The organism is Brevibacterium sp. SIMBA_078, from assembly GCF_046534565.1.
In the GTDB taxonomy this organism is placed as follows: domain Bacteria; phylum Actinomycetota; class Actinomycetes; order Actinomycetales; family Brevibacteriaceae; genus Brevibacterium.
On the sequence record NZ_JAWRYQ010000001.1, the window covers coordinates 229,897 to 285,050 of the forward strand.

Annotated in this window: 58 protein-coding genes and 1 pseudogene (2 of these 59 only partly in view); 26 read left to right on the forward strand and 33 right to left on the reverse strand. The window is 64.8% G+C overall.

Annotation, left to right across the window (positions count from 1 at the left end):
• Positions 1-23, reverse strand: partial view of a CPBP family intramembrane glutamic endopeptidase gene (locus SB749_RS00980; RefSeq protein WP_410708580.1) — the 5' end (the start) only. 880 nt of this gene lie to the left of the window's left edge; the window shows 23 of its 903 coding nt (coding positions 1-23); it begins with the start codon at positions 21-23; its stop codon lies beyond the left edge, outside the window.
• A 194-nt stretch (positions 24-217) separates the two neighbouring features.
• Between SB749_RS00980 and SB749_RS00985 the strand changes: the two genes are divergently transcribed.
• The 3 genes from SB749_RS00985 (at position 218) to SB749_RS00995 (ending at position 2,449) form a co-directional block, all read left to right on the forward strand.
• Positions 218-1,093: a glycerophosphodiester phosphodiesterase gene (locus SB749_RS00985; protein WP_410708581.1), complete on the forward strand. Its 876-nt coding sequence runs from the start codon at positions 218-220 to the stop codon at positions 1,091-1,093.
• A gap of 91 nt (positions 1,094-1,184) precedes the next feature.
• Entirely contained in the window at positions 1,185-1,943 is a 759-nt protein-coding gene (locus SB749_RS00990; RefSeq protein WP_410708582.1) for a pyrimidine reductase family protein, read from the forward strand.
• On the forward strand, positions 1,940-2,449 hold the full coding sequence (locus SB749_RS00995; RefSeq protein WP_039206929.1) for a flavin reductase family protein: 510 nt from the start codon (positions 1,940-1,942) through the stop codon (positions 2,447-2,449). The genes SB749_RS00990 and SB749_RS00995 overlap by 4 nt, the downstream gene beginning before the upstream one ends.
• A gap of 239 nt (positions 2,450-2,688) precedes the next feature.
• Here the strand turns inward: SB749_RS00995 and SB749_RS01000 are convergent, their stop codons facing one another.
• Positions 2,689-5,247 (reverse strand): ATP-dependent DNA ligase, encoded by a 2,559-nt coding sequence (locus tag SB749_RS01000; RefSeq protein ID WP_410708583.1) that lies wholly within the window; start codon positions 5,245-5,247, stop codon positions 2,689-2,691.
• Between the two features lie 182 nt (positions 5,248-5,429).
• Here SB749_RS01000 and SB749_RS01005 point away from each other — a divergent pair, with 182 nt between their 5' ends.
• The 4 genes from SB749_RS01005 to SB749_RS01020 are packed head-to-tail and all read left to right on the forward strand — an operon-like array spanning position 5,430 to position 9,694.
• Positions 5,430-5,942 carry a (2Fe-2S)-binding protein gene (locus SB749_RS01005; protein ID WP_410708584.1) on the forward strand — a complete coding sequence of 171 codons (513 nt, stop codon included), beginning with the start codon at positions 5,430-5,432 and terminating at the stop codon, positions 5,940-5,942.
• Complete coding sequence (locus SB749_RS01010) at positions 5,939-6,973, forward strand: FAD binding domain-containing protein (protein ID WP_410708585.1); 1,035 nt, start codon at positions 5,939-5,941, stop codon at positions 6,971-6,973. The genes SB749_RS01005 and SB749_RS01010 overlap by 4 nt, the downstream gene beginning before the upstream one ends.
• Positions 6,966-9,038, forward strand: coding sequence for a molybdopterin cofactor-binding domain-containing protein (locus tag SB749_RS01015; RefSeq protein ID WP_410708586.1), 2,073 nt, complete (start codon positions 6,966-6,968; stop codon positions 9,036-9,038). The genes SB749_RS01010 and SB749_RS01015 overlap by 8 nt, the downstream gene beginning before the upstream one ends.
• Complete coding sequence (locus SB749_RS01020; RefSeq protein WP_410708587.1) at positions 9,035-9,694, forward strand: NTP transferase domain-containing protein; 660 nt, start codon at positions 9,035-9,037, stop codon at positions 9,692-9,694. The genes SB749_RS01015 and SB749_RS01020 overlap by 4 nt, the downstream gene beginning before the upstream one ends.
• Positions 9,695-9,757: 63 nt before the next feature.
• Here SB749_RS01020 and SB749_RS01025 read toward each other — a convergent pair whose 3' ends face one another.
• The 4 genes from SB749_RS01025 to SB749_RS01040 are packed head-to-tail and all read right to left on the reverse strand — an operon-like array spanning position 9,758 to position 14,070.
• Complete coding sequence (locus SB749_RS01025; protein ID WP_410708588.1) at positions 9,758-10,468, reverse strand: glycosyltransferase; 711 nt, start codon at positions 10,466-10,468, stop codon at positions 9,758-9,760.
• Positions 10,465-11,883: a PIG-L family deacetylase gene (locus tag SB749_RS01030; RefSeq protein WP_410708589.1), complete on the reverse strand. Its 1,419-nt coding sequence runs from the start codon at positions 11,881-11,883 to the stop codon at positions 10,465-10,467. Before SB749_RS01030 ends, SB749_RS01025 begins: the two co-directional genes overlap by 4 nt.
• Complete coding sequence (locus SB749_RS01035) at positions 11,867-12,925, reverse strand: hypothetical protein (protein WP_410708590.1); 1,059 nt, start codon at positions 12,923-12,925, stop codon at positions 11,867-11,869. Before SB749_RS01035 ends, SB749_RS01030 begins: the two co-directional genes overlap by 17 nt.
• Before the next feature lie 56 nt (positions 12,926-12,981).
• A complete protein-coding gene (locus SB749_RS01040) occupies positions 12,982-14,070 on the reverse strand; it encodes a hypothetical protein (RefSeq protein WP_410708591.1) in 1,089 nt (362 codons plus the stop codon).
• 244 nt (positions 14,071-14,314) lie between these two features.
• On the opposite strand from SB749_RS01040, the gene SB749_RS01045 reads away from it, so the two are divergent.
• Entirely contained in the window at positions 14,315-14,593 is a 279-nt protein-coding gene (locus tag SB749_RS01045) for a DUF3263 domain-containing protein (protein WP_039207045.1), read from the forward strand.
• A gap of 33 nt (positions 14,594-14,626) precedes the next feature.
• Here the strand turns inward: SB749_RS01045 and SB749_RS01050 are convergent, their stop codons facing one another.
• Both SB749_RS01050 and SB749_RS01055 read right to left on the reverse strand, forming a co-directional pair.
• Complete coding sequence (locus tag SB749_RS01050; RefSeq protein ID WP_410708592.1) at positions 14,627-14,821, reverse strand: hypothetical protein; 195 nt, start codon at positions 14,819-14,821, stop codon at positions 14,627-14,629.
• Complete coding sequence (locus tag SB749_RS01055; RefSeq protein ID WP_410708593.1) at positions 14,818-15,114, reverse strand: MerR family transcriptional regulator; 297 nt, start codon at positions 15,112-15,114, stop codon at positions 14,818-14,820. The genes SB749_RS01050 and SB749_RS01055 overlap by 4 nt, the downstream gene beginning before the upstream one ends.
• 121 nt (positions 15,115-15,235) lie before the next feature.
• Here SB749_RS01055 and SB749_RS01060 point away from each other — a divergent pair, with 121 nt between their 5' ends.
• A complete protein-coding gene (locus SB749_RS01060) occupies positions 15,236-15,667 on the forward strand; it encodes an Hsp20/alpha crystallin family protein (protein WP_039207043.1) in 432 nt (143 codons plus the stop codon).
• A 792-nt stretch (positions 15,668-16,459) separates the two neighbouring features.
• On the opposite strand, the gene SB749_RS01065 is transcribed toward SB749_RS01060, so the two are convergent.
• From SB749_RS01065 to SB749_RS01080, 4 genes are all read right to left on the reverse strand, one after another.
• Positions 16,460-17,599, reverse strand: a complete 1,140-nt coding sequence (locus tag SB749_RS01065; protein ID WP_410708594.1) for an XdhC family protein — start codon at positions 17,597-17,599, stop codon at positions 16,460-16,462.
• A gap of 54 nt (positions 17,600-17,653) precedes the next feature.
• The gene (locus SB749_RS01070; protein WP_410708595.1) at positions 17,654-18,064 is read right to left on the reverse strand and encodes a DUF3224 domain-containing protein; all 411 of its coding nucleotides are present in this window, start codon (positions 18,062-18,064) and stop codon (positions 17,654-17,656) included.
• A 105-nt stretch (positions 18,065-18,169) separates the two neighbouring features.
• Positions 18,170-19,426 carry a phospholipase D-like domain-containing protein gene (locus SB749_RS01075; protein ID WP_410708596.1) on the reverse strand — a complete coding sequence of 419 codons (1,257 nt, stop codon included), beginning with the start codon at positions 19,424-19,426 and terminating at the stop codon, positions 18,170-18,172.
• A gap of 36 nt (positions 19,427-19,462) precedes the next feature.
• A complete protein-coding gene (locus SB749_RS01080; RefSeq protein WP_162835617.1) occupies positions 19,463-19,606 on the reverse strand; it encodes a GPGG-motif small membrane protein in 144 nt (47 codons plus the stop codon).
• A gap of 238 nt (positions 19,607-19,844) precedes the next feature.
• Here SB749_RS01080 and SB749_RS01085 point away from each other — a divergent pair, with 238 nt between their 5' ends.
• Complete coding sequence (locus SB749_RS01085) at positions 19,845-20,948, forward strand: FUSC family protein (protein WP_410708597.1); 1,104 nt, start codon at positions 19,845-19,847, stop codon at positions 20,946-20,948.
• A gap of 45 nt (positions 20,949-20,993) precedes the next feature.
• Here SB749_RS01085 and SB749_RS01090 read toward each other — a convergent pair whose 3' ends face one another.
• A complete protein-coding gene (locus tag SB749_RS01090; RefSeq protein ID WP_410708598.1) occupies positions 20,994-22,085 on the reverse strand; it encodes a hypothetical protein in 1,092 nt (363 codons plus the stop codon).
• 132 nt (positions 22,086-22,217) lie between these two features.
• Here SB749_RS01090 and SB749_RS01095 point away from each other — a divergent pair, with 132 nt between their 5' ends.
• The 3 genes from SB749_RS01095 (at position 22,218) to SB749_RS01105 (ending at position 24,646) form a co-directional block, all read left to right on the forward strand.
• Entirely contained in the window at positions 22,218-23,126 is a 909-nt protein-coding gene (locus tag SB749_RS01095; protein WP_410708599.1) for a Ku protein, read from the forward strand.
• Between the two features lie 37 nt (positions 23,127-23,163).
• Positions 23,164-23,610, forward strand: coding sequence for a ChaB family protein (locus tag SB749_RS01100; RefSeq protein ID WP_308297804.1), 447 nt, complete (start codon positions 23,164-23,166; stop codon positions 23,608-23,610).
• A 142-nt stretch (positions 23,611-23,752) separates the two neighbouring features.
• On the forward strand, positions 23,753-24,646 hold the full coding sequence (locus SB749_RS01105; RefSeq protein WP_410708600.1) for an SDR family oxidoreductase: 894 nt from the start codon (positions 23,753-23,755) through the stop codon (positions 24,644-24,646).
• Positions 24,647-24,712: 66 nt separating this feature from the next.
• Here SB749_RS01105 and SB749_RS01110 read toward each other — a convergent pair whose 3' ends face one another.
• Positions 24,713-25,288, reverse strand: coding sequence for a MarR family winged helix-turn-helix transcriptional regulator (locus tag SB749_RS01110; RefSeq protein WP_410708601.1), 576 nt, complete (start codon positions 25,286-25,288; stop codon positions 24,713-24,715).
• Positions 25,289-25,341: 53 nt separating this feature from the next.
• On the opposite strand from SB749_RS01110, the gene SB749_RS01115 reads away from it, so the two are divergent.
• The 5 genes and pseudogenes from SB749_RS01115 (at position 25,342) to SB749_RS01135 (ending at position 30,068) form a co-directional block, all read left to right on the forward strand.
• Positions 25,342-26,382 carry a polyprenyl synthetase family protein gene (locus tag SB749_RS01115; protein WP_410708602.1) on the forward strand — a complete coding sequence of 347 codons (1,041 nt, stop codon included), beginning with the start codon at positions 25,342-25,344 and terminating at the stop codon, positions 26,380-26,382.
• Positions 26,379-27,629, forward strand: a complete 1,251-nt coding sequence (locus tag SB749_RS01120; RefSeq protein ID WP_410708603.1) for a cytochrome P450 — start codon at positions 26,379-26,381, stop codon at positions 27,627-27,629. The genes SB749_RS01115 and SB749_RS01120 overlap by 4 nt, the downstream gene beginning before the upstream one ends.
• Positions 27,626-27,955 (forward strand): annotated as a pseudogene (locus SB749_RS01125) (lycopene cyclase domain-containing protein); the annotation flags it as partial. The gene SB749_RS01120 and the pseudogene SB749_RS01125, both read left to right, overlap by 4 nt.
• Positions 27,956-28,053: 98 nt before the next feature.
• The gene (locus SB749_RS01130) at positions 28,054-28,401 is read left to right on the forward strand and encodes a lycopene cyclase domain-containing protein (RefSeq protein WP_181270666.1); all 348 of its coding nucleotides are present in this window, start codon (positions 28,054-28,056) and stop codon (positions 28,399-28,401) included.
• Positions 28,398-30,068 carry an FAD-dependent oxidoreductase gene (locus SB749_RS01135; RefSeq protein WP_410708604.1) on the forward strand — a complete coding sequence of 557 codons (1,671 nt, stop codon included), beginning with the start codon at positions 28,398-28,400 and terminating at the stop codon, positions 30,066-30,068. Before SB749_RS01130 ends, SB749_RS01135 begins: the two co-directional genes overlap by 4 nt.
• Before the next feature lie 28 nt (positions 30,069-30,096).
• On the opposite strand, the gene crtI is transcribed toward SB749_RS01135, so the two are convergent.
• The gene (crtI, locus tag SB749_RS01140) at positions 30,097-31,755 is read right to left on the reverse strand and encodes a phytoene desaturase family protein (protein WP_410708605.1); all 1,659 of its coding nucleotides are present in this window, start codon (positions 31,753-31,755) and stop codon (positions 30,097-30,099) included.
• Positions 31,752-32,684 (reverse strand): phytoene/squalene synthase family protein, encoded by a 933-nt coding sequence (locus tag SB749_RS01145; RefSeq protein WP_410708606.1) that lies wholly within the window; start codon positions 32,682-32,684, stop codon positions 31,752-31,754. The genes crtI and SB749_RS01145 overlap by 4 nt, the downstream gene beginning before the upstream one ends.
• A gap of 223 nt (positions 32,685-32,907) precedes the next feature.
• On the opposite strand from SB749_RS01145, the gene SB749_RS01150 reads away from it, so the two are divergent.
• The 7 genes from SB749_RS01150 to SB749_RS01180 all read left to right on the forward strand — a co-directional run bounded on the left by SB749_RS01150 (position 32,908) and on the right by SB749_RS01180 (position 39,956).
• Positions 32,908-34,044 (forward strand): hypothetical protein, encoded by a 1,137-nt coding sequence (locus SB749_RS01150; protein ID WP_410708607.1) that lies wholly within the window; start codon positions 32,908-32,910, stop codon positions 34,042-34,044.
• Between the two features lie 147 nt (positions 34,045-34,191).
• Positions 34,192-34,410: a hypothetical protein gene (locus tag SB749_RS01155; RefSeq protein WP_410708608.1), complete on the forward strand. Its 219-nt coding sequence runs from the start codon at positions 34,192-34,194 to the stop codon at positions 34,408-34,410.
• Between the two features lie 334 nt (positions 34,411-34,744).
• Positions 34,745-34,891 (forward strand): hypothetical protein, encoded by a 147-nt coding sequence (locus SB749_RS01160; protein ID WP_167198764.1) that lies wholly within the window; start codon positions 34,745-34,747, stop codon positions 34,889-34,891.
• A gap of 248 nt (positions 34,892-35,139) precedes the next feature.
• Positions 35,140-36,243, forward strand: coding sequence for an iron-containing redox enzyme family protein (locus SB749_RS01165; protein ID WP_369864383.1), 1,104 nt, complete (start codon positions 35,140-35,142; stop codon positions 36,241-36,243).
• Positions 36,236-36,469: a CDGSH iron-sulfur domain-containing protein gene (locus SB749_RS01170; protein ID WP_235354903.1), complete on the forward strand. Its 234-nt coding sequence runs from the start codon at positions 36,236-36,238 to the stop codon at positions 36,467-36,469. The genes SB749_RS01165 and SB749_RS01170 overlap by 8 nt, the downstream gene beginning before the upstream one ends.
• Before the next feature lie 42 nt (positions 36,470-36,511).
• The gene (locus SB749_RS01175; protein ID WP_410708609.1) at positions 36,512-37,696 is read left to right on the forward strand and encodes a zinc-dependent alcohol dehydrogenase; all 1,185 of its coding nucleotides are present in this window, start codon (positions 36,512-36,514) and stop codon (positions 37,694-37,696) included.
• Between the two features lie 106 nt (positions 37,697-37,802).
• The gene (locus tag SB749_RS01180) at positions 37,803-39,956 is read left to right on the forward strand and encodes a catalase (protein WP_410708610.1); all 2,154 of its coding nucleotides are present in this window, start codon (positions 37,803-37,805) and stop codon (positions 39,954-39,956) included.
• 120 nt (positions 39,957-40,076) lie between these two features.
• Here SB749_RS01180 and SB749_RS01185 read toward each other — a convergent pair whose 3' ends face one another.
• From SB749_RS01185 to SB749_RS01240, 12 genes are all read right to left on the reverse strand, one after another.
• Positions 40,077-41,714 (reverse strand): NAD-dependent epimerase/dehydratase family protein, encoded by a 1,638-nt coding sequence (locus tag SB749_RS01185; RefSeq protein ID WP_410708611.1) that lies wholly within the window; start codon positions 41,712-41,714, stop codon positions 40,077-40,079.
• Entirely contained in the window at positions 41,711-42,559 is an 849-nt protein-coding gene (locus SB749_RS01190; protein WP_410708612.1) for a GvpL/GvpF family gas vesicle protein, read from the reverse strand. The genes SB749_RS01185 and SB749_RS01190 overlap by 4 nt, the downstream gene beginning before the upstream one ends.
• Positions 42,556-42,879: a gas vesicle protein K gene (locus SB749_RS01195; protein WP_039206888.1), complete on the reverse strand. Its 324-nt coding sequence runs from the start codon at positions 42,877-42,879 to the stop codon at positions 42,556-42,558. Before SB749_RS01195 ends, SB749_RS01190 begins: the two co-directional genes overlap by 4 nt.
• Entirely contained in the window at positions 42,870-43,856 is a 987-nt protein-coding gene (locus SB749_RS01200) for a gas vesicle protein (protein ID WP_410708613.1), read from the reverse strand. Before SB749_RS01200 ends, SB749_RS01195 begins: the two co-directional genes overlap by 10 nt.
• Before the next feature lie 25 nt (positions 43,857-43,881).
• Positions 43,882-44,289, reverse strand: a complete 408-nt coding sequence (locus SB749_RS01205) for a gas vesicle protein (protein ID WP_410708614.1) — start codon at positions 44,287-44,289, stop codon at positions 43,882-43,884.
• 13 nt (positions 44,290-44,302) lie between these two features.
• Positions 44,303-44,815 (reverse strand): gas vesicle protein, encoded by a 513-nt coding sequence (locus tag SB749_RS01210; RefSeq protein WP_410708615.1) that lies wholly within the window; start codon positions 44,813-44,815, stop codon positions 44,303-44,305.
• Positions 44,812-45,063: a gas vesicle protein GvpG gene (locus SB749_RS01215; protein ID WP_039206887.1), complete on the reverse strand. Its 252-nt coding sequence runs from the start codon at positions 45,061-45,063 to the stop codon at positions 44,812-44,814. Before SB749_RS01215 ends, SB749_RS01210 begins: the two co-directional genes overlap by 4 nt.
• 8 nt (positions 45,064-45,071) lie before the next feature.
• On the reverse strand, positions 45,072-45,824 hold the full coding sequence (locus SB749_RS01220; RefSeq protein ID WP_410708616.1) for a GvpL/GvpF family gas vesicle protein: 753 nt from the start codon (positions 45,822-45,824) through the stop codon (positions 45,072-45,074).
• On the reverse strand, positions 45,821-46,255 hold the full coding sequence (gene gvpJ / locus SB749_RS01225; RefSeq protein WP_167198792.1) for a gas vesicle protein GvpJ: 435 nt from the start codon (positions 46,253-46,255) through the stop codon (positions 45,821-45,823). The genes SB749_RS01220 and gvpJ overlap by 4 nt, the downstream gene beginning before the upstream one ends.
• A 31-nt stretch (positions 46,256-46,286) precedes the next feature.
• Positions 46,287-47,438 carry an SRPBCC family protein gene (locus SB749_RS01230; RefSeq protein ID WP_410708617.1) on the reverse strand — a complete coding sequence of 384 codons (1,152 nt, stop codon included), beginning with the start codon at positions 47,436-47,438 and terminating at the stop codon, positions 46,287-46,289.
• Positions 47,431-48,111 (reverse strand): hypothetical protein, encoded by a 681-nt coding sequence (locus tag SB749_RS01235; protein WP_410708618.1) that lies wholly within the window; start codon positions 48,109-48,111, stop codon positions 47,431-47,433. The genes SB749_RS01230 and SB749_RS01235 overlap by 8 nt, the downstream gene beginning before the upstream one ends.
• A 293-nt stretch (positions 48,112-48,404) precedes the next feature.
• Positions 48,405-49,523, reverse strand: a complete 1,119-nt coding sequence (locus SB749_RS01240) for a YbdK family carboxylate-amine ligase (protein ID WP_410708619.1) — start codon at positions 49,521-49,523, stop codon at positions 48,405-48,407.
• 313 nt (positions 49,524-49,836) lie between these two features.
• On the opposite strand from SB749_RS01240, the gene SB749_RS01245 reads away from it, so the two are divergent.
• Positions 49,837-50,145, forward strand: coding sequence for a hypothetical protein (locus tag SB749_RS01245; protein WP_410708620.1), 309 nt, complete (start codon positions 49,837-49,839; stop codon positions 50,143-50,145).
• On the opposite strand, the gene SB749_RS01250 is transcribed toward SB749_RS01245, so the two are convergent.
• The 5 genes from SB749_RS01250 to fdhD all read right to left on the reverse strand — a co-directional run.
• The gene (locus tag SB749_RS01250) at positions 50,140-51,981 is read right to left on the reverse strand and encodes an MFS transporter (RefSeq protein ID WP_410708621.1); all 1,842 of its coding nucleotides are present in this window, start codon (positions 51,979-51,981) and stop codon (positions 50,140-50,142) included. The two genes, SB749_RS01245 and SB749_RS01250, sit on opposite strands and share 6 nt — an antisense overlap.
• 137 nt (positions 51,982-52,118) lie before the next feature.
• Complete coding sequence (locus tag SB749_RS01255; RefSeq protein ID WP_410708622.1) at positions 52,119-52,889, reverse strand: aldehyde dehydrogenase family protein; 771 nt, start codon at positions 52,887-52,889, stop codon at positions 52,119-52,121.
• A 194-nt stretch (positions 52,890-53,083) separates the two neighbouring features.
• Entirely contained in the window at positions 53,084-53,443 is a 360-nt protein-coding gene (locus SB749_RS01260) for a hypothetical protein (RefSeq protein ID WP_181270670.1), read from the reverse strand.
• A gap of 134 nt (positions 53,444-53,577) precedes the next feature.
• Entirely contained in the window at positions 53,578-54,873 is a 1,296-nt protein-coding gene (locus SB749_RS01265; RefSeq protein ID WP_410708623.1) for an MFS transporter, read from the reverse strand.
• A 97-nt stretch (positions 54,874-54,970) separates the two neighbouring features.
• Positions 54,971-55,154 carry the final stretch of a formate dehydrogenase accessory sulfurtransferase FdhD gene (gene fdhD / locus SB749_RS01270; RefSeq protein WP_410708624.1) on the reverse strand. It continues 698 nt past the right edge of the window, so 184 of the gene's 882 nt are visible here — the last part of the coding sequence; the start codon falls outside the window, past its right edge; the stop codon is at positions 54,971-54,973.

The window sequence follows — 55,154 nt, forward strand, 5'->3', positions numbered from 1 at the left end:
CCGAGGGCGGGGTCGGTGACCATAGCGCACAGAATAGAGTCCGGTCCGGGCCGAAACCAGGGATGCACGTTCCTCAGCTCAATGCCCGCCAAGCAGGGGTACGGCAGGGGCGGCCGCCTCGGCGCAGGTCGTCATTTCCCACCCATTCGTCCATTCTGCCGGTGACGTTCACGGCGGCTTCGCCACACGATCACCTGCGCTTCGTAGCGTTGCGGACGTGAATACACAGAAAGAGACATCCACACGCACCCGTCCGTTCACGATTCTCGCCACTGCTGTTCTCGCGGCTTCGGCCACCTTCGGTGCCGGTCTCGCGCCCGCGGCCGCCACCGGGCTCGGATCCGCCGGTGAAGCACCGGGACTCGGCTCCCCCAGCGGCTTCACCGCCCCGGACAAGGTCGCCGACATCGAATTCCCGACCACGATCTCCCACCGAGGCGGCGCCGACGTCTATCCGGAAGAATCCATGGAAGGATTCACCGCCTCGGCGAAGGACGGTTTCCTCCCGGAGATGGACATCCAGTTCCTCGAAGACGGCACCCCGGTCCTCATCCACGACGACACCGCCGACCGCACACTCAACGGCGCGACCGGACCCATCCGGGACCTCAGTCGGGAGGAATGGGACGCAGCCACGATCAAGCACCCGGCCGGCGGAGAAGAAGCCGCCACCGTCACCCTCGACGAGCTCCTCGACGAAATGGGCGGTGACGTCGTCCTCGTGCCCGAGATCAAGCCCGGGGCCACCCCCGAGGAGGTCGACCGCGTCCTCGACGAATTCGACGAACGCGGATTGAAGGACTCCCTCGTCGTTCAGTCCTTCGACTTCGAAGCTGCGAAGACGATCGCCGACCGCGGCTACACCTCGCTCTATCTCATGGGGTCGACCATGCCGAAGGAATCACCGGCAGAGATCAAGGACGCCGGCATCGAATGGGTGGGACCGAGCAAGAAGCTGCCGACGAACAAGATGCGGGAACTCGACAAGGCCGGCTTCCACGTCGCCCCGTACACACTGGCGACTGCGAAAGACGGTCACCGCCTGCCCGGGTTCATCGACGGCTATTTCACCGACGACGCCTGGACGAACTGACTCACTCGCGTCGATGAACAGTCAGCGGGGTCCGGGTGATGGTCGGAAAATCGTCGCCACGAGTACCGGCGAGGTTCAGTAGACTGCATGGATGGAGCCACTCGAACGCGGTGCCCCGATCCCGGACCCGCTGACACCCTATCTCGAGGTCGACCGCACCCAGCCGCGGCACGAATGCTGGGTGACCGGTCATATGGTCGCCGGTCTCGACGGAACCGCTGCCATTCACGGACGCGTCGGTGCTCTGTCGACAGAACCCGATCAGGACCTGTTCCGACGGATGCGACAGATCGCCGATGTCGTCATGGTCGGCGCGCAGACAGTGCGCAGCGAAGGCTACGCTCCGATGCGGCTGAGCGAGTCCGCCCGAGCGCAGCGTCGAACACGGGGACAGTCCGAGATGCCACCAGTGGCGGTCGTCAGTCGCAGCCTCGATCTCGACTGGTCGTCACAGGTTTTCACCGCAGCACCCGAGCACGCGCGCACCATCGTCATCACGTGCGCAAAGGCCGATCCGGAGCGGCTGGCGGCCGCCGAACAGGCGGCCACGGTCATCATCGCCGGCGAGGAGCGGGTCGAACCGGCCGCCGCTCTGCAGGCCCTTGCCGGTCTCGGCTACCAGGTCGTCCTGTGCGAAGGCGGACCCCGGTGGCTCGGGGAGCTCGTCGCCGCAGACCGCCTCGACGAGCTGTGCCTGTCGATCTCACCGATGATGGGCGGCGATGCGCTGCCCGTCAGCGTCGCGCCGCCGGGAGCCGGCATCGCGCAGTTCTCGCTGAAGTCAACGATGGTCGCCGATGACACTCTCTTCCTCCGATACGAAGCGAAGCCGGCGGAGGGACGATCATGAGCACCTCCGGGCTCGACGACCTCATGGGTTCGGTCGATTCTCCTCTCATCGTCGTCACCACCTCGGCGGAGGGCGAACGTGCCGGATGCTTAGTCGGATTCCATTCCCAGGCGAGCATCGATCCGGAGCACTACTGCTTCTGGCTGTCGAAGGCCAACCACACCTACCGGGTGGCGCTGCGTTCCGAGCGCTTCGCGGTGCACTTCCTCACGGACGTCGACCGCGAGTCGGCACGGCACTTCGGATCACTTTCAGGAATGGAGACGGACAAGTTCGCCGGTCTTGACTTCACCGTCACCGAGGATGGGGTGCCGCTGCTCGCGGACCTGCCCAACCGTCTCATCGTCGAACGCATCGCGATGCTCGACGACGGGAGCGATCATGTCTGCCTCACTGCACGTGTGCTTGCGACTGAGACGACGGGCGGCTTCGCATCGCTGCGCCCTTCGCAACTGGGAGACCTCACCCCCGGACACAGCGCCGAGGAACGGGCGATCCGCCCGTAAGCCGACCGCGTGCCGATCTGCTGTCAGCGATGGCGGAGCAGATGGTCAGACACACCTCTACTGTTGAGCATAGGACGACAACGGCAGAGCTCATTCGGAGTCGATGGCATGCCCGAAGTGCGTAACCCGCATCGCAATGCCATCGACCGGGTGGTCGTGGCCTTCCTCGTGGCTCTGCTCCTCGGCACGTGCGTGACGAAAGGTCCTTGAGGATCGGAGCAGAATCAGCGTCGACTGGTTCAGACTCGGACGTCCTCTGCGTCGATGTCGGAGCGCAGGCCGCGCCAGACCGGGTGCCGCAGGCGTCCGGCCTCGGTCAGGCCAGAGAACCGGACCTCCCCGACGAGGTCGGGTCGCACCCAGTGGGCATCTCGAGACTCGTCTGCCGGAACGGTGAGCGCCGGCGTCTTCCGCGACCGACGATCGAGGCTGGAGCGCAGCCTCCGCAGGGCCTCCTCGTCGAACCCGGTGCCCACGCGACCGAGGTAGTGGAGCCCTTCGTCGTCATGGGCGGCGACCAATAGCGAGGCGAAGCTGGATGAGCGTTCTCCTTCTCCGGTCCGCCAGCCGACGACAATGACATCGCGGGTCGAGGCGTGCTTGAGCTTGGTCCAGGTGCGGGTGCGCTTTCCGGGCAGATAGACGCTGTCGGTCCGCTTCGCCAGCACTCCTTCGAGTCGAAGCTTCCGGCTGGACTCGAAGGCGGCGTCGACGCTTCCTTCGAAGGCCTCGGGCACATGGATGTGCTCGCTCTCGGTCACAAGTTCGAACAGACGTTCGCGCCGCTCCGTATAGGGGGTGCGCAGCAACGACGATCCGTCCGCGTGGAGGACATCGAAGAGCATGAGGTAGACAGGGGTGCGTCGCTGTTCCCGTTCGATATCGCTGTCCCGGCTCAGCCCCATTCTGCGCTGGAGGCGTCCGAAGTCCGGTCGGCTGCCCTGCCCGAGGGCGACGATTTCACCGTCGAGGATGCAGTCGACATCGATACACTCGACCAGTTCGTGAAGCTCCGGGTACGTGTTCGTCATGTCATGGCCGTTGCGACTGGTCAGCTCGATGCTGCCGGTGCGCTCCCCTTCACCGGGCGCCACCCTCGCCAGCGCACGGATGCCGTCCCATTTCATCTCGAAGGCCCAGTCCTCGGCCTCCCGCCGGAGGGAGTCGATGTCCCCGATGCTCGCGAGCATCGGGGACAGATCCGCCGGCAGAGCCTCTTTCTTCGCAGCTCGCTTCTTGGAGGTACGCCCGGTCGGCGTGCCTTTCTTCGATGAGTCGTCCGCTGCCGCCGTCTGCTTCTTCGGCTCGTCCTCCATGAGGTGGATCATCCAGTTCTTCTCGGACTCCCTGTTCGGTCCGTGGTCACCGGTGTTGAACAGGGCGAACCGCCGCACTCCCCCGAGACCGCCATCCTCGCGCCCGTGGAGGACCGCGATGATCTCCTTGCCTTCTTGCCACTTCTCGACCTCGATGGTGCCTGCGTCCCAGATCTCGACGTCGCCGGCCCCGTACTCCCCTTTCGGGATCGTGCCTTCGAAGCTGCCGTATTCGAGGGGATGGTCCTCGGTCTGTACCGCCAGGTGGTTCTTCCCGGGGTCGGTCGGCGGTCCCTTCGGCAGGGCCCAGGACACCAATACCCCATCGTGTTCGAGTCGGAAGTCCCAGTGGAGGCTCCTCGCATGGTGTTCCTGGATGACGAAGGTCAGCTCATCCCCGCTCGTTCCCTGTTTCGCTGGCACGGGTTCGCTCGTGCGCTTCGGATCCCGTTTGGACCGGTAGACCTCAAGTCGATCGCGCTCGGCTTTCGCGGCATCGTCCGACTTCGGGTCGGTTTGGGACTCCGAATCGGCCCCGGACTCCGGGGCCGAAGCGGTTCCTCCGGCCGCCTCGGCGAGGGGCTCGAGGAGGTCCCCGACCTCATCGACCCGGTCGAGAACCTCCTCGAAGCGCACCTGCTCGACGGCGGCCGGGTCGTCGAATTCGTCCCACCTGCGCGGTGCGGCAACCAAGGGGGTGAAGCGTCCGCGCAGAGAATACGGAGCCACCGTGGTCTTCGACGCCGAGTTCTGCGACCAGTCGATGAGGACCTTGTTCTCCCGCAGCGTCTTCTTCATCGCAGAGACGATGAGCTTTTTGTGGTCGGCCTCCAGGCTGCGGGCGAGCTCATGGGCGACATCGGAGACCTGCTGCGAGCTCACCGACCCGTCCAGCGATGCATAGAGGTGGACGCCTCTCGATCCGCTGGTCACCGGGTAGACCTCCAGGTCCATGCCCTCGAGCAGTTCGCGCACGAGCTGGGCCACCTCGATGCAGTCGGCGAGGCCGCGTCCGGGGCCCGGGTCCAGGTCGAAGACCATGCGGTCGGGGCAGCGGGTATCCGCATCGATCGTGCCGGGATCCTTCGCTCCGGCGCTCACCCTCCACTGGGGCACATGGATCTCGAGCGCGGCCATCTGCGTGAGATAGGTCAGGGTCGCGAGATCGTCGACCAGGGGATAGCGTTTGCTGCCTGTGGAGTGCCGGATCGCCCGTGTTCGGATCCACGACGGTGCGGATTCCGGGAGGTTCTTCTCGAAGAACACGTCCCCGGGGTCATCGGCAGTGCCGACGCCGTCGACCCAGCGTTTGCGGGTGGCGATCCGGTCCCGGGCATGGCGGATGAGGTGCGGGGCGATCCTGGCGCAGTAGTCGAGGATCTCCCCCTTCGTCGTGCCGGTCTCCGGGTAGAGGACCTTGTCCAGATTGCTCAATGTCAGTCGATGACCCTCCACCGTGACCTTCTGCTCGTGACCTGCCACTGAGCACCTCCTCGCGTGCACCGTTCGTGCTGGATAGTCCTTTCACCGTACTTCGCGCCGATCATGTGCAACAGGGGGTGCGGGGCGGCCCGAACACCCTCGGCTCCGGTGACCCCTCTTGTCGGGGTGTCCGAACGGGGTTAGGTTTGACGGACGTCGACAACGCTGTCTGGAGGGCCCTCATGGGACACTCGCTGCACCTCACCGTCGACGGCCAGGAGCACACCCTGGTCGTGGATTCCCGAACCTCCCTTCTCGATGCCCTGCGGGACCGGCTGGGGGTGATGTCCACGAAGAAGGGCTGCGACCACGGCCAATGCGGGGCCTGCACCGTCCTCGTCGACGGTCGGCGGCTCAACTCCTGCCTGGCGCTCGCGCTCACCCACGACGGTGCCGAGGTCATGACCGCCGACGGTCTGGCCCCCGAGGGTGAACTCTCTACCCTGCATCGGGCATTTCTCGCCCACGAAGCGTTCCAGTGCGGGTACTGCACACCGGGCCAAGTCTGTTCGGCCGCAGGCATGCTGGCCGAAGCCGCCGACAACGCACCGAGCGTGGTCACCGAAGACCTCGAGGGACCGGTGGAGCTGTCCGAGGAGGAGATCCGCGAGCGAATGAGCGGCAACCTCTGCCGCTGCGGAGCCTATGTCAACATCGTCGCGGCCGTGCGCCGAGCCGCAGAGGAGTCACGATGAATCCCTTCGACTACGAACGCGCCGCCGATGCCGCCGGAGCCGTCACGACTGTCACCGATCGTCCCGATGCGGTGTTCCTGGCCGGAGGTACGAACCTCGTCGATCATCTCAAACTGGGCGTCGCAGAACCAGGTCTCGTCGTCGACATCAATCGTCTCGAGCTCACGGAGGTCGAGGCACTCGACGACGGGGGCCTGCGGATCGGTGCGATGGTGCGCAACAGCGACGCCGCCGCCGACCCGCGCATCCGACGCGACTACCCGATGCTCGCACGTGCCCTGCTCTCCGGTGCCTCCGGTCAGCTGCGCAACGCGGCCACGATGGGCGGGAATCTGCTGCAGCGCACCCGATGCGTGTACTTCCAGGACACCTCGACCCCCTGCAACAAACGCGAGCCCGGTGCCGGCTGCTCGGCCATCGGCGGCTACACCCGCTACCACGCGATCCTCGGTGCCTCGGCGGACTGCGTGGCCACGCATCCCTCCGATATGGCCGTCGCTCTGGCCGCACTCGATGCCACAGTCGTCGTCCTCGGTGCGACCGGTGAGCGCCGGATCCCGGTCACCGAGCTTCACCGGCTGCCCGGGGATCGCCCTGAGCAGGACACGGTCCTCGAACACGGGGAGCTCATCACGGCGCTCGAGCTCCCTCCCCCACGGCCCGGCGCCGCGACGTATCGGAAGATCCGCGATCGCGCTTCCTACGCTTTCGCTCTCGTCTCCGTCGCGGCCCGGGTCGACGTCGACGCCTCGGGACCGGCACCGATCATCCGTGAGGCCTCGATCGCCCTCGGCGGAGTCGCACACAAACCCTGGCGTGCACGCGCCGCCGAGGCAGTGCTGCGTGGCGCGGAACCGACCGCCGAGACGTTCCTGGCAGCTGCCGACGCCGAGCTCGAGACCGCCGAACCCCTCGAGGGCAACAGCTTCAAGGTTCCGATGACCCGCGGAGCGATCACCACCGTGCTCGCCGAGCTCGCCGGAGCGTCGGAAGCCCTGCCGGAGACGACCACGGAGGCCACTCATGAGTGACCTGCTCACGACCACGTCCGTCGGCACGCACCAGGTGCGCCTCGACGGACCCGACAAGGTGCGTGGACGCGCCCCCTACGCCTACGAACACCCCCTGACCGATCCTCTCTACCTCTACCCCCTGCAGGCGGGGATCGCCCGCGGACGCACAGCGCACATCGATGTCTCCGCGGCGGAAGCAGCCGAGGGGGTGGTGTACGTGCTCACCGCCGACAACGCACCCGAGTTGGCGAGCACCGATGACGGCGAACTCGCGATCCTGCGCTCTGCCGAGATCGGATTCCGCGGCCAGTACCTCGGCGCTGTCATCGCGACCACCCCCGAGCGGGCCCGCCACGCGGCAGGCCTCGTCGAGATCACCTATGTGCAGGACGATCACGACGTCGAGCTGCGCGAGGATCACCCTGCTTCCCGGGAACCGGAGTCGGGCAGCGGGGATGTGCGCACAGGCGATGTCGACACAGCCCTCGCTGAGGCGGCCGTATCCATCGATGAGCGCTACAGCACCCCCATGGAGCACAACAATCCCATGGAACCGCATACTACCGTCGCCCTCTGGGACGGAGACGAACTGACCCTGTGGACCTCGACACAGGGTGTGCACCCCGCACGCGCGACATTGGCGCCGATCCTCGGGGTGGAGCAGGAGAAGATCCGCATCATCTCCCCGCACGTCGGCGGCGGCTTCGGCTCCAAGGGCCTCCCCCACGCGGATATGATGCTCACTGCCCTCGCGGCACAGGCGGTGCCGGGTCGACCCGTGAAATATGCCGTGACCCGGCAGCAGATGTTCTCGATCACCGGCTATCGAGCTCCGACCCTGCAGCACATCCGTCTGGGCGCGAGAGCCGACGGCACGCTCACGGCCTTCGCTTATGATGCGATCTCAATGTCCTCGCAGACCAAGGAGTTCCCCGAGGAGTCGACGAAGCCGGGCCGCATGATGTACGCAGGCGACAACCGCCGCCTCACCCAGCGAGTGGTTCCGCTCGACGTGCCGGTGCCCTCCTGGATGCGTGCTCCCGGCGAGGCTCCAGGCATGGTCGGACTCGAAATCGCCATGGACGAACTCGCAGTGGCCGCCGGCCTCGACCCCATCGAGCTGCGGGTGCGCAATGACCCGACCACCGACCCGGACACCGGGCTGCCATTCAACCAGCGCCGCCTCGTCGATTGTCTGCGAGAAGGAGCAGACCGTTTCGGTTGGGAGAAGCGGAATCCGCAGCCGCGCACCCGTCAGGAGAACGGCTGGTTCATCGGCATGGGCGTGGCCTCTGCGACCTACCCGGCCGGTCGGCAGCCGGGCTCCGTCGCGCGGATCCGCCGCACTCCCGAAGGCTTCGAGGTCTCGATCGGTGCCGCCGATCTGGGCACCGGGACGTGGACCGTCCTGTCTCAGACTGCCGCGGACGCTCTCGGAGTTCCCATCGGGCAAGTAGATCTGCGAATCGGCGACACCGCGCTGCCGAACGCGACCGTGGCCGGCGGATCCACGGGTTTGGCGAGTTGGAGCACGGCGATCGTCTCCGCAGCCCAGGAGCTCCGTTCCGAGCACGGAGCCGATCCTGCCATCGGCGCCGAGGCCCAGGGTGAGGCCGAGGCCAATCCCGCGGCGGAGAAGTTCGCCCTGCACTCTTTCGGCGCCCATTTCGCCGAGGTCCGCATCCAGCCGACCACCGGTGAGATCCGACTCGACCGCATGTTCGGCATGTTCTCCGCCGGTCAGATCGTCAACCCGAGCACCGCACGCTCACAGCTCATCGGCGGCATGACCATGGGCGTCGGGATGGCTCTGCATGAGAAGGGCGAGCTCGACCCGCGCTTCGGTCACGTAGTCAACCACGACCTCGCGGAGTATCACGTTCCCGTCAACGCAGACATCACCGACATCGAGGCAGATTGGCTCGACGAGAAGGACCCGCACGCCGGTCCCCTCGGCGCGCGCGGCGTCGGTGAGATCGGCATCGTCGGTGCCGCAGCCGCGATCGCGAACGCCGCCTTCAACGCCACCGGAGTCCGAGTCCGCGATCTGCCGATCTTCGGCGACGCGTTCCTGCCGACGTGAGCGGCGAGACCGGGTCGACTCCTCCCAAACGACCCGTCCCCGGTCCCCCGAGAGGACTCATCCTCGCCGCCGGAGCCGGACGACGCCTCGGCCGAGGGCCGAAGGCACTGCTGACGCGGGAGGACGGGCTCACCCTGGTGGAGTCGATGGTCCTCGCCCTGCTCGACGGTGGCTGCCGGGACGTCACAGTCGTCACCGGAGCCTGCAGCGAGCAGGTCGCGAGCCTGCTGGGCGGGTGTGACCGCGTGTCCGTCGCGTTCAACCCTGACTGGTCTTCGGGTATGGGTTCCTCTCTGCGCCGCGGCCTGCAGGCGATCGGCCCCGGACCCGACGTTATGGTCACACCTGTGGACCGTCCCGGAATCTGTGCGGCGGAAGTCGCTCGTCTCATCGCCGCCCATCGTCCCCGTGCCATCACCGCTGCGGGCCACTGTGATGCGAATGGGTCGCTGCACCGCGGTCACCCTGTGCTCTTCGACGAGAGCTGGACGAGCCAGGCGGCTGCCGCCGCGCACAGCGACGTCGGTGCCCGCGACCTGCTCGCGACGCACAGATCTGTCGTCGACCTCGTCGACTGCTCCGACCTCGACGACGGGGCCGATGTCGATGTGCCCAAGGACCTGCACAGGCTGACAGTCGTCAGGTTTCGCGATTAGCTCTGGGTTGTCGGGAGCAACTCGGCCGGAGGCGCCCTGAAGTGCTGTGAGCAGAGTCGGGTCTCAAAGAAGGCTCTGCATAAAGCTGCTGAAGCCTCCCTCCGCGCGTCCCTCCAGACGGGCCGAGGTGAGAACCCGGCAGGTGTCGGTGCGTCTCACGTTTCCCCCCGCGGCGAGCACGGCAGCAACAGTTGCGGCATCTTCGCCGAGTGGCAGCTGAGGCATGCCGCCGATGATGTTGAGATACGAGCCTCGAATGCCCAGGTTCGCGCCGAACACGTGGGGATGGTCTTCAAGTAACGTATGGTGAGAGTGCCATTTCGCGATCAGCGCTGCCGACCCGGTATCAGGTCGAGGCGACACCGTGCCGACCAGGCAGTCGCTTCCGGCTTCCGCCATGGCAAGGTGCGTCGTCAGCCAGTGGGTGGGAACTCTGCTGTCCGCATCGGTGAACGCAATCCATGTCAGGTCGAAGTTGACATCACGATCAGCTTCAACCACCTGATTGAAGTGATTCCAGGCGAAATTCCGGGCACTGCCAACGTTCTTGAGCGACGTCTCAAGTATCGTGACTTGTGGATGCTGTTCGGCGAAGTCTGCGACGCGACTCACCGTCTCATCGCTACAGGCGTCGGCCACGACGAGGATTCGAGTGGACAACGGCGCGAGCCCGTCAGGGACCTGAACACACGCTTGGGCCACCGAGTCGAGACAGCCGAGGATCTCGTCTTGTTCATTGTGAGCCGGGATGACAATGCCCAAGTGCGTGATCACTCAACGGCTTCCGCAGGGAGGAAATCGTCAGTTTTGTCCACCGTCACGATATCGAGACGATACTCGGCCTCGGAGCGAAAATCGGTCCGCAGTCGGGGCCAGTAGTCCAGGCACGCGTCATGGACTTCATCGGCGGTCAGAGGCCAATCTTCGATGTCGCCCTTCCAATGACAGAGAACGAGCACAAAGCGCGATGGGGTTGATTCATCAATGCGCTCCAACGTTCGTTGCAGCTGTGCACGTGTCAGATAGAAGCCGGTCTCTGAGAGGACGACGCAGTCGAAATGCCCTTCGGGCCATTCGTATGGGACAGTGGCGTGCAGGAAGGCTATTTCGGCTGCAGTGGTCGTCTGCAGACGTTTCGCTGTTTTCAGCGCCTCGCAGCTGGCATCGACAGCTGTCACTCTGACGCTGTAAGCGGCAAGCTCTCGAGTCAAAGCGCCGACTGAACAACCGATCTCGAGAATGTGGGAGAACGAGGTCGACGGGAGGTGGGACACAAGGGTCTCGCGTTTGGCGATTTCGTATTCGGAATCCCACACCGTCCACGGATCACTGCGTTCTCTGTGCACATCATCGAACACCGCCGACGCAGTGGACGCATCATTGATCCGCGAGCCTATTCCCTCCTGACCAGAGCTCGGCGATGCCTCACCGGATCTGAAATCCGTGATCACGAAGGTATCGTGGCTCCGGATGAAGTGTTCCAAATGGGCGCTGGTGAGGATCGCTTCGTCCCCGTGCCGATCCGACAGCGCTTCTGTCTGCGACGGGTAACACGCGAGCAGAGCATTTCGATCGAGACCTTGTGGGTCGGCTAAGATCCGCCAGGCCTGCCACCGAGGGTCTGTGGGAGCAGCCCAGTGCCAGAACCAGATGGGATATTCGAGCACTACGGCATGATGTGATCGCCCGATGTCCAGCGTCGCGGCGCCCACCGCCTCGTGGTCACAGTGCCCATCCCGGCTGTAAGGCGCAACGAGTGTCACCGGCCCATGTGATCGTGCGATCTCCTGTCGGATCGCGTCTCTGATCTGGCTTGAATATTCGGGCAGCTGACCGTCGGGCAGATCGAGAAATCGACTGGAGTGCACCTTGTCGAAGGTGCTCAGCGCACGATCGAACTCCTCCAGACGGATGCTTTTGAGCTGGTCGCCGGTATACGTCGGCGACTCAGGGTGCGATTTCTCGCCTGCGCTGAAGAGTAGGACTTTCAGCTGGCAGCTCCACTCATCGGCACGTGCGAGCAGCGCAGCGGCTCCCAGCGCTTCATCGTCTGGGTGTGCGGCAAGGACGATGATGGTTCCGCCTGTGGCGATTGTGCTCTCCGGAACCGCCGGAAGATCAAGGGCACCCGCCTGCACCCAGGCAGCTTCTCTGGTGCTGCGGTCTTGGTGGCTAAACCTCATCGACATCTGACTCTGCACAGATGTTCTCGCCCAAAGCAGCTTCGTCCCGAGGCCCGTGATGCTGACTGAGGTAGACGGTGAGATCAGCGTCAGCTTTGGCAAATGCCGCATCACTCGTCAGAACCGCGGGACCGGCCAGCTCCCGGCTCAGAAGCTGGATCCGTTGGGCACTGCGGTATATGTTGTTGCGAACTCTCAGAGCCAGTCTCCACGCGTGTTCTCGCGAGAACTTCTCATCCCCATCCGCTGCAGCAGCAGTTTGCGCCAACATGGTGCGGACCGCGAAGATCTCAGCATCAAGCTGCCCGAGCTGCATCTCTCCCATGGGCGAGCGCCAAGCCCTGTTCAGGTGGGTTTGGGCTGCACGCCGGGCCAGTCCCAATGCTCCACCGAACCAGCAGGCTGCCACGCGAATCCCACCCCAAGCGAAAGAGGGCCGGTCAAGGTACCAATTCGGGGGGCCGACACTCGTCGCTGGTGCTCGGTCGAAGACGACTGAGCCGCTCGGGATTTCTCTGAGACCCAGACTCGGCCAAGCACCTGTCTGCGGTCGTACACGAGGGTGCCGAAGATTCACCGCGTAGGCTCGGTTCCCGTCGCTGCCGCTGGCGATGACGATCGCGTCGGTGAGTTCCGCGGCCAAAGAGCACCACGCTTTCGTGCCGGTGAGGAGGTTCTCCGCACCGGCATCGATCACGTTCACGCGATGTGTGGGCAGGTCAGCCGCGTACACGCCCCAGGCCGAATCGGGGTCAGGTGTTTCGTGTCCGGCCTCGGCGAGGATGCCCAGAGCGTCGACGTGGGGTTCAAGCATACGAGCGACGCCGATGTCGATCGCAGCCAGTTGAAGCAGCCTTTCCCATTGATCGATCTGAGGTGAGCACCCTGTGAGCTGCAGAAGCCGGGCAAGGGCGGTGATCTTGTCGACAGCGGACGCACTGCTCGTGACGACCTCGGTGAGATCATCCCTGCAGTCTGGAGTTTCCCACCACGGTTCGAACGGTGTGGCGATGATCCGAGACGAGGTTGAGTCGAACAGGGTTTCCATTTCACGTCCTTCGGGCAGAACATTTCGTCGGAACTCGGATGCTTGGCAGATCTCAGTCAACTGCTCTCCACCGTGTCGTCGGCATCTGTGCTGTTGTCTGTATAGACTCGCTGCCGCATCCGCTGGCCATGAGTCAGCTTCTGCACGTCGGCATCAGTGTCGAAGCTGGCACCGAGGCCGCCGGCGACCACACCCATAGCTGCGCTGAGCCATGCGATGTCGAGGTAGTTGGTGAACGACGCGTCTTGTTGAATCTGTTGGGTCATAAATGCCGGATCGATAACGACGAGGCCGCCCAGGAGAATGAGGACGACCAGTGTCGCGTAGAGAACGATCACAGTGATCAGCAGTGTGAGGACGGTGGAGAGGTTGTAATACATGACCACCGTGGACAGACGTTCGTTGACCGGTCGATCCCAGAGTCTGTGACTGACGATCAACCAGGCGACCATCATTAGGATGGCGAGCGCGCCGATTGAGAGCAGCCGGAGGGTGGACAGGTAGGTCGACATCTGCCAGATCGAACTGTAGAAGATGCCGAAAGCTCCGGTTGCCGAGGCTGCCGCGAGGGCTCCTGAGAGTTTCGGAGCCGTGCGCCAAGGTTCGTTGGCAATCGTCATCCCCATAATCAGCCGTGGGCCTCCGGTGATGGTGTGGGCATGCAGGGACTGATGGCTGGAGTCTTCATTGTTCGACCAGTTCGACCATCCGAGCAGAAATTTGCGCGTCGTGGCTTCGGGGTCCCACGGAACCAACTTGTTCACCGAGCTCATCATGACTTTGATGATGCGGCGCTTGGTGGCCCACGCGCCGAGTGTGGGGCATGAGACGACCGCAAGGTTGCGGTCAGAGTAGACTTCGGCGATCAGAGGGTCGCCCTTGGTGTGCCGGGGGATCTCTGTGAGGATGAGGATGATGTTGACGTCGGGGTAATCAGCGCGGAGGTCTTCGACTGCGTCTAGAGCCAGCTCGCGCTCGGGTGTCAGATAGACCGTGTCGGTGCGAGTGTACAGCGTCGTTGTGACCCCATACGCCTCACGCAGATAGCGCTCTAACGAGGAGTGGATGGAAGCCGCTCGCCTGCTGGGCAGACCTGGGTCGGCTACGACCAGCACTTGAAGAGCCTGGGATGAGGTGGTGGGCATAAAGTCCTCCGCTACTCGACCAGCGAGTTGTGTAGAAGATTGTTCTGGTTCCGAAGTCTAGTGAGCGTAATCACTATGGGGTAGTCCTACACGTCGGCTTCGCTGTCTGAAGCTCTATCGCCAGCGCAACCGCGGACAACTGCTTCGGACTGGCCGGCGAGCGGTCCCCCTGAATCGAGGTGACCAAGACAGAGTGAGCAGCGACATACGCGGTGTCGAACTCTGCTGTGCCACAATGGTCTCCATGGTCCCCGGCACTGTGCACGAACTGTCCGAGCATGATCGGTTGATCCTCGATTTCGAGAAGACTGCGTCTACTGCGGCGGGGCGACACGAGTTGTGCCAGCGAATCGAACTTCCAGCAGAGAGGTACGCCATCGTGCTCGAGGGGATCGTGGATACGGACGCCGCATACGGTTACGCCCCGGACGTTGTGGAGCGGGTGAGGCGGTTGCGGGCGGAACGGTTCGCATTCGAACGCCGGCAAGGCCGATGGAAGAAGCACAGCAGCTTCCCCCTATAGCCCGATATGCCGCCATCAGATCAGCGCGGCTTCTCACCCGTCTTCGTCATCAACCTCTACAACGATGGATTGATCGGCAACATCGCCCATATCCGCTTCGCGGATTGCTCCCCAGTGAGGCTCAGCCTCTTCGTAACCGTCGTCGATATGCGTTGCGGCGTCGACGAGCTGTTCGTTCCAATCCGGCCCGGGCACTTCGACGCCGGGGCGGACACTGTCTGCCTTCATTGCATCCTCCTCAATTCGCACCGAAGCGAGGTGTTCTCATCCTGGAGATCGAGTATGATTCCGATGCTAGCGAGATTCGCGCCCACGTCAACCAGCTCCCGCACACGCCGCAGACGAGCAATATCCTCGCGACTGAACCGCCGCGTCCCGCCGTCACTTCGCATAGGCGTCACGAGACCGCGAGCCTCGTACTGCCGCAATGACTGCACCCCGACACCGGTCAACTCCGCAACACACGAAATCGAGAACAAGCGCCCACCAGACTCTGAAGTCGCCGTCTCCCCATGTCCCAAAATTCCTCCTGAAACGGTGTTGACATTCGAATTCTGATCGACTAAATCATATGTCTATCAGATGATGTAGATCATATCATCTGCACGAATCCGCCATCCAGCAAAGGAGGTTTCACCAATGATCATGATGCGCACTGACCCATTCCGCGAAGTCGAACGCCTGAGCAGAGAAATCTTCGGAGCCACCGGCACAACGGCTCGCCCCGTGATGATGCCGATGGACGCTTGGCGCGACGGCGATACTTTCCGCGTCGAACTCGACCTGCCAGGAATTGATCCTGACAACATCGACCTCGACGTCGAGAACAACGTCGTCACCGTCAAAGCTGAACGGCCTGCGACCGACCACGGGGAGTCTTCGGTCGCGGCAGAGCGGCCCCGCGGGACCTTCAGCCGACAACTCGTCCTCGGCGACAACCTCGACACCAGCAACATCACGGCGAACTACGACGCCGGTGTGCTCACACTCAGCATCCCGGTCGCGGAATCAGCGAAACCCCGCAAGATCGCCATCAACTCAGGCTCTGCTGAACCGGCAGCCATCAGCGCCTAATTACAACTGGTGGGGTGTTCCCATGCAGACGTGTGCACCAGACGTCCAGCTGGGTATCGATGCTGCGTTCTGGGCGATCATCCTCAGCGACCGCGAACTGCGCGACCTCGACACGAGTCACCACGCAGATGATGAACCGCGGGCTTTGAGTCATTGCGAGTGCCGGACCTTCAGGCACTCCTCACCGTGGCTGCTGTTCCGGTCTCCCGGCCTCTCAGCAGCCCAGGTTATCGCCCACCGAATCCTCGCTTGTCAGCGCTCTCCTCCCCGGTTCAAACGGCGCTGACATCTTCGATGAAAGGAGGTGAGACGTTTCCGCACCCAGGATGAGCTACACAGCCGTGTGGTCGCGTCCGCAATTCTTTCTACCAGTGTGCTCGACGCAAGATGCGCGGCAGTGACGTCACAATGACGACGAAGTGATGCGGGCCCGTCCACGGCTTCCCCTTCTGGCCCCGGGCTATCCCCCGGGGTCAGACCATGTTCGGTTGAGATGAGAAACGAGGAGAACATGTTCGTCAGCTTCTTGGAGAAACTGTTGATTGTCTGGCCCTGGCACGCTCGAGCACTCGCTCGGGCACTTGTCGGCAAGACTGCCACAGTCCGCCATCGCCCATGACTGAGCGATCATCGCATATGAATGCTTCCTAGCGCTCGTCATGAGTTGTAGTCCTGAAGGTGAGGTCGTGTCGCACGCCAGGGGCAGGCACTATGAGGCACAACAGAATGCTATGACTGACATATCGAAGTCGAATGCGAAGATGCAGCCAGCGACTGGCGACTCGTTTCGCCTCAGTGAAGAGGCGAATCTTCCCGTTCGTCGCTGAGGGGAACGACCTGCCGGCGGCCACCGCGTACAGCGAGGATCTCTGCGAGGATCGACACAGCCACCTCGGCGGGGGTGAACGTCTCCAGATGGAGACCGATCGGCGAATGCAACCGTGCCAGTGCTGGGCTCGCCACTCCCGCTTCGCGCAGCGCGGCGCGGCGGTCGCGGTCGCTGCGCCGCGAGCCCATCGCCCCGACGTAGGCCACGTCAAGGTCGAGTGCGACGGCCAGGGTGGGGATGTCGACCTTCGGGTCGTGGCTGAGGACGCAGATCATGCTCCGGGTGTCGAACTCACCGGTGGCGGCCGCTTCGGTGAGGAATCGGTGCGGCCAGGCCCGAACCACCTCGGCGCCGGGAAACGATGTCTGGTCGGCGAAGGACGGACGGGGGTCGCACACTGTGATGCGCAGTCCCAAGGGTCTGGCCGCTTCGACGAGGGCGAGACTGAAGGCGTTGGCTCCGACGACCAGCAGATGGGCCGGCTCGATGCGGGTCTCGACGAAGAGCTCGATCGGCTCGCTCCGGCCTTCCGGGGGCGCAAGGCGGATGCTGCCGGTGCGGCCGCTGCGGATAAAGGCCCCGACGCGCTGCGCGGCGGTCTCGACCACGTCTTCGGGTACCAGAGGACCGAGTCTGACGGCCAAGGATTCGGTGCTCGGCCCCGTGCTCTCATCCACAGCGCTGGCCGAGACAGCTGCCGCTGGGGCACAGTCGTCATCGGCGGAAGGCAGGCGCATCACCACGGCTGTCGGTCCACTGTCCGATCGCAGACCGGGACAGCCTGAGCGGAAGGGCTGGATGAGCACGTCTATGCGGCCACCGCACATGAGTCCGACGGAAAAAGCATCCTCGTCGCTGTAGCCGAACTCCTGCACCGAGGCCTCGCCGGTGGCGAGCGCGTCCTGACACGCCTCGAGTACGGCTCCTTCCACACATCCCCCGGTGAGAGAGCCGACGATTCCGCCGGCGGTATCCACGAGCATCGATGTGCCGGCTGGGCGCGGAACCGATCCTTCGGTCGCGATGATCGTCGCGACGGCGACGTCCTGCGGCTCCGGCGAGCCGAAGAGCCGCGTCACGGCAGCGGGAAGGACATCAAGCATGGACCGAGACTATACCGTCGGGAACGTCAGCGACAGAGCCTTGACGCGAACGGACTATTCCGGCAGTTCGTACGTCAGCCAGACACGATGGGTGCCGTCGGCTTCGTTCCTCAGTCCGCCGGTCCCAGTGATCCCGGCCAGGTCTCCGGTGCCGCTCGACGGGACGATGACGAACGATTCGTTGTCCCGGTCCTCACCGGTGGTCGTCGCCGAATGGGTGAAGTTGAAGGTGCCCGTGCGTTCGTGCACCTTCCCTGCGAACGACTCCATGGCGACATAGCCGCCGACGTCGGTCGAATGGTCCACAGCGAAGGTGAACAACGTCGTCGAGTGCCCGCTGACTTCGCCGGTGAAATGCTTCTCCATCCGCGCGAGGCCGACCGGGGTGGCCGTCGTCGGCGTCTCCTCGCGCGGAAGATCGATCGGGGTGAACGTCTCGACGGTGAATGCTCCTGATGCGTCCATGCATCGGCCCTCTCTGCTGGCGGGTCCTCTCGTCCACGCTACCCCGAAAATGATCGGGATGGGACCGCGCGAGAGGGCAGGAGGGAAGAGCGCGGAAAGCCCGCGTCACAGCCAGGGGCGCATCGGCACGAGAGCGCGTTCGGCGAGTTTGGTCAGCCGGTGGCGGTTGAGCCACTCCGAACCGAGTTCGACACAGTGCATGGAGTCACAGTCGAAAACCTTCTCCATCTCGGCGGCGAATGCACGGTCGATGACTTCGACATTCGTCTCGTAGTTGAAGGTCAACGACAGCCGGTCGATGTTCGCCGTGCCCACCGTCGACCATTCGCCGTCGACAGTGGCGACCTTCGAATGGATCATGCTCGCGGTGTAGAGCAGAACCGTGACCTTCGAGTTGATCATCTGCTCGAAGAATCCGCGGGAGAGCCAATCGCCGAGGATGTGGTTGGACTCCTGCGGAACCATGACCCGCACGTCCACGCCGCGCTCCGCCGCCTCGACGAGAGAGCGCAGCAGCTGCTGGTCGGGAATGAAATAGGGTGTCGTCAGCCAGATCCGCTTCCGCGCACGGGCGAAGGCGTTGAGATACATGCTGCGAATGGGATAGACGAGGTGGATCGGAAGATTCGCCGAGACCCGCAGCTTCGACTCCCAGGCCGCGGGCGGCACCCAGGCGATCTGTTCACCGGAGTCGTGGAACTCGTTCCACACTTCCGCGATGGTCTGCCGCAGACCCCAGGCTCCGGGGCCGACCGATCGCAGGTGGGTGTCGCGCCAGTGACGGGCGTAGAGAGAGCCGATGTTGAACCCGCCGACGAAGGCTACATCGTCGTCGATGACGAGGATCTTCGAATGGTTGAAACCCGAATGCCGCATCGGCCCCCGCCAAAACCTCCGCGCCACCGTCGGCAGACGCAGCACACGGACCTGCTCGGAGAGCTGATGGTAGAACGAGCTGGGCACCGACAGGTTGGCGAAGCCGTCGTAGATGAGATGGACCTCCACACCGCGGGCCGATGCCGCGTTGAATGCGTCGATGAACCTCTGACCCACCTCGTCGTTCTTCCAGATGAACGTCTCCATGAGGATCGACTCGCGTGCGGAGCCGATCGCATCGAGCATGTCCTCGTAGAGAGTGGCACCATCGGTGTAGATGTCGAGCTCTGACTCTTCGACCGTCGAACTGAAGGTCCCCGGTCGCGGAGCAGCGCGCGTCTTCCGTCCCCGTTTCTGGATGAGGTCGATGGCCATCGAAGCTGCGACGGTCGCCGGCACCGCACTGACGAGGCCGGCGACCGCCCAGGGCACGATTCGCCGCAGACTGTCGGCTTGGCGGAGGGCAGGATTTCTCAGAGGAGACATCCGCTCACTCTATCTTGTCCGTCCTCTCCGCCTGTCTCAGCCGAAGATGCTCACTCCCCCGGGCCCGACGAGGCAACCGACGACGATGAGTACGACTCCCCAGAGAATCTGCTTCCTGAAGATGGCGAAGATTCCTGAGATGACGAGGATCGCTGCGAGGATCCAGAGAATGACTGCCATGGGTAGTACTCCTTCATTCGGTGATTGCGAAAGCTGCTTACCGGCAACCGGTTCGCCTTCGAATCGCCAATCTAACACCGCTTCGCTGACCTGGCAGGACGGCGACGGTGCGTCAGCAGGTGGAACCGGGAACGACACTCCCGGCAAGCGAATCCGATGGAAGAGCGCGCGAACCACCCCCGTACACTTTTGCCGAAGCTGAACTGTTCTGACCGGACTTCGAGGCGAGGAGCCAGCCATGCCCCATGATCGCTCACAGGAGGGATATCTCCGGCGGCCGGAGTTCGTCACCGACCTGCTGCAGATCGCCAAGGGCGTGATCGCCGCCACCGGCGCCTGGTGGGTCTCTGACGCCGTGCTTGACAGTCAGATGCCGTTCCTTGCTCCGTGGACGGCGCTGCTGACGGTCCACGCCACCGTCTACCGGTCGTTCTCTCGAGGGGTGCAGACGACGATCGCGTCGACGATCGGCGTGGGCGTGTCCTTCCTCATCGGCAACTACCTCGGTGTCGGTCTCTGGACTTTCGCTCTGGCGATGTTCGTCGGTCTGGCCGGTGCCCGCCTGTCGTGGATCCGCGACGAAGGAGTGGCGATCGCGACGACGGCGATCTTCATCCTCGGCTCGGGATTCGACTCCCAGCAGCCTCTGCTCGTCGACCGTCTCCTCGAACTCGCCCTCGGGGTGGCAGTCGGCCTCGCAGTCAATCTCCTCATGGTCCCGCCTCTGCGGGACCGACAGGCGGCTCGCTATATCGACAGCGTCAACCGGCAGATGGGCGAAGTGCTCACAGACATGTCGGACCAGTTCTCTCGCTCCTGGGACTCGGATGCCGCCCAGGAGTGGTTCGAGCGGACTGAGTCCATGAGCCGAGAGCTCGAATCGGCGTGGCAGACCGTGCGATTCGCCCGTGAAAGCCGACGCATCAATCCCCGCACAGCGATCCGGGCCAGGAGACTGCGACGCCGGGCAGAGACAGCCGACTCCGCAGAGAAGGAAAGCTACGAGAACATCCTGTTCAGAGCCGACGAAGGCATCTCCCACCTGCGGAACCTCGCCCGCACTCTCCGTGAGGCCTCCTCATCCGAAAGAGAATGGAACACCTGGTTCCGCGATGAGTGGACGTCGATCGTCGCCGATGCCGGACGGTCCATCGCCGATCCCGATGCCGAGGTCGAACCGATCTTCGACCGTCTCCAACAGCTGTCGACCGATATCTCCCAGGATCGGTCGCTTCCAGAGACCACGTGGCCGATCTACGGCTCACTCATCACGAGCCTGCGCCATATCGTCGTCATCGTCGACGATGTCGCCTCGGCGCGCAGCGCACGGGAATCCAACTGACCCCGACTCCCTGGGCACGTACGCGCGGGTCTGAGCCCGAAGCGCTCAGGCCCCTGCCTCGTCGTCGGTGTCGCGGCGTTCGCTTTCGCGCTTGCTGTACGTTGCTCGCCGAATCTCATCGTCGCTGTCGAAGTTGGAGCCGAGTGCTCCGGCCAATGTGCCCAGACAAGCCGCCAACCACGCAAGCCTCGGATAGTTGAAGAAGCTCACGGAATGCATGAGTTCGGAACCGAGCTGACCATCATCGACGACGACCAGTCCCAGTGCGAACAAGAAGGCGAACAGGACCAGGAACATCAGGGCCACGCTGGTACCCACCATAATGACCGTGGCGGTGTTGTTCAGCCCGCCCTGCCATGCGTACACCGCATCGCGCTGCTTGGTCCAGAGGCGATTGCGGAAGATCAGCAAGAAGGTCAGCGCCGCGATGACGAGCAGACCGATCAGGAGCAGACGCGCCGGATGCAGGGAATCGGCCAATGTCCACATCGAACTGTAGAAGACACCGAATGTGCCCACGGCCGCCGCCGCCGCGGCGATGGAGGTGGTCAGCGCGGGCAGCGTCCGCCCGGGCCGGTTGCTGCGCACCATTCCTGTCAGCAGCCGCAGCCGGTTGAGCCATCCGGGCATCACGATGTATGCGGTGTCATCCCGTCCCAGACCGGGGTCACCGCGGTCCCCACGCGCACTTCTGAGTTTCGCGATCGATCGCACGGAGTCCTCCAACGAGCTCTGTCTCGTCTTCTCCTGCGTCGAGAAGATGAGCGCGACCACCAGATTCCGTGTCTGTGCCAGAAGACGATGAGCGCCCAATGCCGGAACCGAGACCAGCAGAGCCCGATTGGCAGTGCTGAGTTCGCACAGCATCGGCTGAGTGTCATGGTGGCGGGGCAGTTCGGTCAGGTAGACGATGTCGTCCCATTCACAGCGGCTTCGCAGGTCTTCGGCTCTGTCCATGAAGGGGATATCGCCGTCGGGGGTAAGTAAGAACGATTCGGTACTGACTTCGACGTGCCACTCGATGTCCTCGATACGATCGGCCAATTCTCGTTTCAGAGACCCTGCGACCGACTGAGCGATCTTCTGCGGCACACCAGGATCGGCCATCAGTCCGACAACCTTCGCTTCTGAGCCCATTCAGTCATCCTCAGGCACGGGAGGACAGCCGTCTACCCCCTGCCATGCGCGGGGCTGGTGCCTGCTCCCTACATTTCCCGGGTCGGCCTGAGGGGGCTAGCCAGTGCTCGAAACCTGCGTTTCAATGGGGTCATGAGAGCTATCTGGACCGGATCCATCGCCTTCGGCCTCGTGAATGTGCCCGTGAAGCTGTACTCGGCCACGGAGAACCACGACGTGCGAATGCATCAGGTCCACAAGAAGGACGGAGGGCGGATCCGCAATCAGCATCACTGCGAGGAATGCGGGAAGACCGTCGAGTACGACGACATCGATAAGGCTTTCGACGACGGCGAGCACCGCGTGGTCCTCACCAGTGAGGACTTCGAGGCTCTTCCGGCAGAGGACAACGACGATATCGACGTCCTGCAATTCGTGCCCAGCGACGAGATCGACCCCATCATGCTCGAGAAGGCCTACTTCCTCGAGCCGACGTCGAAGACGCCGAAGGCCTACCTCCTGCTGCGTAAGACGCTCGAGGACACCGAGCGGACCGCGATCGTCAAGCTCACTCTGCGCACCCGTACGCGTCTGGCCGTGTTGCGGGTCTGCGGAAAGGTCCTCATGATCCAGACCCTGCGCTGGGCCGATGAGATCCGCGACGTCGACTTCAAGGGCGTGAACTCGAAGGCGAAGATCTCGGACAAGGAACTCGAGATGTCGGAGAAACTCGTCGAGTCCTACTCCGAGGACTTCACCCCCGAGGAGTTCAGCGACGACTACCAGGTCGAGTTGCGCAAACTCATCGATGCGAAGATCGAATCCGGCGAGAGCCTCGACATCGAGAAGACCTTCGACGAGGAAGACTCCGAGGAGGACACCGGAGGCGATGTCATCGACCTCATGGAGGCGCTGCGCAAATCCGTGGACAGTTCGCGGTCGTCGAAGCAGGGGACGCCGGGCAAGAAGTCGAATGCGAAGAAGACCTCGTCCAGGAAATCGGGCGCGAAACCGAAGAAGTCGACGGCGAAGAAATCGGCCCCGAAGAAACGCACCGGATGAAGTGCAACCTCAGCCAACCTTGCAGAAACCTCTGGCCATGAACGACACGATAGGAGAAGTTCACACCATGCCGAAGACGACGAAGACAGGAAAGCCGAAGGAGAGCGAGCTGCCCTCGACGCTGGAGAAGTCGAGCAAGAAGGCGCAGCGGACCTTCGCCAAGGCCTACGACTCGGCCATCGACCAATACGGAGACGAGAAGCGCGCTCACCAGGTCGCCTACGACGCTCTCAAACACAGCTATGAGAAGGTCGGCGACAAGTGGGAGGCGAAGGACTCCTCCGGCCCGTCAGACGCTCAGAGCTCCGGTGGCAAGAACACCGACCGCAAGACCGCCGGCGGAGTCGACGCGAACTCCTCGAAGGAGCACCTCTACGAGCAGGCGAAGAAGCTGAAGATCTCGGGACGTTCGTCGATGACGAAGAAAGAACTCGTCGACGCACTCGAGAAGGAGAGCAAGCGCAAGACGAAGCAGAACTCCTGACACCGACCCGAAGCAGCGAAAACGAAGCGGCATGGAGAGATCTTCCGGCAACGGTGCCGATGACTCACCCGCCGGTAAGGAAATTCCCATGTCTGTCTTCGACACCCGTGGAAACGACCGCCAACGATAAAGGAGGAATACGATGAGCGACCAGCTGACCTTCCAGGACCCCACCACTCGCTTTCCCGACATCTCACCGCCGAAGCAGGATCAGCCCGAACCGGGACTCGACGCGGAACTCATCCCCGGCACGGATCGCGGTGAGGACAGCTACACCGGCACAGGCAGGCTCCGCGGTCGCAGGGCGCTGATCACCGGCTCGGACTCCGGCATCGGATCCGCCGTCGCGATCGCCTTCGCCCGTGAGGGCGCCGATGTTGCTCTGTCCTATCTGCCCGCCGAGGAGGAGGATGCCCAGCACGTCTGCGAAGTCATCCGCCAGGCCGGTCGCAAAGCCGTGCCGCTGCCGGGCGATCTGTCCGACCCCGACTACTGCCGCGAAGTGGTCCGCCGGGCGGCAGAGGAACTGGGCGGGCTCGATGCGGTGGTCAACAATGCCGGCCGACAGATCGCCGTCGAAGACATCGCCGACCTCACGGACGAGCAGTGGGAGGACACGTTCCGGACGAACATCCACGCGATGTTCCGGGTCTCCCAGGCCGCGCTCGAGCATCTCGAGCCTGGGTCGACGATCGTCAACAGCACCTCCGTGCAGGCGTATTCGCCGTCCGCCCACCTCATCGACTATGCGTCGACGAAAGCGGCGATCAACAACTTCACGAAGGGACTGGCCACTCAGCTGGCTCCGAAGGGCATCCGAGTGAATTCCGTGGCACCGGGGCCGATCTGGACCCCGCTGCAGGTCTCCGACGGCCAGCCGAAGGAGGCGCTGCCGCACTTCGGCAAGAACACTCCGCTGGGCCGGGCCGGACAGCCGACTGAGCTCGCACCTGCGTACGTCTTCCTCACCTCGTCGGAGTCGAGCTACGTGATCGGTGAGACCCTCAACGTCAACGGCGGCCAGCCCACCCCCTGATCGTCGGCTCCAGGGATGATCGTCGAAGCGGTGGGACCCGAAGCGAGAAGAGCGCCGCATTTGCCCTTAGGCCCGGTGCTCTCCCGGTCGGCCGTCCGCGTCGTCGGCCAGTACGCCCTGCGGACGGTCGGCTTCGGTCATGGCGGAGAGGAACCGCAGCACGGTCTCGCGCTCCTGGCTGTCCAGGGCAGCGATCGCCTCGAAGCGCCGCGCGTGCTGGAGGCCGACCGCCTCATGCGCGGCCTGGGCTGTCGCCTCAGTCACCTCGATGCTGGTGGTGCGCCTGTCGTGGGGATGCGGAATCCGAACTAGGTGCCCACCGGCGACGAGGCGATCGACGAGTTTCGTCGTCGAGGCGCTGGAGATCCCGACGGCAGCAGCGATGTCCTTGGGAGTGACGATGAGTCCCTTCCGCTGCGCGCGGATGAGCAGGCGGATGGTGCGCATATCACTGTCGTTGAGCTGCATATACCGCCGCGACGCCTCGGCGAGGACGCGTTCGGCCTCATGCCACTGCCGCAGCGCCTCCATCAGGGCGGTGCACTCCGCGATCTCGGCGTCGGACAGGGCCGAACGATCGGCGAACTCCGATTCATTCGAGAAGTAGGTCAGCCCAGCTGCCTTCGAGTCTGCGGACGGCACGCTGACAGCATACCGCTGACGTGTTAGATTGAACTCTCGCCTGGCTAAAGAAATTGGAGAGCGTCCTGACCGTCGAATCCCGCCTCGTCGAAGTCCTCGCCGCTGCTCGGCGACGCTCTCGAGTCCGAACTCAGCAGTACGAGCAGCTCTGGGAAGCGCTTTCGAGGATGGCGTTGGGCGGAAAGATGATCAGACCCCGCCTGCTCATCGATGCCCATGAGGGTCTGGGAGGCACGGCAACGCAGGCCGCGATCGACGCCGCCGGCGCGATGCAGCTGCTGCACATCGGCCTGGTCATCCACGATGATGTCATCGACAACGACACCGTGCGTCGAGGAGAGATGAACATCACCGGACAATTCTCCTCCGAGGCCATGCTCCTCGGAGCCACGAGCGCCGCAGCGCAGACGTGGGGGACTTCCTCGTCTTTGCTCGCCGGTGACCTCATGCTCAACGAGGCCCAGTCCCTCATGGCGCGCCTCGACCTCGACACCCCGCGCCGGCTCGCCGTGCTCGACATCTACGATGAGACGATCGCAGAGAGCGTCGCCGGAGAACAGTCCGATGTGTGGCTGAGCCTCCACCTCGACGAGGCCGACTCCGAAGACGTGCTCACGATGATCGGCTGCAAGACCGCCTCCTACTCGTTCGAAGCCCCGCTGGCCATCGCCGCTGTCCTCGCCGGAAGCGACGCCAGCCTGGTCGAGCGGCTGCGCGTCATCGGCCGCCGCATCGGCATCGTCTACCAGCTCAGAGACGATGTCCTCGGAGTCTTCGGCGATGAGCACGAGACCGGCAAATCCGCACTCAGCGACCTCCGAGAAGGCAAGGAGACTCTGCTCGTCAACACGGCCCGAGCCCATCCGGTCTGGGCGCAGGTCGCCCATCTCTTCGGCGATCGGGGCCTCGACGCCGAGGGTGGCCTCCGGCTGCGGCAGGCCATCGAGGAGTCCGGGGCGAGGGCATACGTCGAATCGATGATCGCCGAGCACTGCAAGACCATCGCCGGGCTCATCGCCGAAGCGGAGCTGCCGCACGCGCTTGCCGGCAGACTCGCGGACCTCACCTCCGCCTGCAGTCTGAGGTGCGCATGAGCGGGGCCGATCGGCACCGTCCGAGCCGGCTGGCGGCACCCGGCGACGAGCCGGCCGGCCCCCCGGTCGAGCAGGTGCCACTCGAACACGGTCCCGACCTCTGGCGCATCCGCTCCTTCGACGCCGCCCGCCAGGTGCTGCGGGCCCGACACCTCACGACTCAAGCCGGATTCACCGCAGAGCGGATTCCTCGCGGCATCTTCCGCCGCCACCCGATCCTCATCTCCGACGGGGAGTCCCATGACTCGCAGCGCCGAGAGCTCGCCCGATTCTTCGCCCCCGCTGTGATCGCCGACAGGTACGGCGAGCGCATCGATGCTCTCGCGCAGGACACGGTCGGCCGGGTTGCCGAGACCGGCCTGTGCCGCCTCGACGAGGTGGCTCTGCACTTCTCCGTGGCCGTGACTTCCGAAGTCGTGGGACTGACCGAATCCTCCATCGCGGGCATGTCGCGGCGGCTCGAAGGATTCTTCACGCAGCCGCCGGTCGACCTCGCCGCCCCCGGTTGGGGGCGGACCCGGCGGCAATGGCTGCAGGCTGCGGTCAACGGTCTTGTCCCGATCGCCCGGTTCTATCTCGCCGACGTTCGTCCGGCGCTTCGCGCCCGGCGCCGCAGGCAGCGCGATGACGTCTTGTCCCATCTCATCGGGGCCGGACACAGCACGTCGGACATGCTCGTCGAGTGCGTCACCTACGGCACAGCCGGGATGGTCACGACCCGCGAGTTCATCACCATGGCGTGCTGGCATCTGCTCTCAGATGACGAACTCGGGGCGGAGTACCTCGCGGCCGACCAGTCGCGGCGGCTGGAGATCCTCGAGGAGATCATCCGCCTCGAGCCGGTCGTCGGCCACCTGTTTAGACGCGCGGAGGCCGACATTGAGGTGACGGCACCGGATCGCACCGTGACGATCCCCGCCGGGGACCTCATCGACGTCTGCGTCCGCGCGACGAACACCGATGAAGAGGCGATGGGACCCGAGCCGCATTCCCTGTGCCCCGTGCGGCACACCGCAGAAGCCGTCCCGGCGGTCGGCATGAGCTTCAGCGACGGTGCGCACAAGTGCCCGGGGCAATCGCTGGCGCTGTTCGAGACCGATGCCCTCGTCCATCGCCTGCTCGACCGCGGCCCGCGACTGGTCGCCGAGCCGGAGATCGGCTGGGACAGCGTCATCTCGGGCTACCGGCTGCGTGGACTCCAACTGGCCTTCGACGAGTGCTCCGGCCCGGAGAGGAGACTGTCGTGAGCGCCTTCGAGTATCTGCTCCTCATGGGTGCCTGCGTCCTCATCACCCTGCCGCTGGAGCTGTTCTTCCGGGCTCGGGTGTACCGTCGGTGGAGAACCGTGCTGTGGGCTCTCGTGCCCGTCATCGTCGTCTTCTGCCTCTGGGACGTCGTGGCCATCGCCCGTGACCATTGGGTGTACAACCCGCGATTCGTCACCGGCATCCACCTCGGCAACCTGCCGCTCGAGGAGCTCGTGTTCTTCATCGTCATCCCCCTGTGCGCCCTGCTCAGCTATGAGGCGGTCGGCACGGTGCTCACGGCGGTGCGCAAGCGCACCCGGCCGGGAAGCCTGCCCCGGCAGGACAGTCCACCCCGGCCCGCAATCCAGCCCCGGCCACAGGAGCACGCTGACAGGCGCTCCGAGTCCGGAGGAGGTGACGAACGATGAGCGTACCCGAGTACACGATTATGACCGTCATCGGGATGATCCTCATCGTCGGCCTCGAGCTGTTCGTCTTCCGCTCAGGCATATTCCGCCGGGCGAAGTACTGGGCGGCGCTGAGCATCTGCCTGGTCTTCCAGTGCTTCGTCGACGGCTGGCTGACGAAGCTTTCGGATCCCATCGTCATCTACAATCCGGAGGGGCTGAGCGGCATCCGGTTCCCGTGGGACATCCCGATCGAGGACTTCGGCTTCGGCTTCGCCATGATCACTGCCGTCCTCATGCTCTGGCAGTGGCGCCTCAACCGTCAGACTGTTTCAATGTCGGCCACCGGAGAGGAGAACACATGAGCCGTCCTGCCTCCCAGCCGCGCCCCCGCGACCGGCACGCGATCCTCACCCCCTCCCACCCGGGCCGTCCGCGGCTGCTGCGGCCCAAGCGAGTGACCGTCGTCGGCGGAGGCATCGCCGGACTGGCCGCGGCCACGGTCCTCGCCGAGCACGGGGCCACTGTGCACCTGGTCGAAGCCGAGTCCAGCCTCGGCGGACGGGTCCGGGCCTGGAGCCTCGACGGGGGACGGACTATGAGCCGCGGATTCCATGCCTTCTTCCGTCAGTACTACAACCTCCGCAGCCTGCTCGCACGCACCGACCCCTGCCTCGACCGGCTGGTCCCGGTCACGGACTATCCGCTCGTGGGTCGGGACGGTCTGCGCGACTCCTTCGCCCGGATTCCGCGGACTCCCCCGCTCAGTCTCGCGGGATTCGTGCTCACCAGCCCGTCCTTCCCGCTGCGCGGTCTGGCCGACGTCGACCTGACGACGGCGTTCGAACTCATCGACGTCGACTTCCCGGACTCCTATCAACGCTACGACGGAGAGTCGGCCGAGCAGTTCCTCGACCGGCTGCGGTTCCCGGTCGGGGCGCGGCATCTCGCGCTCGAGGTCTTCGCCCGCTCGTTCTTCGCCCACCCCGCGGACTTCTCCGCCGGGGAGCTCGTCGCGATGTTCCACACATACTTCACTGGCTCCGCCGAAGGGCTGCTCTTCGACGTCCCCGACGACGACTACGACACCGCACTGTGGTCTCCCCTGAGCGAATACCTCGCCGAGGCGGGGGTGCGGATCGAGACCGATACCGCGGTCACCGCGCTCCGCCCTCCGGGCAGAGCGGGCCGCGCCGGGTGGCGCGTCGAGACGACGAGCGGGACGCTCGAGAGCGATGCTCTCGTGCTCGCCGCCGATCCGCGGAGCACTCGAACGCTGCTGGCCGGACTCGAGGACTCGGTCGACACCGACGCGCTCGGACACGCGCCCGGCTCACCGGCCGCAGGCACGGGAGCTCGCGAGCGGTGGCTGAGCAGCGTCATCTCGCAGCGGAACGCCCCGCCGTTCGCGGTGCTGAGACTGTGGCTGGAAGACGAGGTGGATCCGAGCCGCCCGGCCTTCCTCGGCACGACCGGCTATGCGCTGCTCGACAACATCTCGGTCCTCGAACGCTTCGAGGCCGGGGCGGAGAGGTGGCGGCATACGCACAGCGGCTCTGTCCTCGAACTCCACGCCTATGCGCTCGGCACCGCTCATCGGGGCGGCGCGCGAGCGATGTTCGAGTCCGAAGACGTCGACCGGGAAGCCGTGACACGCCAACTGCTGGCCGACCTCCAGGCTGTCTACCCAGAGACAGCCGACATCGCCATCACCGCCCAGGAGCTGCTCATTGCCGACGACTGCGCTCTCGCCGACACGCGGGCGTACAACGACCGCCCCGGCGTCACCACCGCGTTTCCGGGACTGGTGCTCGCCGGCGACGCCGTCGCCTGCGAGGCGCCCGTGGCGCTCATGGAACGCGCGGCGACGACGGGGTTCATGGCCGCGAACGAACTGCTCGCCGGTTGGCGGGTGGAGGGAACCGAGATCTGGTCGCCGCCTCGGCGCGGTCTGCTCCGGCGGGGTCTCCTCGGCGCACTGCGCGGACGCAGGGCAACGAGGCACAGGCGTGGAGCACCGGCCGAGGGCTGACTGCCGGTATCGGAGCCCCGTCACCGGCTCAGGTCGGCAGCGGTCCCGGGCTGGAGTCTCCGCGGAGGCGTTTGAGGACGAGCTCGGCGCTGATGAGGCACATCGGCACACCGACGCCGGGCGTCGTGGTGGCGCCGGCATAGAACAGCCCGTCGACAGTCTTCGAGGCGTTCTGCCGTCGGAACATCGCGCTCTGTCGCAGTGTGTGCGCAGGTCCGAGCATTCCGCCGAGCCAGGAGTTGAATCCTTCGGCGAAGTCTGTCGGGCCCTGGGTTCTGCGCACTCTGATCCGTCGGCGCAGGTCTGGGATGTCGGCCCACCGGGCGATCTGGTCGATCGCACGGTCGGCGGCCGTCTCGATCCGCGGGTCGCCTCCGCCGTCGTCTCCCCCGGCCCCGAGTCCCGCATCGGCGGGGACGGGGATGAGGAGGAAGAGGTTCTCGTGCCCGGGCGGAGCGACAGTGGGATCGGTGGCGCTGGGACGACAGACATAGATCGAGGCCGGTGAGGGGATCTTCTGCCTGGACCCGAAGATCGCGTCGAAGTTCGCCGCCCAGTCCTCGGTGAAGAACAGCGAATGGTGCGACAGCGCCTCGAGTTCGCCTTCGATGCCGAGGAAGACGAGCACCGCGCCGGGACCGCTCGTCACCGACGCCCAGGAGCGTTCGGGGAAGCTCTGGTCCTCGGGAGAGAGCAGTCTCGTCTCCGTGTGGTGGAGGTCGGCGGCGGAGACGACGACATCGGCAGAATGCGTGTGCGCGCGTCCGTCCTCGTCGGTCCAGTTCAGCCCGGTGACTCGACGTCTGGTTCGGCCGCGCCCGGCTGGCCCGCGCTCGGCTCGACCTCGCCCTGCTGCCTCGGTGTCGATGTGCGTGACATCGGCTCCCGTGTGCAGGCGCACCCCGGAGCGTTCGGCCAACCGGACCAGGGCGTCGATGATCGTACGGAACCCGCCCATGGGGTAACTGACACCTTGGGCGAGGTCGAGCGTGCTCATGAGGTGGTAGATCGCCGGTGCCCGTCTCGGGTCGGTGCCGAGGAAGATCGCGGGGTACTGGAGGATCTGGCGCAGCACCGGATCGTTGACCGAGGAGTCGGCGAAGCCGGCCAGCGACGTCCCCATCTGCCGGACCAGTTTCGGGAGTGCGCCGAGGATGTCCCGATGGAGCAGTGACCGCGGCGAGGTGAAGGGGTTGTAGAGGAAGTGGGCGAGCGCGAGCTCCTTCGTGTGCTCGGCCGAGACGAGATAGTCGTCGAGGGCATCTCCCGCGCCTCGCTCGACGCTTTCGAAGGTCGCCCGCACCCGGGACCTGCCCTGTGGGATCGTCAGTTCTCGCGTGCGCCCCGGGGCTCCCGTGCTCTCATCGACCGGCCCCGGTGGGCTGAATACGGTGTAGCTGGGATCGAGCGTGCGGAGGTCGAGTTCGGCCTCAGCGCTGGTGCCGGCGAGAGCGAAGAAGTGTTCGAAGACCTCGGGCATGAGATACCAAGAGGGGCCGGTGTCGAAACGGAAGCCCTCACGCTCGAACACGCCGATGCGCCCGCCGAGTTCGGTGTTCTTCTCGAACAGGTCGACCGAGTGCCCTTCGCGGGCGAGGAGGATCGCTGTGGCCAGTCCGGCGGCTCCCCCGCCGATGATGCCGGTGCGCGGGCTGCTGTGGGCACCGGAGCCGCTCCGCCGGTTCACTTCCGACCTTCGCGGGCTGAAGTCATGACTGCGTGGGCTGTCAGTCGAGCCTTAACGGCGCTCGGGACCCGCACCCGCTGGCGGTAGAGCTCGGCGACGGGGGTCGCGGCGATCCTGTCGGTCAGCGCGGTGAAGAGGGCACAGGCGCAGCGGACCGCGGTGCGCGCGTCCTTCGGCAGTCCGGTGATGGCATCCTGGGCGGCGTCGAGCTGCTGCCGGATCGTGTTCACCCATTCGGCTTTCTCAGCCTCGGTGAGTCGGTGTCCCGAGGTGAGGTAGCTGCGGCCGAGGCGCTGATCATCATCGGCCAGGTCGCGCAGGAAGTTGACATTCTGGAACGCCGCTCCCAGCTGCCGTGCCCCGTACTCGAGCCGGGCGACCTCGGCGGGGGTGCGGTCGTGATCGATGAGGAAGACCTTGAGGCACATGAGTCCGACGACCTCGGCGGACCCGAAGACGTACTCGGCATGTTCCTTCGCGTCGAAGCCGCGGACCGGCGACGCGGTCGCCGCCTCGGTCCTACGACCGGAACCTGCGTCCGCGGATTCCAGGTCTGCCCGCATGGAGGCGAAGAACGGGTCGATGAGCTCGGCGTCGATGCCTGCTGCGCGAGCGGTCCGGGCGAAGGCATGGATGACGAGGTTGTCACTGATGCCGTTGCGCAAAGCCGCGTGGGTGGCGGATGCGAATCGGTCCAGCATCTCCCGCTGCTCGGCCTCGTCAAGCCCTGCTTCGAGGGCCAGGCCATCGACAATCTCATCGGCAATGCGGACCAGGGCGTAGATATTGCGGATATGGTGCCGGTTTCTGGCTCCGAGCAGTCTGACCGCAAGACCGAAAGAGGTCGAATAGCTCGCGATCACGGCCCTGGACGCATCCTCGGCGGTGCGCGTGTAGAGCTCATCGATGGTGCTGCTTCGCCGCGTCATGGTCGTTAGCTTAGCTAATGAAATGCCCGAGGGGCGAATCTCCCTTGCGGGCCGAGGCGACGTCACTCGAGGACGAGGCGGAAGGGCCTCGGAGGTCAACGCGATTCAATAGACGAACCCCGCGGATCTGTAAAGACCCTTCCGCACGAACTTTGCCCTCAATAGCGTGATTGCCAACACGGGAACCCCTGCGGCTCCTCGAACCGATTCGGAGGAAGACATCATGACTTCACCCATCCAACTCGCCCGCACCTACGCGCGCTCCTATGAGGCGTCGTCGCGCAAGGGCAAGGGCACGATCCTCGACTCACTCACCGAGGCGACCGGGTGGACTCGCGATCACGCGCGCCACCAGCTGCGCAGCCAGTCCCATCAGATCAGGGCCGGAGTCTCCCTCGACGCTGTCGTCGACCGCCGTCGTCTCAAGCCGAAGAAGTTCTCCCCCCACGCCCAGCGGGCTCTCGAGCTGGTGTGGAAGTCTTCCGGCCGCCCCTGCGGTAAGTACCTCGAAGCGGGAATGTCCGACTGCCTGGAATCCTTGGAGAGGCACGGCCATCTCCGTGAGGGACGGCACGGCTATTCTTCCTCGGTGCGACGGGAACTCCTCAATATCTCCGCGGCGACGATCGATCGGTACCTTCGCGGTGCCAAGGCCGGCGACCACGACGATTCGTGGCTGACCGGCACCGGGGCGGGGATGCGCGCTTCGTTCCCGCGGCAGCGCATGCGATCACTCCTCGAGCCCGAACCCGGCTATTTCCTCGTCGAACTGCTGACGATCAAGACACCGACGGGCGAGGACTGCGTCACAGTAACATTCACCGACGTCGAGATCGGGTGGGTACAGACGAAGACCTTCGCTCCCGGCACGCAGGTCGTCGACATGCTCGCGCAGATGGTCCGCGGGGTGCCTTTCGTCGTCACCGGAATCCTGCTGCCGCCAGCGGTTCCGGACAGCACTATCACTACGTGGGCGGAGGCGAGCCTCATCGAAATCCACTGCACAAGCGATCTCCGACAGGGGCCCCGCGTGCCCGATCGGACGTTCAGCGGCCTTGACCTTCCGCTCGGCACACCGCACGCCACCGATGCCGCGATCATCAGAGTCAACGGTCTGTGGTCGGCCTTGGCCGACCGGCTCAATCACTTCATGCCCGTGAAGAACCCGGTGGGCTGGCGCCTCACACCTTCAGGAGAGCGTCGACGCGAATACGACCAGCCGCGCACACCGGTCTCCCGACTCCTCGCATCCGGCATCCTCTGTCCCGAACAGACGCGAGAGCTGTGTGAGAAGAGTCAGGGGCTTGACATCGCCGGGCTCACCGCACGCATCGCAGAGCTGAAGTCGACTCTGCACTGAAGGGACAGTTCACCGCGGGCCCCGGCGGGCAACGACGGAAAACCACCGTCGGGAGCCATCGGCGGGCCCTGACGCGGACGAATACTGAAGACTGAAGACAGCAAGCCCAGGGTCGGCACCTGAGACACGATTGGAGCGGCATCTCTGATGGACGGGACCTCAGCAGTATCGACCGATGACATACCTCGCGACGCGGCTGCTGCTCCCGCGCCCACCGTTACCGATGACGAACGGCATCGACTTACTGCGCAGATCGGCGCGCTCAACTTGTACTCGAAGACGCCCCGCCCCGTCGACCAGGAATCGGAGGACATCGGAAGCGGGATGGCCGCGAACTCATGCGTCTGGCTCTCGAAGACTCACTGAATCGCCGGATCCCCATCACCGTCTCGTGTCCGATCGCGCGCAAGCATATCGACAGCGACCCGGTCATCGGTGCCCACACGCAGATTCTGCCCAAGAACGTGGGGCATAAGCACGAGAACTCCGTCGAATAAGGCAGCGACCGCGTCTGTCACACCTCTTGCGCCTCGGCATCGGTCTCGACGTCCTGGGGCGACGAGAAACATCGTGCTCGTCGATCTCAGCGGAGAGGAAATTCTGAGGAAGGGCGCCAACAGAGGATCAGCTGTCCGCCGTCGCCGTCAACGACAACGTCCGAGACGTCGCCGGACACGACTTCAGCGCGAAGGACCTGCGCATGTGGCGGGCGACCGTCGTCGCCGCTCACGAGCTGCCATGGGCCGAGGCGCGGTTCGTGCCCGCCGATGTGCTGTCGTCATCTTCATCGTCTCCTCGTGTCAGTGTGCGTGTCGTCTGCTCCCCCGCAGCGGGAACGGTCGGATGACCTACTCTCCGGGTGCAGGACGCTCATCATGCTGAGTGCTCCCGAGTACTGTTCAGGGGGCCGCCGCCCCCGGCGGGTGCCTCAGACACCGTTGCCGTTCCGGGCCGCAGATGGAGCCGGAGTCTTGGTTGGGGCGCTGCGCAACCCCTCAGCGGCGATGAAATGTGAGTCTCGCACGGGCGCTGACACCGGGCCTTTGCTTTGTCACACTGTCAGTTCAGCCACCACCGACGACGAGGAACCAGCGGATGACACAGACAGGTGCGATCGCCGAACTGAACAGCACTGCACCGCTCACTGCGCCGGAGCGCGGACGCGTGCCTCGGCCGAGAGGCGAGGTCACTTCGCTGCTGGTCAGCGTGCTCACATCTGACGGCGGGGAAGCTGCTGAGCTGTTGCCCGAACTCGACTCGGCGGTGTCATCTGCGCTGGTGTCGAGTGAGGACATGTTCCGCGACGAGGATCTGCAGCTGGCGCTCCACCTTCTCTACACCCTGCACACCGGCCCTGCCGATTACGTGCACGGAGACTGGGAATGGAACCCCTCGCTGATCGGGATCCGCGGCAAGATCGAGCGCCGCTTCGAGGCCGCACTGCGGGCATTCGCGCCATTGCCGGACCTCATTCCGCGCTCCGGCGCAGAGCTCGCCGAGACGCTGTTCTCCATGACGAGCGAGGTGGCGCAGCCGGAACTGGCCACGTGGGCGGCGCGGCATGCCTCGATCAATCAGCTCCGAGAATTCCTCATCCACAAGTCGATCTACACCCTCCGCGAAGCAGATCCCCATTCCTGGGCGATCCCCCGATTCCGCGGGCGGGCGAAGGCAGCTCTCGTCGAGATCCAGGCCGACGAGTACGGAGGCGGCAGACCCGACCACGTCCACGCCGAGATCTTCGCCGGAACGCTGCGCGGGTTCGGCCTCGACGACAGGCCTGACCGTTACCTCGACGACGTCCCCGCGATCACTCTCGCTTCGGTGAACGCGATGAATCTTTTCGGCCTCAACCGGCGCCTGCGAGGCGCCGCGATCGGGCATCTGGCCGCATTCGAGATGACTTCGTCCATTCCCAACGGCCTCTACTCCCGCGCTTTCAGCAGAAACGGCTTCGGCCGGGACGTCACATGGTACTTCGATGAGCATGTCGAGGCCGATGCCGTGCACGAGCAGATCGCGGCGCACGACCTCGCGGGAGGAGCGGCAGACGATGAGCCCGGCCTCATCCCCGACATCCTCTTCGGTGCCGCCTCCTGCCTCCGCCTCGACGACATCAGCGGTTCCCACATGCTCGAAGCCTGGTCAGCAGGAGAGCCCTCGCTGAGGAAGACCCCGAAGGAGGCTGTCTGTGGATAGCGAGCCGGTCACCATCACCCCCTGCCCCGACGGGCCCCTGCTCGTCCGCGGGGACTTCACCGTCCTCACGGCACCGGGACGGGAGGAGACGGCAACCGATCGCCGGGTGGTCGCCCTGTGCCGGTGCGGCAAGACCGGCATTCCTCCGTTGTGCGACGGCTCCCACCGCGCAGTCGGATTCCGTGCCCCCGCACCGCCGCCGGCGGAACCTTCGGAAGACGGATAGCCCGAGCAAACGAACACACTGTCGATCGACGAGGAGAGAGCAATGCGAGCAGTCACCTGGCAAGGCAAACGAAACATCTCGGTGGAGACGGTCGCCGACCCGATCCGCCATAAGTCCAATGACGCGATCATCGAAGTCACCTCCACCGCCATCTGCGGGTCCGACCTCCACCTCTACGAGGTGTTGGGACCATTCATGGACCGCGGAGACATCGTCGGGCACGAGACGATGGGTAGAGTCGTCGAGGCCGGCCCCGATTCTGGTTTGTCGACCGACGATCGGGTGGTCGTGCCGTTTCCCATCTCCTGCGGCCGCTGCTGGATGTGCGAACAGGGACTGTATTCCCAATGCGAGACCACACAGGTGAGGCAGTACGGGTCCGGGGCACAGCTGTTCGGCTACTCTCGACTCTACGGGTCCGTGCCCGGCGGGCAGGCAGAATATCTCCGTGTCCCCTATGCCGACGTCGGACCGATCAAGGTCGGTGCCGATCTTCCCGACCACCGCTACCTCTTCCTCAGCGACATCCTCCCCACGGCCTGGCAGGCAGTGAAATACGCGGGGATCAGAGAAGGAGACTCGCTGGCCGTCTACGGCCTCGGACCTGTCGGCCAGTTCGCCGCCCGCATCGGCAGACACCTCGGTGCGCAGGTCTTCGCTCTCGACCCGGTCCCCGAACGTCGTGAGATGGCCGCTCGCCACGGGATCGAGGTCTTCGACTTCGACGAGGACGCACATTCGGCCATCCGAGAGGCCACCTCCGGGCGTGGGCCCGACGCGGTTGTCGACGCCGTGGGGATGGAAGCACATGGGTCCCCGCTGGCCTCGGCCGCACAACAGGCGATCGGCCTGCTCCCGCCCCCGGCCGCGCGGAAGCTCATGGAGACCGGCGGCATCGACAGAACAGCGGTTCTCCACGCGGCGATCGATCTGGTTCGTCGGGGCGGGACTCTCTCGCTCAGCGGAGTCTATGGAGGGATGCAGTCCCCCATGCCGATGCTCACCCTCTTCGACAAGCAGATCCAGATGCGGATGGGACAGTGCAATGTTCGCACCTGGACCGACGACCTTCTGCCACTGGTCGAGGACTCCGCGGATCCGTTGGGGGTCGACGACCTCGTCACCCACCGGCTGCCCCTCGAGTCCGCTCCCGAGGCCTATGAGATGTTCCAGCAGAAGAAGGACGGCTGCATCAAGGTCGTCCTCGACCCGAACGCGGAATCATAAACCGCTCCCGCTTCAGCACACGGAGCTCCACGAGTGCGCGGATCGCCTCTACCTTCAGAACACGCCAACGCAGGAATGAGAGTCCTGTCATCAGTGAGGAGACATCATGAGTTCAGACGAACGTCCAACCGTTCCCGGCAAACCCGGCTCCCGCACTCCGGACTTCGAAGAACCGACGACACCGCGTGAACCGTTGCCGCCGAAGCAGGACCAGAGCGGACCGCTTCCCACGACGCCGACCGGGGCACCCAGCAGCGACACCCAGGAAGATCAGGCCCAGCAGGGCAGCTGGCTGACCACGGCTCAGGGCGCCCGGCTCTATGACACGGACCATTCCCTCAAGGCAGGATCGCGGGGACCGACCCTCCTCCAAGATCATCACCTGCGAGAGAAGATCACGCACTTCGATCATGAGCGCATCCCTGAACGAGTCGTCCATGCCCGCGGATCGGCTGCCCACGGCACCTTCGTATCCTACGGCTCCGCCTCGGAGATCACGAAGGCCGCCTTTCTCGCCCCCGAGGTGGAAACGGCGGTATTCACGCGTTTCTCCTCCGTTGTCGGCTCGCGGGGGTCTGCAGATTCCGTTCGCGATACCAGGGGCTTCGCGACGAAGTTCTATACGAGGGACGGGGTGTTCGACCTCGTCGGCAACAACATCCCGGTATTCTTCATCCAGGATGCGATCAAGTTCCCCGACATCATCCACGCGGCCAAGCCCCACCCCGACCGCGAGATCCCGCAGGCGCAGAGCGCCCATGACACCTTTTGGGATTTCGTATCCCTGCACACCGAGGCGACCCACCACACGATGTGGCAGATGTCCGACCGCGGTATCCCACGCTCCTTCCGAATGATGGAGGGCTTCGGAGTCCACACCTTCAGGGTCGAAAATGCCGCTGGTAAGACCTCCCTGGTGAAATTCCATTGGAAGCCGAAGGCCGGAGTCCACTCGCTCATCTGGGAAGAGGCGCAGATGGTCAACGGTGTCGATCCCGACTTTCATCGCCGAGACCTCGCCGACGCCATCGAAGCCGGAGCAGGCCCGCAGTGGGAACTCGGCGTCCAGGTCTTCCCCGACGACCCCGGTGAGACCTTCGAGGGAATCGATCTGCTCGACCCCACAAAGATCGTGCCCGAGGAGCTCGCACCCGTGCAGCCGCTGGGAATGCTCACACTCGACCGGAACCCCAGCAACTTCTTCGACGAGACCGAGCAGGTGGCGTTCCACCCCGGCCACCTCGTGCCCGGCATCGACATCACCAATGACCCGCTGCTGCAAGGGCGGCTGTTCTCCTATCTCGACACTCAGCTCACGCGACTGGGCGGACCGAACTTCTCGCAGCTGCCGATCAACCGTCCGCGCTGCCCGGTCAATGACATGTTCCGCGACGGCATGCACCAGACTGCCGACCATCGCGGCACCGCACCGTACAAGCCGAATTCGCTCGACGGCGGCAACCCCTTCCCTGCTGAGCAGACCGACGATCATACGTTCGTCGAAATCGCCCACGAGATTCCGGCGTCGAAGAAGGAGCGCCGTTCGCCGGAGTCCTTCGACGACCACTATTCCCAGCCGCGCATGTTCTGGCTCAGCCTCACCCCCGTCGAACAGCAGCACCTCGCCGATGCCTTCACCTTCGAGCTCGGCAAATGCTACGAGGAGACGATCCGGGAGCGCGAGGTCGCTGTGCTCGCCTCCGTGGACTCGGAGCTTGCCCGCATGGTCGCCGAGGGGCTGGGCCTCGAGGCCCCTGTGGCTCAGACGCCGCCGCGCACCGATATCGAACCGAGCCCGGCACTGTCCCAGGTGGGGAAGCGCTGGCCGGTGGACGGGCGCAAGATCGGCATCGTCACCGGCAGGGGGACCGACGCCGAGCAGGTCATCCGCGCCTACGACCGCATCGCCGAGGCGGGAATGGTCCCCATCACGATCGCTCCGGCGGGCGGACGCATCACCTCCGGCGAGCGGAGCGTCGCCGTCGAGCGGACATACCTGACCGTGGCCTCGAGCGAACTCGACGCCTTCTTCTTCGCCGATGGTGCCGGACTGACCACCGAGATCGAGCTCCTGATCACGGAAGCGTGGCGTCATCTCAAGTTCATCGCCGCCAGCGGAGACTCCTGCACCATGATGGAGAAGTACGGCATCACGGCCGACGACCCCGGAGTCTACTGCAGAGATGACCTCGAAACGGCGCTCTCGCAGCTGCAGGAGGGCCTGTGCGAGCACCGAGCTTGGGCCCGGGTCGAGGCCTGAGACACTGCATGTGCCATTGCCGAAGAAAGGTGACGTCGCCGGCAGCGGAAGCCCGGGAAGCCGGCTCACAGCTCGTCGATGCGCCCGGAGGCATCGAGGACCGGAGCAGGATACGGTGTCTCAGTCGCCCCGCACAGGGCTGACTCCCGAGGCCTGATCGTAGACAGCCCGATCCCGGCGGAACGCGCGGCTCCGAGCATAGCTGTGCACAGTGTCGAGCACTTCACGTTGGTGTTCTGCCTTCTGCGCGAAACCACGGAACTGTTCGGCATCCAGGCCGAGTGCCTCGGCGTTGCCCTCAAGCGTCTGCCACATTCCCAGCTTGCCGATGACCGCGCTGCGCATCAGCTCGGCTTCGAGCACGAGGGTCATGGGCGAGCGCTTGAGCAGCGAGCCGTTGCTCTTGAGCCTGCCGACCCGTTCGCCGACCCACGACAACGCCTCGGCGACGGGACGGCGCCGGAGACCGAGCTCGCCGATGAGGTGCCGAACGTAACGATGCTCTCCGCGGATCTCCGCGGCCAGCTCGGACAGGGCTGCGAAGACGGGAGTGTCGATGAAGTCGGCCGCCATCCGTTCGATCCTCTCCGCTCCGGCGGTGGCCCCGGTGAGATGGTCGCTGAGATAGAGACCCAGGAGGTCCATGTCGACCTGCTCGTCCGCACCCGGTGCGTCGTGCCCGCGGCTCGTATCGTCCGTTGCCCGCAGGCGCGTATGTTCGACATCGCGTGGACGCAGCGGGACGGAGGCGGCACCCTCGCCGTCGGCCATGCCTTTGAGCAGTTCGCGCGCGGCGTCCATGGCACTGTACTCCGGCTCCCAGCCGAGTTCCCGGCTTGCGCGGCCGTTGTCCATCAGCGGCACGTGCAGCCCCATGTCCAGCCATCCCGCATCGGCGGCGACCAGTGAGATGCTGTGGCCCACGCCCAGAGCCGCGCGCACTGCGCCGTTCGGCACCGGGATGTGCCTGCCGTGGTCGAGCAGTTCGGCCAGATCCTTCGGATGGAGGACATCATCGGCGCAGATGTTGAAGGCGCCCGAACGGCGACGGAGGACACTGGCGACATAGGCACGGGCGACATCGGTCGAGTGGACGGCTTGGACCCCGCGCAGTCCCGCAGGCAGTGGAAGGAACGGCAGTCGGCCCGCGCGCAGCAGCTGGACGGGCATCCAGGTTCCCAGGAAATAGCGCTGGATCTCCGAGGCGGCAGGGGCACCGAAGATGAGCGCAGGACGCAGTCGGGTCACGGTGATCTCGGGATGGTCGGCGCAGAAGTCGTCGAGCACGCGTTCCTGGGCGGCTTTGTCCACACTGTAGTGGGAAGAGCGGATCCCCTCGGTCGGCCATGCCTCATCGCGCTTGTCCATGCTGTCGTCGGGAGAGTAGGCGCCGACCGAGGACGCCACGACGAGATGCGGAACGCCAGCCGCCGCGACGGCTGCGGCCACACGGGCCGTGCCGTCGACGTTGACGCGTCGGAGCAGGTCACGGTCGCTGTTGGGCTGGATCAGCCAGGCCAGATGGATGACGGCGTCGGCACCGGTCAGCGCTTCGGTGAGATCCCGGTGCGCCGTGTCCTGGCCGCTCGCGGCGGCGATGTCGATCGATCTCCATTCGCATCCGGAATACGGTTCGGCCTCGGTGTCGGGCATCCGTCTGGAGATTCCCAGCACCGAGGTGATGTCGGACGTGCGCCCGAGCACGTCGAGGACCGCTGTGCCGACGTTGCCGGTGGCTCCGATGACTGCGACTCTCATGTTCTCTGCCCCTGCGGGTTCGGCGTCGGTGCGTCCGGCGCAGAGCCGTTCGGGTTTCCCTCCTTGCCGATGGAGACGTCGGCGAAGGAATACGGCGGCCACGGGCCGAGGAAGCGGATGGACAGAGCAGGCTGAGCCTTCTTGAGCGCGGTGAGCTCGGCTCCAAGCGCCGTGATCTCTGTGCCTCTCACCAGGCACGAGGCCATGATCACCGGTGTCAATCCACTCTCGCGGCTTGTGGAGCGGTGTTCCTCGATGTCGAGGCAGTGGGCGGCGATCCTGGCCCTGATCTCCGGATAGATCCTGTCGGCCGCTCGATCGATGATCTCCTTCTCCGTCTTCTCCAGTCGCTTCTCGAGCAGTCGGCGCACTCCTGCAGGACGACTCTCCATCTCCATCCTCATGTCGCCGACTTCTGAGTCGACCTCCTCGAGCAGGCTTCCGTCCAGGGACAGTTCGACGCGCAGCTCGGAGGTGTCGCGCAGCTCCTCGAGCCGTCTCGACAGCGTCTCCGCGGAGTCGTCGAGCCAATGTTCGAGCTGTTGGGTCGCCGTCGCCTCGGTCTCCGGGTCCGAGCGGACGATGACGTTGAAGGAGACCGGGAGGAGGGCCGGTGAGTTCTGCCAAGCATCATCGATGACTTCGCTGTGTTCGAGCACCCACCGACGCACGGAATCGTCCGGCCCGTCGAAGGGGCCTCGGGTGTGGCGGTGGACCACGGCCCTCGGTCCCGTGTCGCGTCCGACCATGTGGAGCGCGGAACCGTCGATGCCCGTGACGGCGGGAGTGTAGTCGCCGCCGGCGACGACGGCGTAGACGTAGAGCATGTCACCCTCGGCGTTCATTCGACTCCCTTTCCGTTCTCCTCGGCCCATCTTGCGGGATTGATGAGCTTGTCGACGACTTCATCGACGACGTCGTCGAGACCCCGATGCAGATCGTCGACGGAGCCGGTGATCCCGTGCTGGTCCTTGATCTGGTCCATCGCCTCATCGAGTTCGAGGAGGGCCTCGCCGAGGCGGTTCTGCTCGTCCTCGGTGAGGTCCCCGCCTTCCATCCGGCGCACGGCTTGGGTCTCGAGGGCTTCTTGGATCACCTCGACGAGCGTGACGACGAGGGTGAGCACTCCGTGTTTGAGGCTCTCCTCATTGACGTTCAGCGCCATGGTGCTGCTCCTTCTCCGACACGGTCATCGGGGTTGCTGTCAGGTCGCGTGGGCTCCTCGAGCGGCGCGGGCCCCTTGGCATCGAGTGCTCCTGCCCGCCAGTCGTCGAGCCTCTTGGACCATGCGCCGCCGTCGTCTGCGGCGAGGGTGATGGTCGAGTCTGCGGTCTCGAGGATGAGGACCCGCCGTTCGTCGGTCGGGTTGCTGCGCTCCTCGCGGCGGATGTCTAGCAGCTGCTCGGGTGAGATCCTCACTCGTGCGCGCCCGTCCATCGGCGACCTCCAGGTCAGTTCCGTGTTCGAAAGCTGCGCCTGCCCGCCGCGCCACGTGCTCCCGGTCGACAGAGTCTCGAGAAACCACATCCGACCCTCTCGCAGAGGCCGATCCTCCGCCGTCGCCTCCGGAGTCGAGGATGAGGCGCCGTCGGCCCGGCCGAGCCGAGCCTGGACCAGGGAGATGAGGCGATCGGGCTCGAGGGCCGAAAGGACCGCCTCGCTGCCGTCCTTGAGCCCGACGAGGATGCGCGTGCGCTCTTCGCCTCCGATGGAGGACTCGCGATGCGGGGAGACCGAGGCGATCGCGTCCAGGCGCGTCTGCCACAGTGTCTCCGCAGGGTCACGTCGATGGATGATGAGACGCTGGGTGGTGAGATAGGCGCTGCCGGGCCGCCACGTTCGATAGAAGTTGTCCTGATAGTGCCCTCCGGCCATCTTGGCGAGGATCTCCTCGTCCGCGGCCAGCGGCAGATGTGTGCGGACCGCTCTCTGCACCCACTCCCTGGTGTCGCGGTCCCACTGTTGCATCATCCCGTACTCGATCATCGTCTCGATTCCCGCGATCGTGGCGCGCAGATTGATTCCGATGAGCGGGATGTCCGACACCGAGATGATGAGATCGAGGTTGAGATGGACCCCCTTGTTGAGAAGCACTTCGATGAGATCGGGCAGAGTCGCCCGCGGGTCGCGTGTGGGCTGCATGCTCGCGTCTCCGGTCATGGTCGCCTCAGCGGTCGTCGTCGGAGTCCAACTGGGCCGGCTCCCCGGCCTCGATCCGTTTCGACCGCGCGCTCTGCCAACCGCACCAGGGACAGTAGTCGTTCATCAGCTGTGCGAGCTCGGAGCGCTTCCCGCACTCCGGACAGGTATCCTTCTGCTCGACCGCTTCCTTCCACGCGACGGTCTCCCGATCCGTGCCGGCGGGGAAGTCCAGTCCATAGCGGGCCGCGGTTTCGAAGGAGGCCAGGGCGGCTCTGATTCGGATGCCCAGCAACTCGACACCGGCCACGGAGACCATGATGTCCGCGTTGAGGACCAGACCTTTGTCCAGCAGCGTCTCCACCACGTGCAGCAGCGTGCCCTCCTGGCTGCGCTGCGGCTGCATCGCATCGTTCGGCTGATTCGTGATGCTCATATCGCCCTTTCGGTCACTCGCTCGGTCGGCCGCGGACGTAGCGATCTTTCCTGTCATAGGCCATGAGCTCGCCGTCCGCATCGAGCTCGACCTCGTATTCGGCCAGCAGATCCGCGCTGTCGGGAATCCGCCGCGATTCCACGACCTCCAGACGCACGGACCAGTGGTCGTCCTTCCACCTCGTGCCGACCACGGACTCGGGAGGCCTGCCCGTGAGGGTGCCGAACTGCTCGATCGCCTTCTTCACCGCTCTGACCGCAGAGATCCTCTTACCGGTCGCGTCCTGAGAGCCGCTCTCCGAGCGCGAGGACGCCTTCGGCCTCTCCCGTGCCGATGACGCCGACTTCTCGTGCGATGACGATGCCGACTTGTCGCGTGATGACGATGCCGACTTCTCACGTGACGCTGATGTCGAGGCGGACGAGCGGCGGGACGACCCCTCCGTCACGTTCTCGCTCGGTTTCCGGTCACGCTTCTCGCTCGCGTCTGTCGCAGATTTCCCATCTGCTCTGGGTTCTTCGCTCATCGGTCCTCCTCGGTTCTGCGCCGACGGCCCTCGAGCAGTCGTCCGACGAGCTCACGCTCGAGGGCATCGGCTTCGTCATCACTGATCGATCCGCGTTCACGTGCACCGGCGACCTCTTCCAGCTGGCGCCGGATGGCACCGGGATCGAAATAGCGCTTCTCGGCTTCTCCTCTGACCTGCTCGGCGACCCATACGGTTCCCTTGAGCGGTGCCAAGGGAGCACCGAAGACTGCTGACAGAAGTCCCATGACGTCACCTACATCTCGGGGACGAAGTCGTAGGGTGCCTGCGGTCCGATCAGCCGGAATCTCATCCGCTCCCGGTTCGCCTCCGCCAACTCCTCGATGACGGAGTCGAACTCGTCGATGGCGTCCCTGCGAACCAGCACCGCCACCTCGGCGACGTCCTCGGCCTGGCCTACTTCCCGCATCGCCGTCTCGACTGTCGCGGAGCGGATCTGCTCGAGTATCGGAGGAGCTTCGGTCCTTCTCCAGCTCTCCATCGTCGTGACCACGATCTCTCCGAGCCGGATACGTTCGTTCCTCGTCTCGTCTTCGCTCGTGCCGCTGATCCTCTCCCTCAGCTCGGCGACCTCGGGGCTACCGCTGACGATCTCCCGCAGTATCGCGTCTCGATTGAAGGTGATCCTCAGGGTGAACTGCGTGCATCCGGACAGCTGTTCGAGCGCCTCGGCGAAGGCCTCCGCCTGCGGAGCGAGAACCTCCTCGGCGATATCGGTGTCTCCCGGCACCACGGTGCCGAATGCGAGCGGCAACACCGGTTGCTTCTCGGCCAGCTCGTCGAGGACGACGCTGTGGTTCTGCAGAGCTTCGGGAGTGCCCAGCATCCCACTGTCCGCGAGTTCCGTGACCACGGCCGCAACTGCCCCGGACTCGACGAGAGCGAGGGCATTGCCCTGCACCCCGTCGGGCCCGGTCGGCAGCTCGGCACCGGCGCGTACGATCCCGTACAGATACCGATCTGCCGAGGGTGCGCCTTCTTCACTCATTCGGACTCCGAGGAGTTGCGCGCCGGGCGTTTGGTCCGGCGACGTGATTTCTCCTGACTCGAACTCTCGCCCGAGTCGTCATCGGAGTCGTCCGAGGTGAGGGCGTCCTTGATGCCTTCCACAGCTCCCTGGGTCTTGCCCTTAGAGCCGTTCTCCATCATTCCGCCCATCATCTCCGGTAGGTCGCGTCCGCCCTGCTGTGTCAGATCGAGCCGGTTCGTCGCCTCGGCGAAGCGCAGATAGGTGTCCACGCTGGCGATGACGATGCGTGCGTCGATCGTGAGGACCTCGATCCCCACCAGGGAGACGCGTACGTATGCATCGATGACCAGGCCCTTGTCGAGGATGATCTCGATGACGTCTGCAAGCGAACTCGACGACGGACGGTCGACGTAGCTGCCGCGTGATCGTTCAACAGTGCTGGTGCTCATTGTCCTTGCCTACTTCCCAATCGGAGGACGCTCAGCGGCGTTCCTCGTCTTCTGGTTCTTCGGATTCCTCGTATTCCACGGGCTCGTCAGCGGCTTCCGGCTCCTCCTCGAAGTCCTCTGCGGGCTCCGCGTCTTCTGCCTCGGCCGGTTCCTCCTCCTCGTAGTCCTCTGCGGGCTCCGCGTCGTCTGCCTCGGCCGGTTCCTCCTCCTCGTAGTCCTCTGCCGGTTCCTCCTCATACTCCTCTTCGGCTTCGCCCTCCGCGGGCTCGAGATCGGACTCCTCCTCCTCCGAATCGTCGGGATCTGTCTCGTCCGCACCGGAGTCGACATCCGCGTTCTGATCCTCGGCGGACTCATCCTCGCTGCCTTCAGCTTGCTCCTGCTCCTCCTCGAGGCCGTCCTCGTGGGAGGTGACGAGCTCACCGTCGCGGATCTCTCCGCGCCAGCCCTCGACGCTGTCGGGATCGAGCATGATCTGACGCATCACGTGGTGGACGAAGAACTTCAGTTCGAGGCGGAAACGGCGGGGAACGGTGAACCACAGGGCACCGACGCCTTCCATGAAGCCCTGCTTGTGGTACTCGCCCACCGCAATGATCCGGGTCAGCCTGGGTGCGACTTCGTGGAAGGAGATGCTGCCGCTGATGTAGCCCTTCTCACCGGTCGATTCCCACACGATATGGGAGTCGGGAACCTGCTCGGTGATCGTGGCTTCCCAGGTTCGATGCGACCAGACCGCCTGTCCCTTGATGCTGAGTGTGACATCATCGGTGCGTTCGACGTTCTCGACCTTCTTCATGAAATCGGGCCAGTCCTCGAACATCGTGAACGCGTTGTAGGCCACGTTCAGCGGGACACCGACCTCTGCGGTCTCCACGATGTTAGAGAACTTGAAATCACCGGAGCCGCTCGAACCGCTCGAGCCGCCTCCGAACAGACCCTTGACTTTCTCCTTGACGCCGGTCGTCGCCGCAGACAGTGCCGCTTTCGCCGGTGACTCGCCCTCGGCGATCTCCTCCGCACCAGCCTGGGCCGCAGGCGCTGCACCATCGCCCACACCGTCGAGGCGGTCTGCGAACTTCTCGACTTTGTCCCCGACGGAGTTGACCGCCTTGCGTCCGAGGGTCTTGGCGAAGTCTCCGGCCTGCTGCCTGAGGCCGCTGAAGATCGAATCATCACTCATCTTCGGCCTCCTCGGGCTTGGCAGCGGCGCGGGATGATGTCTTCTTCGCAGTCGTCGAGCGCTTGGAGCCCGACTTCGTGCGCGAGCCGCGCGAACTGGTCGAAGACTTCGACGAACGCGTGCCCTTCGCGGAGCGGTTCGCGGTCGAGGAGCGCTTGGCTGCCGGCTTCTTCGGAGCTTCCTCCTCAGCCTGCGGCTCTTCGTCGATCTCCTGCGGCTCGTCGGCCGTCTCCGCCTCGCCGGTCTCGGAACCCTCCGACGACTCGGGAGCGTTCTCGTCCTCCGACTCGGACGTGTTCTCTTCGTCGTCCGCGCCCTCGCTTTCATCGACATTGGGATCGATCGAGTCGGCGGTGTCATCGAGAGTCGACTTCATCTTCTCGGTCTGCTCCTGGAGCTTGACGCTGAGCTGATCGACTCCCTTCGCTGCCACGGCTTTCGCCGCGCTCTTGCCGGACTCCGCCAGACGACCGGTGATCTTCTCCTGGAGATTCTTGAGCTCGGGGGAAGAATCAGCGAAATCCTTGAGTCCGCCCAGAAGCTGGTCGCGATTCTTCGCGGCGGTCGTCCCGGCGACAGCCGAGGCGACCGTGAGCGCCAGGCCGAACTTCTTGGTTCTGCCGAGCATGTAGCCCGCCAGTATCAGGCCGGTGATTTTCATCTTGTTGTTCATGATTGCCTCCGTCTCCGCGCTGGTGGGCACGGACCGAGATGGGAATTCGAAGACTGTCCCCTGGCCGGGATTGCCGTTCCACGGGGTACAGCTCCACTGAGCTGATCAATGATTCGAGGGTCACCGCCTCATGACAACGACGGCGGGAATCGTCTCCGCCCGGCGTCCGAGGCTGTCGCAGATTCCTGACCGCATCTGCGGGCTTCCTGTGTCCCGGAAGCCAAGAGCACTCTGCCCTTTTCACTATCATCTGTTCAACCACCCCTGATCCGTCAAGGGGGGTCAGAACCGCCTCAGGGGGCCATTGGCGATTGCTCGAATTCATCCTGAGAACTGTCTGTCAATCTGTGTGCGGCGTATTCCAACAGGCCTCCTACCCCCTTTCTCGCTGCGATCCGGCGCTGCTCCTCGGAACCGGTGCCCTGGTTGAGCAGACGGCGGAGTCCTTGGTGAACATGGGGAATGTCCTGGGTTCGTGTGAGGGCCGGTCGTGCGCGTTGGAACGCCTTTCGGACCACCTCTGCAGCCGGGACACTCGTATGTGTGTCGGGGTCCATGAGCATTCCCGTCAGTCCGAAACGTGCAGCCTGCCAATGAGCGATGTTCAGCAGATTCGCAGGGAACCCGTCCGTTTCCGGGTCGTCCATCGCGACATCCGCGAGCGCACGGATGAGCAGTGCGATGGTCACAGTGGCCGCGGTGTCCAGCTGCACGTCACAGGTCCGGACTTCGACGGTCCTGTGCGTGGGTGAGAGCCGGACCAGCCAGCCCAGAGTCGCCTCGTCGAACACCACGTCCGATCGCAGCGCAGCAGCGATCTGCGCATCGTAGTCGTCGAGGTCGTGGAAGTGAGGCGGAATGCCGAAGACGACCCACCGCCGGTAGTGGATGGAACGCCAGCTGGCGAAGCCGCTGTCGGCTCCGCGCCAAAGAGGAGAATTCGCGCTCAACGCGGTGAGCACGGGAATCCATCTGCGCAGGCCGTTGAGTGCCCTCAGTCCTGCTTCCCGGTCGGGGATGTCGACATGGACATGCATGCCGTTGACGTACTGATCGGCTGCGATCCCGGGCGCCAGGTCCGCGAACTCACGGTAGCGACTGCCATCACTGACGCCTGCGGGAGCGCCCGAGATCTGAGGCGCTGTGCCGAGGCCGACAGCGAACAGATCGCGCGCCCGAGACGCTGTCGAGAGGCTGCGGCGAAAAGCGTGCAGCGATTCGACCGCCTCGTCAGCGGTGGTCAGGACGGGAGTGGCGAATTCGATCTGCCCGGGCAGCCATTCGGCACAGGCTTCTCCGCTGCTCGGGCTCACCGCGTCCTCTACCTCCTGCAAGCTGCTCTTCGATCGAGCAGGCAGAAGTGAATGTCGATCGACGAGGAGGAATTCCTCCTCGATGCCGAATTCGCTCATCGTCACCTCATTCCGTTTCTGACCCGCTCACGCTATTGGACCGGCCGCGGATGCGACAGCAGATGTGGGGCCTCACTGAAATACCTGCGTAGAGGCTCCTTCGGCAGGTGCAGGCGTTGTGCGCTCGCGGCGATTTAGAAGCGGCAGACCGATCGCCGACAGCCCCTAGCCCTGCTCGAGAAGCAGAACATACACTTCGGGAAGATTCGAGACCAGCGATCAGCGTGAGCAGGGAGCGCTGGGCCCGGATCGCTGGCACACTGGGCAGGACGAACCTCCTGCCGCGAAAGTCACGAGGCGAATCAGCAGACGTATGGACGATCAGAACCCGAAGCGCATCGACACCCACTCCGGTTACTCGTTCTCAGACGAGCGCGCGATCATCAGGCGGAGGCAGCTCACGGAGGCCGTTGATTTCTGGAACATATCGGTTGCCGGAGCGTGGCTGCACTATGTCAGCCTTGGCGGTGAACTCACCGAATACGAGCTCGATGCCTACCTCCACGAGGCTTACTTCCTGGAGCCCTATCAGCACGACATTCTGGCCGAGGCCGTCAATGAACTCATCGATATGCTTCCCCCGCCTCCGCGAGCCCCGCTGACCGACGAACCCGGTCTATGATCGGTCGCCTCGGTATTCCAGCCTGCCGCGGCGGTTGCGATGGACGGCTCCCTGCCGAACTGCTTCACGCACCGCCGCACGGAAGCGTCCTGGGCCCCATCGTCGAGCCCCGATCGCTCGGTAGAGTTCGACCTCACCGACAGGTTCCATGTCGCGGACGAAATCGATGATGCCGTTGACCTCGTTGGCCGAGACCTCGGGCGGAACGTCGCGAGAGGACACCGAAGGCCACGGCGCATAGACGCCGGCCGATCCCGGGCCCGGACGCAGACGCTCCCTTCGGCTTCCCGCCTCGGGGCCCGCCGACGATTCGGCTGCGGCGGCGGAGCCCGCCCGGTCACTGCGCTCGGTCCGCTCAGAACCGCTCTCCGCAGCGCTTTCGGCACCCTCAGCGTCCTCGGCCGTCAAGGGGCGGGCGATGTCTTCGAGGTCGGCACCTTCCGCCTTGACGCCGAAGAGCAGCTCGGCCACCCCGCCGAGCGCCATGACCGCGGCCCCGATGCAGAACGCCCAGGCCACTTGGGACCGGTCACCGGACTCGATCATGCCGCCGAAGAGCAGCGGACCGGCGATGCCTCCGGCGGCCGTACCGACGGCGTAGAAGAACGCGATGGCCAGTGCTCGAGTCTCCATCGGAAAGATCTCGCTGACCGTGAGATAGGCTGCGCTGGCACCGGACGACGCGAGGAAGAAGCACACGACGAGAATCAGGAGGAAGAGCCATTCGCCGCCGACTTCACCATTGAAGACGAAGGCGAGGGCGACTGCGACGACCGCCGATCCGAGGTAGCTGAACGAGATCATCGGCTTCCGACCGATCGTGTCGAAGAGTCTGCCGAGGACGACGGGGCCGGCGAAGTTGCTCAGCGACCACAGAATGATGAAGATCGGCACCGAGGCTGCGGCGACTCCGTAGAAACCGCTGAAGATCGTGCCGAGGTTGAAGGTGATGCCGTTGTAGAGGAACGCCTGACCGACGAAGAGGACGAGGCAGAGGATCGCGCGTTTGGGATAGATCGTGAAAGCGACCTTCATGATCTCGACGAACGAGATCGTCTTCCGCTGCCGGACGGTGATGGTCTTCTTCGGCGGCGGCAGAGTCTGTGAGGTCTCCGCCTCGATGCCGTCTTCGATCTCGCCGACGATGCGTTCGGCCTCGTCGTTCCGACCGTGGATGAACAGCCACCTCGGACTCTCTGGAACGTTCTTGCGCACGACGAAGACGAAGATCGCCAGCAGCATGCCGACGGCGAAGGCCAGGCGCCAGCCGATCATCTTCGGCAGGATATCGGTGTTGAGGAAGAGCAGCGTCGTTGCCGCACCACCGGCGGCACCGAGCCAGTAGGAGCCGTTGATGATGAGATCGATGCGGCCCCGCACGCGGGCGGGGATGAGTTCGTCGATGGCCGAGTTGACGGCCGCGTATTCCCCGCCGATGCCGGCACCGGTGAGAAAGCGGACGAGGAAGAAGTACCAGGCGGAGAACGAGAACGCCGTGGCGACGGTGGCGACGAGATAGAGCACGAGAGTGATGAGGAAGAGCTTGCGTCGGCCGAATCGGTCCGTGAGCTGACCGAAGACGATCGCACCGACACAAGCACCGAGGACGTAGATTGCTCCGGCCGTGCCGATCTGCCCCGCAGTCATGTCGATGCCGCTGCCCTCTTCGGTCATCCGGGCCGCGACGTTGCCGACCATCGTGACCTCGAGTCCGTCGAGGATCCACACGCTGCCGAGGCCGACGACGACCATCCAGTGGAAGCGGGCCCACGGCAGCCGATCCAACCGTGCCGGCACATCGGTCTTGATCGTCCCGAGTTCAACCTTCTCACTCATCACACGCCTCCTGAACATCAGCCTGACAGAGTCTTCCGAATGCCAGGAAGTCTAAGCACACTCCGCCGGGCCGACAAGGTATGGCGCGAAGGCCTGAAGGATAGTAACCTGTTCCCACAGCGCACGGTGGCGCTTCGTCAAAGGCTCGCAGACAGGCGCGAATACAGTTCAGTGTCGCGCGGCCTTGTGAGGTTCTCCCCGGAGGCCCGGTTCACGAGGTCCTGATCACGGCCGAAGGACGAGTCATTGGCGAGTGCAACGGCTTCATCCTCGTTCGCGACCGAGTAGACGACCACGACAGGCCCGAACAGCTCCTCCGAGCAGGCACGCATCTGTTCGGTCACCCCGGTCAGCACCGTGGGGTCGACGACGGCACCCGGCCGGTCGGCTCGGTGCTCTCCGGTGTGGACCTTCGCGCCGTGGGCGACAGCGTCCTCGACCTGCTCCATGAGGTCACGGGCGGCCTGTTCGGAGGACAGAGGTGCCATCGTGGTGACGGAGTCTACAGGGTCTCCTGCGACGAACTGCGACATCTTCGCCGTCATCAGATCCACGAACTCGTCGTAGAGATCTTCGACCACGATGAGGCGCCTGGAGGCGATGCAGCTCTGGCCGGAGTTCGCCATCCGCCCCTCCACGGCGGCGGTGACGGTCGCGTCCGGATCCGCGGAGTCGAGGACGATGAACGGGTCGCTTCCGCCGAGTTCGAGGACGGACTCCTTCAGACTGTGTCCGGCGGCCACTGCCGCTCCAACGCCTTCGGAACCGGTCAGCGAGGCGCGGCGAACTCTCTCGTCCGCGGTGATCATCTGGATCTGATCATTGTCGGAGAGGACGTTGCGATAGCAGTCGGACGGCAGCAGCGCATCGTTCATGACCTGTCCGACGTGCAGAGCTGTCTTCGGCACGGCGGGTGATGTCAGGCCGAAATGCGACTCAGGCAGGCACGCCGCCCAGCATGGTGGCGATCAGCCCCAGTACCGCCAAGGCCGCGATGACGATAACGATCACACGTTTGCGCATGTTCCGGATTCTACTGCGACCCACCCGCCGGATGTCCAAGGCGCCAGGCTGCGGGCCACCGTCATCACAGAGTCGCCCGTCACCACGGGTTGGCCTCCTGCCAGCGGGTGAACCAATAACGGTCGCCCTGGTAGTGCGACTTCTCCGGCTTGCACCCTTTGAGATCCGAATGCTCGCCCAGCCACGTCCGCACTAGCGGCATGACCTCGTCCAGACGATCGACCCAGTCATCGAGTGGCAGCAGCAGAACTGAACCGTCATCGGAGTCCAGTCGGCATGAATAGTTCGGCAGTCCCTCGGTGATCTGCGAATGCGTATACCTGATCTGATCGCAGCCGGTGGTGAGATAGAAGCGGATGAACTCACCGCAGACGTAGGAGCACAGCGTTTTGAAGTTCCGGTAGCGGATCATCCACGCCGGAGGATCATATTCAGACATGTGTTCTATTATAGGCACACGTCGCCCCGATCTTCGGCCCCGATCTCATACGGGCCGCCTCGGCGCCGGGAAGGCGCTCGGGACGAGACCCCTCGCTCTGGCTGAACGGTGGGTCGACTGTGGTCGACTGCGTCTCAGCTGCGGCGGGAGCTTGAGCGGATGAGGATGAGCGCGAGGATCACGCAGAGCAGATAGGTGGCACCTACGGCGCTCCAGCCGAGTTCGAACCCGCCGGGCGAGCCGACGATGACACCGATGAGCAGCGGCCCGAGCGCGAAGCCGAAGAACATTCCGGCCGTCACCACCCCGCTGGCCGAGGCCATCGAAGCAGCGGGAATAGCCCGCATGAGTGCGGCCATGAGCACCACCGAGACGCCGAGAGCCGAGATCCCGTGGAAGGCCACGGCGACCCAGACGAGCAGTCCCCACCCGGCCGTGTCGGCGATGAGGAACAGCACCGCTCCAGCCAGGGCGATGAGGGCGAGGACCAGCAGCAGGTGCGGCCCCGAGGCGCCTTTGGCCATGCGTCTGGCCCAGGTGACGCGGGCGATGACGCCGATGACGCCGGCCAGTGCCGCCGTGGCACCGCCGAGGACGAGGCTGAAGCTCATCTCGCGCACGGCGAAGAGGGGCATGTACACGTTCGTCGCCTGCACGCCGATGCCGTTGATCAGCCCGAACAGCGCCAGGGCCCACACCATGCCGGGGTGCCTGGCCGGCCGGGTGGGTGACGGTCCTGGGTCAGGTCGGGCCGCCTCGACGGGAGTGTCGGTCTCGGCGATGTCAGGGTTGAGGTCGGCCGCCTCGGCGGGGGTATCGCTTGAGGTTTTCGGAGCGATCAGCAGCGGGGTGGTGCGCAGGGAATACCAGGTCATCGCAAGCAGGATGAGCGGGATGATCGCGACGGTCAGGGCTGCGCCGCGCCAGCCGATGCCGAGCGCGAGGACGGGGAAGGAGAGGCTGGCGACGAGCTGGCTGACCTGGACCCCGGACTGCTTGATGCCGACCCAGCCGATGCGTTTGATGTCGGGGACGCGTTCGAGCAGGATCCGGTTGGTCACCCCGTTGGGGAAGGACTGGGCGATGCCGGACAGGCCGGCGGCGAGCAGCAGCGTCCCGAACCCGTCCGGCACGGCCACCAGAAGCAGTGCGAGCGCGGAGAGAACGAAGATGAACGCCATGAGCGAGAGGTCGGAGTGCCTGTCGGCGAGCCTGCCCAGGGTGGCGCTGCCGACCGCTGCGGCACCGAAGCAGGTGGTGGCCAGCAGTCCGAAGTGGGCTTCGGAGATGCCGAGCTCGGCGATGATCGAATCGCTCGTGGCACTGAGCCCGTAGAGCAGGATGGGCCCGGCGGCGACGGCACCGAGGAGAACGGTGAGCAGACCGATGCCAGGGGGCTTCTGGTCCAGTTTCCGGCCGTGGTCGGCCATCACTCACCTCCTGTCGAGGGCATGCTTCAACTCAGCATGCTAGCCGGAGGCCGACGGCAAGTGTGGAGATGTCTCAGGCGCGGCTGCAGCGTCGAAGTCACGCCACGCGTTCGGGGTACGAGTACGCGTTGAACTTGCCCTTGCGGTTGAAGCCGATGACGCTCACGCCGACGTCCTTGCCGTAGTCGACGGCCATCGCCGAGGGGGCGCTGACGGCGGACATCATCGGGATGCCGGCCATCGCGCACTTCTGGACGAGTTCGAACGATGCCCGCGCGGAC

What these genes read in the sequence shown, in the direction of transcription:
- SB749_RS00990 (WP_410708582.1), top strand. Translation starts at nt 1,185, where the DNA reads ATGGAGCCACTCGAACGCGGTGCCCCGATCCCGGACCCGCTGACACCC.
- SB749_RS00995 (WP_039206929.1), top strand. Translation starts at nt 1,940, where the DNA reads ATGAGCACCTCCGGGCTCGACGACCTCATGGGTTCGGTCGATTCTCCT.
- SB749_RS01005 (WP_410708584.1), top strand. Translation starts at nt 5,430, where the DNA reads ATGGGACACTCGCTGCACCTCACCGTCGACGGCCAGGAGCACACCCTG.
- SB749_RS01010 (WP_410708585.1), top strand. Translation starts at nt 5,939, where the DNA reads ATGAATCCCTTCGACTACGAACGCGCCGCCGATGCCGCCGGAGCCGTC.
- SB749_RS01015 (WP_410708586.1), top strand. Translation starts at nt 6,966, where the DNA reads ATGAGTGACCTGCTCACGACCACGTCCGTCGGCACGCACCAGGTGCGC.
- SB749_RS01030 (WP_410708589.1), bottom strand. Translation starts at nt 11,883, where the DNA reads ATGTCGATGAGGTTTAGCCACCAAGACCGCAGCACCAGAGAAGCTGCC.
- SB749_RS01035 (WP_410708590.1), bottom strand. Translation starts at nt 12,925, where the DNA reads ATGGAAACCCTGTTCGACTCAACCTCGTCTCGGATCATCGCCACACCG.
- SB749_RS01040 (WP_410708591.1), bottom strand. Translation starts at nt 14,070, where the DNA reads ATGCCCACCACCTCATCCCAGGCTCTTCAAGTGCTGGTCGTAGCCGAC.
- SB749_RS01045 (WP_039207045.1), top strand. Translation starts at nt 14,315, where the DNA reads ATGGTCCCCGGCACTGTGCACGAACTGTCCGAGCATGATCGGTTGATC.
- SB749_RS01050 (WP_410708592.1), bottom strand. Translation starts at nt 14,821, where the DNA reads ATGAAGGCAGACAGTGTCCGCCCCGGCGTCGAAGTGCCCGGGCCGGAT.
- SB749_RS01065 (WP_410708594.1), bottom strand. Translation starts at nt 17,599, where the DNA reads ATGCTTGATGTCCTTCCCGCTGCCGTGACGCGGCTCTTCGGCTCGCCG.
- SB749_RS01070 (WP_410708595.1), bottom strand. Translation starts at nt 18,064, where the DNA reads ATGGACGCATCAGGAGCATTCACCGTCGAGACGTTCACCCCGATCGAT.
- SB749_RS01075 (WP_410708596.1), bottom strand. Translation starts at nt 19,426, where the DNA reads ATGTCTCCTCTGAGAAATCCTGCCCTCCGCCAAGCCGACAGTCTGCGG.
- SB749_RS01080 (WP_162835617.1), bottom strand. Translation starts at nt 19,606, where the DNA reads ATGGCAGTCATTCTCTGGATCCTCGCAGCGATCCTCGTCATCTCAGGA.
- SB749_RS01085 (WP_410708597.1), top strand. Translation starts at nt 19,845, where the DNA reads ATGCCCCATGATCGCTCACAGGAGGGATATCTCCGGCGGCCGGAGTTC.
- SB749_RS01090 (WP_410708598.1), bottom strand. Translation starts at nt 22,085, where the DNA reads ATGGGCTCAGAAGCGAAGGTTGTCGGACTGATGGCCGATCCTGGTGTG.
- SB749_RS01095 (WP_410708599.1), top strand. Translation starts at nt 22,218, where the DNA reads ATGAGAGCTATCTGGACCGGATCCATCGCCTTCGGCCTCGTGAATGTG.
- SB749_RS01100 (WP_308297804.1), top strand. Translation starts at nt 23,164, where the DNA reads ATGAACGACACGATAGGAGAAGTTCACACCATGCCGAAGACGACGAAG.
- SB749_RS01105 (WP_410708600.1), top strand. Translation starts at nt 23,753, where the DNA reads ATGAGCGACCAGCTGACCTTCCAGGACCCCACCACTCGCTTTCCCGAC.
- SB749_RS01120 (WP_410708603.1), top strand. Translation starts at nt 26,379, where the DNA reads ATGAGCGGGGCCGATCGGCACCGTCCGAGCCGGCTGGCGGCACCCGGC.
- SB749_RS01130 (WP_181270666.1), top strand. Translation starts at nt 28,054, where the DNA reads ATGAGCGTACCCGAGTACACGATTATGACCGTCATCGGGATGATCCTC.
- SB749_RS01135 (WP_410708604.1), top strand. Translation starts at nt 28,398, where the DNA reads ATGAGCCGTCCTGCCTCCCAGCCGCGCCCCCGCGACCGGCACGCGATC.
- SB749_RS01145 (WP_410708606.1), bottom strand. Translation starts at nt 32,684, where the DNA reads ATGACGCGGCGAAGCAGCACCATCGATGAGCTCTACACGCGCACCGCC.
- SB749_RS01150 (WP_410708607.1), top strand. Translation starts at nt 32,908, where the DNA reads ATGACTTCACCCATCCAACTCGCCCGCACCTACGCGCGCTCCTATGAG.
- SB749_RS01155 (WP_410708608.1), top strand. Translation starts at nt 34,192, where the DNA reads ATGGACGGGACCTCAGCAGTATCGACCGATGACATACCTCGCGACGCG.
- SB749_RS01160 (WP_167198764.1), top strand. Translation starts at nt 34,745, where the DNA reads ATGTGGCGGGCGACCGTCGTCGCCGCTCACGAGCTGCCATGGGCCGAG.
- SB749_RS01165 (WP_369864383.1), top strand. Translation starts at nt 35,140, where the DNA reads ATGACACAGACAGGTGCGATCGCCGAACTGAACAGCACTGCACCGCTC.
- SB749_RS01175 (WP_410708609.1), top strand. Translation starts at nt 36,512, where the DNA reads ATGCGAGCAGTCACCTGGCAAGGCAAACGAAACATCTCGGTGGAGACG.
- SB749_RS01180 (WP_410708610.1), top strand. Translation starts at nt 37,803, where the DNA reads ATGAGTTCAGACGAACGTCCAACCGTTCCCGGCAAACCCGGCTCCCGC.
- SB749_RS01185 (WP_410708611.1), bottom strand. Translation starts at nt 41,714, where the DNA reads ATGAGAGTCGCAGTCATCGGAGCCACCGGCAACGTCGGCACAGCGGTC.
- SB749_RS01190 (WP_410708612.1), bottom strand. Translation starts at nt 42,559, where the DNA reads ATGAACGCCGAGGGTGACATGCTCTACGTCTACGCCGTCGTCGCCGGC.
- SB749_RS01195 (WP_039206888.1), bottom strand. Translation starts at nt 42,879, where the DNA reads ATGGCGCTGAACGTCAATGAGGAGAGCCTCAAACACGGAGTGCTCACC.
- SB749_RS01200 (WP_410708613.1), bottom strand. Translation starts at nt 43,856, where the DNA reads ATGCAGCCCACACGCGACCCGCGGGCGACTCTGCCCGATCTCATCGAA.
- SB749_RS01205 (WP_410708614.1), bottom strand. Translation starts at nt 44,289, where the DNA reads ATGAGCATCACGAATCAGCCGAACGATGCGATGCAGCCGCAGCGCAGC.
- SB749_RS01210 (WP_410708615.1), bottom strand. Translation starts at nt 44,815, where the DNA reads ATGAGCGAAGAACCCAGAGCAGATGGGAAATCTGCGACAGACGCGAGC.
- SB749_RS01215 (WP_039206887.1), bottom strand. Translation starts at nt 45,063, where the DNA reads ATGGGACTTCTGTCAGCAGTCTTCGGTGCTCCCTTGGCACCGCTCAAG.
- SB749_RS01220 (WP_410708616.1), bottom strand. Translation starts at nt 45,824, where the DNA reads ATGAGTGAAGAAGGCGCACCCTCGGCAGATCGGTATCTGTACGGGATC.
- gvpJ (WP_167198792.1), bottom strand. Translation starts at nt 46,255, where the DNA reads ATGAGCACCAGCACTGTTGAACGATCACGCGGCAGCTACGTCGACCGT.
- SB749_RS01230 (WP_410708617.1), bottom strand. Translation starts at nt 47,438, where the DNA reads ATGAGTGATGATTCGATCTTCAGCGGCCTCAGGCAGCAGGCCGGAGAC.
- SB749_RS01235 (WP_410708618.1), bottom strand. Translation starts at nt 48,111, where the DNA reads ATGAACAACAAGATGAAAATCACCGGCCTGATACTGGCGGGCTACATG.
- SB749_RS01240 (WP_410708619.1), bottom strand. Translation starts at nt 49,523, where the DNA reads ATGAGCGAATTCGGCATCGAGGAGGAATTCCTCCTCGTCGATCGACAT.
- SB749_RS01245 (WP_410708620.1), top strand. Translation starts at nt 49,837, where the DNA reads ATGGACGATCAGAACCCGAAGCGCATCGACACCCACTCCGGTTACTCG.
- SB749_RS01250 (WP_410708621.1), bottom strand. Translation starts at nt 51,981, where the DNA reads ATGAGTGAGAAGGTTGAACTCGGGACGATCAAGACCGATGTGCCGGCA.
- SB749_RS01260 (WP_181270670.1), bottom strand. Translation starts at nt 53,443, where the DNA reads ATGTCTGAATATGATCCTCCGGCGTGGATGATCCGCTACCGGAACTTC.
- SB749_RS01265 (WP_410708623.1), bottom strand. Translation starts at nt 54,873, where the DNA reads ATGGCCGACCACGGCCGGAAACTGGACCAGAAGCCCCCTGGCATCGGT.